The organism is Rhizobium sp. L51/94, from assembly GCF_019355555.1.
GTDB classification, from domain to species: Bacteria; Pseudomonadota; Alphaproteobacteria; order Rhizobiales; family Rhizobiaceae; genus Rhizobium; species Rhizobium rhododendri.
Genome location: NZ_CP072141.1, coordinates 3,293,103 through 3,350,289 on the forward strand (window position 1 = coordinate 3,293,103; position 57,187 = coordinate 3,350,289).

Annotated in this window: 51 protein-coding genes (2 of these 51 only partly in view); 29 read left to right on the forward strand and 22 right to left on the reverse strand. The window is 61.5% G+C overall.

The features are described from left to right. The 3 genes in view from J5274_RS16055 to J5274_RS16065 are tightly spaced (at most 2 nt apart) and all read left to right on the forward strand, a layout consistent with a single transcriptional unit that may run on beyond the window. On the forward strand, nt 1-1,032 hold the final stretch of the coding sequence (locus J5274_RS16055) for a DUF4159 domain-containing protein (protein WP_142823361.1). Its footprint begins 1,794 nt before the window's first position; only the last 1,032 of its 2,826 coding nucleotides appear in the window; its start codon lies beyond the left edge, outside the window; it ends in the stop codon at nt 1,030-1,032. Between the two features lies 1 nt (nt 1,033). Beyond that, nucleotides 1,034-3,103, forward strand: coding sequence for a hypothetical protein (locus tag J5274_RS16060; protein WP_142823362.1), 2,070 nt, complete (start codon nt 1,034-1,036; stop codon nt 3,101-3,103). Nucleotides 3,104-3,105: 2 nt separating this feature from the next. Continuing rightward, nucleotides 3,106-3,534 (forward strand): N-acetyltransferase, encoded by a 429-nt coding sequence (locus J5274_RS16065; RefSeq protein WP_142823363.1) that lies wholly within the window; start codon nt 3,106-3,108, stop codon nt 3,532-3,534. 9 nt (nt 3,535-3,543) lie between these two features. Here J5274_RS16065 and J5274_RS16070 read toward each other — a convergent pair whose 3' ends face one another. Then, nucleotides 3,544-4,113, reverse strand: a complete 570-nt coding sequence (locus tag J5274_RS16070; protein ID WP_202617111.1) for a GNAT family N-acetyltransferase — start codon at nt 4,111-4,113, stop codon at nt 3,544-3,546. 198 nt (nt 4,114-4,311) lie between these two features. Here J5274_RS16070 and J5274_RS16075 point away from each other — a divergent pair, with 198 nt between their 5' ends. Further along, on the forward strand, nt 4,312-5,289 hold the full coding sequence (locus J5274_RS16075; protein WP_142823364.1) for a glutathione S-transferase family protein: 978 nt from the start codon (nt 4,312-4,314) through the stop codon (nt 5,287-5,289). A 10-nt stretch (nt 5,290-5,299) separates the two neighbouring features. Here the strand turns inward: J5274_RS16075 and J5274_RS16080 are convergent, their stop codons facing one another. Then, nucleotides 5,300-5,788, reverse strand: coding sequence for an NUDIX domain-containing protein (locus J5274_RS16080; protein WP_219274675.1), 489 nt, complete (start codon nt 5,786-5,788; stop codon nt 5,300-5,302). Nucleotides 5,789-5,893: 105 nt separating this feature from the next. On the opposite strand from J5274_RS16080, the gene J5274_RS16085 reads away from it, so the two are divergent. The 3 genes from J5274_RS16085 (at nt 5,894) to J5274_RS16095 (ending at nt 8,467) form a co-directional block, all read left to right on the forward strand. Further along, the gene (locus J5274_RS16085) at nt 5,894-6,802 is read left to right on the forward strand and encodes a metallophosphoesterase (RefSeq protein WP_111222671.1); all 909 of its coding nucleotides are present in this window, start codon (nt 5,894-5,896) and stop codon (nt 6,800-6,802) included. A gap of 316 nt (nt 6,803-7,118) precedes the next feature. Continuing rightward, on the forward strand, nt 7,119-7,631 hold the full coding sequence (locus J5274_RS16090) for an RNA polymerase sigma factor (RefSeq protein WP_142823366.1): 513 nt from the start codon (nt 7,119-7,121) through the stop codon (nt 7,629-7,631). Continuing rightward, the gene (locus J5274_RS16095) at nt 7,628-8,467 is read left to right on the forward strand and encodes an anti-sigma factor (protein WP_142823367.1); all 840 of its coding nucleotides are present in this window, start codon (nt 7,628-7,630) and stop codon (nt 8,465-8,467) included. Before J5274_RS16090 ends, J5274_RS16095 begins: the two co-directional genes overlap by 4 nt. A 77-nt stretch (nt 8,468-8,544) precedes the next feature. On the opposite strand, the gene leuA is transcribed toward J5274_RS16095, so the two are convergent. The 3 genes from leuA to J5274_RS16110 all read right to left on the reverse strand — a co-directional run bounded on the left by leuA (nt 8,545) and on the right by J5274_RS16110 (nt 12,819). Continuing rightward, complete coding sequence (gene leuA, locus J5274_RS16100) at nt 8,545-10,287, reverse strand: 2-isopropylmalate synthase (protein WP_142823368.1); 1,743 nt, start codon at nt 10,285-10,287, stop codon at nt 8,545-8,547. Between the two features lie 523 nt (nt 10,288-10,810). Then, the gene (locus J5274_RS16105; protein ID WP_142823369.1) at nt 10,811-12,001 is read right to left on the reverse strand and encodes a benzoate/H(+) symporter BenE family transporter; all 1,191 of its coding nucleotides are present in this window, start codon (nt 11,999-12,001) and stop codon (nt 10,811-10,813) included. A 233-nt stretch (nt 12,002-12,234) separates the two neighbouring features. Beyond that, on the reverse strand, nt 12,235-12,819 hold the full coding sequence (locus J5274_RS16110) for an ATP-dependent Clp protease proteolytic subunit (RefSeq protein WP_142823370.1): 585 nt from the start codon (nt 12,817-12,819) through the stop codon (nt 12,235-12,237). A gap of 228 nt (nt 12,820-13,047) precedes the next feature. Between J5274_RS16110 and J5274_RS16115 the strand changes: the two genes are divergently transcribed. Further along, complete coding sequence (locus J5274_RS16115; RefSeq protein ID WP_142823371.1) at nt 13,048-13,869, forward strand: DUF2076 domain-containing protein; 822 nt, start codon at nt 13,048-13,050, stop codon at nt 13,867-13,869. Nucleotides 13,870-13,932: 63 nt separating this feature from the next. On the opposite strand, the gene queF is transcribed toward J5274_RS16115, so the two are convergent. Then, nucleotides 13,933-14,397 (reverse strand): preQ(1) synthase, encoded by a 465-nt coding sequence (queF, locus tag J5274_RS16120; RefSeq protein WP_142823372.1) that lies wholly within the window; start codon nt 14,395-14,397, stop codon nt 13,933-13,935. Nucleotides 14,398-14,604: 207 nt separating this feature from the next. On the opposite strand from queF, the gene J5274_RS16125 reads away from it, so the two are divergent. Beyond that, nucleotides 14,605-15,285, forward strand: a complete 681-nt coding sequence (locus J5274_RS16125) for a GNAT family N-acetyltransferase (RefSeq protein ID WP_142823373.1) — start codon at nt 14,605-14,607, stop codon at nt 15,283-15,285. Between the two features lie 47 nt (nt 15,286-15,332). Here J5274_RS16125 and J5274_RS16130 read toward each other — a convergent pair whose 3' ends face one another. The 3 genes from J5274_RS16130 to J5274_RS16140 form a co-directional block, all read right to left on the reverse strand. Further along, on the reverse strand, nt 15,333-17,522 hold the full coding sequence (locus tag J5274_RS16130) for an anthranilate synthase (RefSeq protein ID WP_142823374.1): 2,190 nt from the start codon (nt 17,520-17,522) through the stop codon (nt 15,333-15,335). A gap of 254 nt (nt 17,523-17,776) precedes the next feature. After that, on the reverse strand, nt 17,777-19,303 hold the full coding sequence (locus J5274_RS16135) for an ABC-F family ATP-binding cassette domain-containing protein (RefSeq protein ID WP_142823375.1): 1,527 nt from the start codon (nt 19,301-19,303) through the stop codon (nt 17,777-17,779). Nucleotides 19,304-19,650: 347 nt separating this feature from the next. Further along, complete coding sequence (locus J5274_RS16140; protein WP_219274676.1) at nt 19,651-21,846, reverse strand: TonB-dependent hemoglobin/transferrin/lactoferrin family receptor; 2,196 nt, start codon at nt 21,844-21,846, stop codon at nt 19,651-19,653. A gap of 269 nt (nt 21,847-22,115) precedes the next feature. Here J5274_RS16140 and J5274_RS16145 point away from each other — a divergent pair, with 269 nt between their 5' ends. Beyond that, nucleotides 22,116-23,066, forward strand: coding sequence for an extensin family protein (locus J5274_RS16145; RefSeq protein WP_142823377.1), 951 nt, complete (start codon nt 22,116-22,118; stop codon nt 23,064-23,066). Between the two features lie 64 nt (nt 23,067-23,130). Here the strand turns inward: J5274_RS16145 and J5274_RS16150 are convergent, their stop codons facing one another. Further along, nucleotides 23,131-24,810, reverse strand: a complete 1,680-nt coding sequence (locus tag J5274_RS16150) for a formate--tetrahydrofolate ligase (protein ID WP_142823378.1) — start codon at nt 24,808-24,810, stop codon at nt 23,131-23,133. A gap of 190 nt (nt 24,811-25,000) precedes the next feature. Here J5274_RS16150 and J5274_RS16155 point away from each other — a divergent pair, with 190 nt between their 5' ends. Next, complete coding sequence (locus tag J5274_RS16155; protein ID WP_142823379.1) at nt 25,001-25,522, forward strand: TIGR00645 family protein; 522 nt, start codon at nt 25,001-25,003, stop codon at nt 25,520-25,522. On the opposite strand, the gene J5274_RS16160 is transcribed toward J5274_RS16155, so the two are convergent. Beyond that, complete coding sequence (locus J5274_RS16160) at nt 25,519-26,571, reverse strand: hypothetical protein (RefSeq protein ID WP_142823380.1); 1,053 nt, start codon at nt 26,569-26,571, stop codon at nt 25,519-25,521. The genes J5274_RS16155 and J5274_RS16160 overlap by 4 nt on opposite strands. 281 nt (nt 26,572-26,852) lie before the next feature. On the opposite strand from J5274_RS16160, the gene J5274_RS16165 reads away from it, so the two are divergent. After that, complete coding sequence (locus J5274_RS16165; protein ID WP_142823381.1) at nt 26,853-27,584, forward strand: LuxR family transcriptional regulator; 732 nt, start codon at nt 26,853-26,855, stop codon at nt 27,582-27,584. Nucleotides 27,585-27,616: 32 nt separating this feature from the next. Here the strand turns inward: J5274_RS16165 and J5274_RS16170 are convergent, their stop codons facing one another. From J5274_RS16170 to J5274_RS16185, 4 genes are all read right to left on the reverse strand, one after another. After that, complete coding sequence (locus J5274_RS16170) at nt 27,617-28,765, reverse strand: DUF2333 family protein (protein ID WP_142823382.1); 1,149 nt, start codon at nt 28,763-28,765, stop codon at nt 27,617-27,619. 74 nt (nt 28,766-28,839) lie between these two features. Further along, nucleotides 28,840-29,874, reverse strand: a complete 1,035-nt coding sequence (locus tag J5274_RS16175) for a hypothetical protein (RefSeq protein ID WP_142823383.1) — start codon at nt 29,872-29,874, stop codon at nt 28,840-28,842. Between the two features lie 68 nt (nt 29,875-29,942). Further along, nucleotides 29,943-30,332, reverse strand: coding sequence for a cytochrome c family protein (locus J5274_RS16180; protein WP_142823384.1), 390 nt, complete (start codon nt 30,330-30,332; stop codon nt 29,943-29,945). Nucleotides 30,333-30,408: 76 nt separating this feature from the next. Next, entirely contained in the window at nt 30,409-30,990 is a 582-nt protein-coding gene (locus tag J5274_RS16185; RefSeq protein WP_142829274.1) for a thymidine kinase, read from the reverse strand. 237 nt (nt 30,991-31,227) lie between these two features. Between J5274_RS16185 and J5274_RS16190 the strand changes: the two genes are divergently transcribed. From J5274_RS16190 to J5274_RS16220, 7 genes are all read left to right on the forward strand, one after another. Then, nucleotides 31,228-32,190, forward strand: coding sequence for a choline ABC transporter substrate-binding protein (locus J5274_RS16190; protein ID WP_142829272.1), 963 nt, complete (start codon nt 31,228-31,230; stop codon nt 32,188-32,190). A gap of 134 nt (nt 32,191-32,324) precedes the next feature. Beyond that, nucleotides 32,325-33,218: a choline ABC transporter permease subunit gene (gene choW / locus J5274_RS16195; protein ID WP_142823387.1), complete on the forward strand. Its 894-nt coding sequence runs from the start codon at nt 32,325-32,327 to the stop codon at nt 33,216-33,218. Continuing rightward, nucleotides 33,215-34,258 (forward strand): choline ABC transporter ATP-binding protein, encoded by a 1,044-nt coding sequence (gene choV, locus J5274_RS16200; RefSeq protein ID WP_142829270.1) that lies wholly within the window; start codon nt 33,215-33,217, stop codon nt 34,256-34,258. Before choW ends, choV begins: the two co-directional genes overlap by 4 nt. Before the next feature lie 51 nt (nt 34,259-34,309). Beyond that, nucleotides 34,310-35,065 (forward strand): HugZ family protein, encoded by a 756-nt coding sequence (locus tag J5274_RS16205; RefSeq protein ID WP_224127765.1) that lies wholly within the window; start codon nt 34,310-34,312, stop codon nt 35,063-35,065. 115 nt (nt 35,066-35,180) lie between these two features. Then, nucleotides 35,181-35,498, forward strand: a complete 318-nt coding sequence (locus J5274_RS16210) for a helix-turn-helix transcriptional regulator (RefSeq protein WP_142823389.1) — start codon at nt 35,181-35,183, stop codon at nt 35,496-35,498. 265 nt (nt 35,499-35,763) lie between these two features. Next, complete coding sequence (locus tag J5274_RS16215; RefSeq protein ID WP_142823390.1) at nt 35,764-37,092, forward strand: aspartate aminotransferase family protein; 1,329 nt, start codon at nt 35,764-35,766, stop codon at nt 37,090-37,092. A 135-nt stretch (nt 37,093-37,227) separates the two neighbouring features. Continuing rightward, the gene (locus tag J5274_RS16220; protein WP_142823391.1) at nt 37,228-38,301 is read left to right on the forward strand and encodes an alpha/beta fold hydrolase; all 1,074 of its coding nucleotides are present in this window, start codon (nt 37,228-37,230) and stop codon (nt 38,299-38,301) included. Between the two features lie 2 nt (nt 38,302-38,303). Here J5274_RS16220 and J5274_RS16225 read toward each other — a convergent pair whose 3' ends face one another. After that, nucleotides 38,304-39,248 carry an HD-GYP domain-containing protein gene (locus J5274_RS16225; protein WP_142823392.1) on the reverse strand — a complete coding sequence of 315 codons (945 nt, stop codon included), beginning with the start codon at nt 39,246-39,248 and terminating at the stop codon, nt 38,304-38,306. 295 nt (nt 39,249-39,543) lie between these two features. On the opposite strand from J5274_RS16225, the gene ade reads away from it, so the two are divergent. After that, on the forward strand, nt 39,544-41,241 hold the full coding sequence (ade, locus tag J5274_RS16230) for an adenine deaminase (protein ID WP_219274677.1): 1,698 nt from the start codon (nt 39,544-39,546) through the stop codon (nt 41,239-41,241). A 124-nt stretch (nt 41,242-41,365) separates the two neighbouring features. After that, on the forward strand, nt 41,366-41,566 hold the full coding sequence (locus tag J5274_RS16235) for a hypothetical protein (RefSeq protein ID WP_142823394.1): 201 nt from the start codon (nt 41,366-41,368) through the stop codon (nt 41,564-41,566). Nucleotides 41,567-41,823: 257 nt separating this feature from the next. Here J5274_RS16235 and J5274_RS16240 read toward each other — a convergent pair whose 3' ends face one another. After that, the gene (locus J5274_RS16240) at nt 41,824-43,473 is read right to left on the reverse strand and encodes an alpha-glucosidase (RefSeq protein ID WP_219274678.1); all 1,650 of its coding nucleotides are present in this window, start codon (nt 43,471-43,473) and stop codon (nt 41,824-41,826) included. A gap of 287 nt (nt 43,474-43,760) precedes the next feature. On the opposite strand from J5274_RS16240, the gene J5274_RS16245 reads away from it, so the two are divergent. From J5274_RS16245 to J5274_RS16270, 6 genes are all read left to right on the forward strand, one after another. Beyond that, the gene (locus J5274_RS16245) at nt 43,761-45,341 is read left to right on the forward strand and encodes a peptide ABC transporter substrate-binding protein (protein ID WP_142823397.1); all 1,581 of its coding nucleotides are present in this window, start codon (nt 43,761-43,763) and stop codon (nt 45,339-45,341) included. 48 nt (nt 45,342-45,389) lie between these two features. Next, complete coding sequence (locus tag J5274_RS16250; RefSeq protein WP_111222638.1) at nt 45,390-46,313, forward strand: ABC transporter permease subunit; 924 nt, start codon at nt 45,390-45,392, stop codon at nt 46,311-46,313. Beyond that, the gene (locus J5274_RS16255; protein WP_142823398.1) at nt 46,310-47,227 is read left to right on the forward strand and encodes an ABC transporter permease subunit; all 918 of its coding nucleotides are present in this window, start codon (nt 46,310-46,312) and stop codon (nt 47,225-47,227) included. The genes J5274_RS16250 and J5274_RS16255 overlap by 4 nt, the downstream gene beginning before the upstream one ends. Nucleotide 47,228: 1 nt before the next feature. Continuing rightward, on the forward strand, nt 47,229-48,239 hold the full coding sequence (locus tag J5274_RS16260) for an ABC transporter ATP-binding protein (RefSeq protein WP_219274679.1): 1,011 nt from the start codon (nt 47,229-47,231) through the stop codon (nt 48,237-48,239). Next, the gene (locus J5274_RS16265; RefSeq protein WP_142823400.1) at nt 48,232-49,224 is read left to right on the forward strand and encodes an ABC transporter ATP-binding protein; all 993 of its coding nucleotides are present in this window, start codon (nt 48,232-48,234) and stop codon (nt 49,222-49,224) included. The genes J5274_RS16260 and J5274_RS16265 overlap by 8 nt, the downstream gene beginning before the upstream one ends. A gap of 84 nt (nt 49,225-49,308) precedes the next feature. After that, nucleotides 49,309-50,223 carry a sugar kinase gene (locus J5274_RS16270; RefSeq protein ID WP_142823401.1) on the forward strand — a complete coding sequence of 305 codons (915 nt, stop codon included), beginning with the start codon at nt 49,309-49,311 and terminating at the stop codon, nt 50,221-50,223. Here the strand turns inward: J5274_RS16270 and J5274_RS16275 are convergent. Next, nucleotides 50,220-50,621: an ester cyclase gene (locus J5274_RS16275; protein WP_142823402.1), complete on the reverse strand. Its 402-nt coding sequence runs from the start codon at nt 50,619-50,621 to the stop codon at nt 50,220-50,222. The two genes, J5274_RS16270 and J5274_RS16275, sit on opposite strands and share 4 nt — an antisense overlap. 237 nt (nt 50,622-50,858) lie before the next feature. Between J5274_RS16275 and J5274_RS16280 the strand changes: the two genes are divergently transcribed. Then, complete coding sequence (locus tag J5274_RS16280) at nt 50,859-51,896, forward strand: glycosyltransferase family 1 protein (RefSeq protein ID WP_224127808.1); 1,038 nt, start codon at nt 50,859-50,861, stop codon at nt 51,894-51,896. A gap of 33 nt (nt 51,897-51,929) precedes the next feature. Here J5274_RS16280 and der read toward each other — a convergent pair whose 3' ends face one another. From der to J5274_RS16295, 3 genes are all read right to left on the reverse strand, one after another. Continuing rightward, a complete protein-coding gene (gene der, locus J5274_RS16285) occupies nt 51,930-53,405 on the reverse strand; it encodes a ribosome biogenesis GTPase Der (RefSeq protein ID WP_142829266.1) in 1,476 nt (491 codons plus the stop codon). Nucleotides 53,406-53,421: 16 nt separating this feature from the next. Beyond that, on the reverse strand, nt 53,422-54,105 hold the full coding sequence (locus J5274_RS16290) for a tetratricopeptide repeat protein (protein WP_142823405.1): 684 nt from the start codon (nt 54,103-54,105) through the stop codon (nt 53,422-53,424). Between the two features lie 119 nt (nt 54,106-54,224). Continuing rightward, nucleotides 54,225-54,812, reverse strand: coding sequence for an NnrU family protein (locus tag J5274_RS16295; protein WP_142823406.1), 588 nt, complete (start codon nt 54,810-54,812; stop codon nt 54,225-54,227). A gap of 90 nt (nt 54,813-54,902) precedes the next feature. Here J5274_RS16295 and J5274_RS16300 point away from each other — a divergent pair, with 90 nt between their 5' ends. Next, nucleotides 54,903-55,919: a polysaccharide deacetylase gene (locus J5274_RS16300; RefSeq protein ID WP_142823616.1), complete on the forward strand. Its 1,017-nt coding sequence runs from the start codon at nt 54,903-54,905 to the stop codon at nt 55,917-55,919. 74 nt (nt 55,920-55,993) lie between these two features. On the opposite strand, the gene sbmA is transcribed toward J5274_RS16300, so the two are convergent. Continuing rightward, a protein-coding gene (gene sbmA, locus J5274_RS16305; protein ID WP_142823407.1) for a peptide antibiotic transporter SbmA crosses the window boundary here: on the reverse strand, nt 55,994-57,187 show its 3' portion. Its footprint extends 72 nt past the window's final position; only the last 1,194 of its 1,266 coding nucleotides appear in the window; its start codon lies beyond the right edge, outside the window; it ends in the stop codon at nt 55,994-55,996.

The window sequence follows — 57,187 nt, forward strand, 5'->3', positions numbered from 1 at the left end:
GCCGAACTGAAGCCTCTCGACGCATCCGCTTCCATGGTGGTGCAGCGAGAAGGATTGATCGGCGGACAGGCATGGTCCGCCAAGCCGGTGCTGTTCACCATCGCCCTCCTGCTGCTGCTCACCGACAGCGTTGCCGTGCTGTTCATGAACGGCGCCTTCAGCGGCATCCGGCGGCTATCTCGCTCAGCCGCAAAGACCGCCGCAATTCTCGCCATCGCCTTATCCACGGCGGCTTTCCTGCACCCGGTCGACATGCGCGCCGACGATGCGAGGCCCGGCGACGACGTCATCCTGTCACGGCTCGACAAGACGCATCTGGCCTATATCGTTACCGGCGAGGACGAAGTCGATCGGATTTCCGAGCGGGGACTTGCGGGCCTCACCGACTTCCTCACCTACCGCACGACGCTCGAACCCGGACCGCCTGTCGGCGTTGATCCCGCCAAGGACGAACTGGCGCTCTTCCCCCTGCTCTACTGGCCGGTGACCTCGACCGCACCGATGCCCAGCACTGCTACGATGAACCGCATCGACGCCTACATGCGCTCCGGCGGCACGGTGCTGTTCGACACGCGCGATGCATTGAGTTCCGTCGGCGACAATTCGGCTCCCGGCCCGAACGGCGAACGGCTGCAGGCGATCCTTGCCAATCTCGACATACCGCCACTCGAGCCCGTTCCCGCCAAGCACGTGCTGACGAAATCCTTTTATCTGCTGTCGAGTTTTCCGGGGCGCTACACCGGCAGCCCGCTGTGGATCGAATCCCATCAGGACAACCGCGCCGACACCGGTACCAAGCAGGCAGCCACATCGGACGGCGTGACACCTATCATCATCACCGGCAACGATTTTGCCGGCGCCTGGGCTGTCGACGACAACGGCACACCGTTGCTGCCAACGGTGCCGCAGGACGACATGCAGCGAGAATATGCCTTCAGAACCGGCGTCAACATCATGATGTATATGCTGACCGGCAACTACAAATCCGATCAGGTCCACGTTCCGGATCTGCTGGAACGGCTGGGGCAATAGCATGACGCTGGATTTCCAACCCTTTCTCCCCTGGCCGGTCATTATAGCCTTCGCCGCGGTCGTTGCCGTCATCGCCGCCTTCGCCATCTGGCGTCGCTTGCGTGGGGCATGGCTCCGCGCACTCGCAGCCCTCGCCTTGCTGGTGGCACTCGCCAACCCGCTGCTGATGCAGGAAGATCGCGACCGGCTCTCGACCATCGTTCCCGTCATCATCGACCGCAGCCAGAGCCAGCTGACGCCCGAACGCATCAAGATGACCAACGGTGCCCTGGCGCAACTCAAAGACCGGCTGGCCGCCTTCCCGCGCATAGAGCCGCGCTATGTGGAGTCCAAGGATACGGCGGAAACCGATGCCCCGGCGACGCGGCTGTTCTCGGCGCTTGCCGGTGCCATCGGCGATGTGCCGCCGGCTCGCATCGGCGGTGCCATCTTCCTCACCGATGGCCAGATCCACGATATCCCCTCGACCGCCCAGTCGCTCGGCTTCAACGCTCCCATCCACGGGCTGATCACCGGCAAAGCCAACGAATACGACCGTCGCATCGAAGTGGTGCGCGGCCCTCGCTTCGGCATCGTCAACGAAGAACAGCAACTGACCCTGCGCGTCGTCGACGATGGCCCAAGCCCCGGCGGCGCGGCCCCCGTTACGGTGAAAATGAACGGCAACGAGATCGCCACCCTGCAGGCGACCCCCGGCCAGGAAACGCCATTCAGCTTCAAGGTGCCGCGTGCCGGCAACAATGTGCTGGAGTTTTCCGTCGCCGAACTGCCCGGCGAGATTACGCTCGCCAACAACCGCGCCGTCCACCTGATCGAGGGCATCCGCCAGAACATGCGGGTGCTGCTGGTCTCGGGCGAGCCGCATGCCGGCGAGCGCGCCTGGCGCAACCTGCTGAAATCCGATGCCTCGGTCGATCTCGTGCACTTCACCATCCTGCGTCCGCCGGAAAAGCAGGACGGTACGCCGATCAACGAGCTGTCGCTGATCGCCTTTCCGACACGGGAACTGTTCGTCGACAAGATCAAGGATTTCGACCTGATCATCTTCGACCGCTACCAGCATCGCGGCGTGCTGCCGATCCTCTACTACGACTACATCGCCCAGTACGTTCAGAACGGTGGGGCACTGCTGATTGCCGCCGGACCGGAACATGCCGGCCAGGATTCAATCGCCCTGACGCCGCTGCAATCCGTGCTCCCGGCGGAGCCGACCGGCGAGATGATCGACAAGGCCTTCTATCCCCGCCTGTCGGAGGAAGGCCGCAAACATCCAGTCACCCGCGGCCTCGACGGCTCGGATGTCGAGCCGCCGCATTGGGGCCGCTGGTTCCGCACGGTCGATGTCGAGCCGCCGCAGGGACAGACCGTGATGGTCGGTGCCGACAACCATCCGCTGCTGGTGCTGAACCGTGCCGGCGAAGGACGCGTCGCCATGCTGCTGTCCGACCAGGGCTGGCTGTGGTCACGCGGTTTCGAGGGCGGTGGCCCGAGCGTGGCGCTCTACAGGCGCATCGCCCACTGGCTGATGAAGGAACCGGCGCTCGAGGAAGAAGCGCTGACCGCCACCGCATCCGGCCGCACGCTGCAGATCACTCGCCAGACAATCGGCGACGATCCCGGCAGTGCGACGATCAAATATCCTTCCGGCAAGTCGGAGACCGTCAAGCTGGCACAGGGCGAGCCCGGCCTCTATCGTGCCGAGAAGCACACCGACGAGATCGGGCTGTTCCAGATCACCAATGGCAACTTGTCGACACTCGTCCACGTCGGCGCCGTCGATGCACCGGAATTCAAGGCGATGATCTCGACAACGGAGACGCTGAAGCCGCTGGCCAGCCAAACCAAGGGGCTGGTGACGCGCGTGGCTTCGGCCGGCGACAGCGTCGTCGTGCCGCCGGTCCTGCCGGTGCGGGGTGCAGTGCGCATCGCCGACGACCAGCGCATGAGCATCCGGCTGACAGACGAGACGGTTCTGCGCGGCATCAACACACTGCCGCTGTTTGCAGGGTTCCTCGGCCTCGCCGCCCTGCTCTTCCTGTTGACGGCGACCTGGTGGCGCGAAGGACGATAGCCATGGCAACCCTCGACCTGACCGACGCGCCTCTGGACGGCGACATGGCCGTGATCATGAGCGGGTTGATGTCGTTCAACGCATCGGACGTCGGGCCTCCCGAGCGTCGCTCGCTGGCCGTGTTCATTCGCGGAGACGACGGCAAGGTGATCGGCGGCCTGCTGGGCGTGACTGCCTGGGGCTGGCTGTTCACCCAATGGCTGTTCGTTCCCGAAGCGCTGCGTGGCCAGGGAATGGCCGGCAGGCTGCTCGCCAAGGCGGAGGCCGAAGCCCTGGAACGAGGATGCCACAGCGCTTGGATCGATACCTTCAACCCGCAGGCGCTGCGGGCCTATCAGCGCCAGGGCTATGTTGCCTTCGGTACGCTCGCCGACTTCCCGCTCGGTCGCAGCCGGACGTTCCTGCAGAAGCAGCTCGCCGTAACACCCTGATAAGCTACGCTATTCAGTCCAGCCGATGGCGCCCTTGAGCCGCGCATGCACGTCATCCGCCATCGGCACGACAAGCACCCGGCCCGGATCGACCGGCCCCGGAAAGGCAAGCGCGTTATAGGCCACCTTCTCGAAACCGAGCGGCTCGTAGTAAGGCGGATCGCCGACGAGGATGACCGCCTCCGAGCCCTTCCGCCGTGCAGCTTCGACGGCAATGCGCACCAGTTCGCGGCCGATGCCCCGGCTCTTGTGCGACGGCCGGACAGCCAGTGGGCCTAGAAGATGGCCCTTGACGCCACCCGCCATGACGGCCGTCATCCGGACGGATGCGACTGTCTCACCGTCGTCTGCACAGATGAACGACAGTGACCGGTCGTGCGGACCCTGCTCGCGGATACGCGCTGCCGCCCGGACGAACCGTCCTGGACCAAAGGCTTCTTCGTTGATGAGTTCGATGACGGCGTCGTGGGACGCGTCCTCGGTGAGGTAGACCAGATCGTGCTTGTGCATGAAACGTAACAAACCAGATGACAAAAAGGGATGGGTCTCGGAAACGCCGGATGCGGCGTTCGGGTCCATCAGCGTCGTCGCAGGTCTCTGGTTACGGTCATCGATCACAGTCCTTGAAGTGTGCCGAGGCCGATAGCAGGAAATATTTGCCTCGTCCAACGTAAAATGCGGCAAATGCGACAGCAACGGACTGTTCAATCTTTGCACGCTCGAAAATTCTGCCCGGCAGCGTATGTATCATTCTAGGCAATTCGAAAGGACGATGACATGGGCATGCTGGTTGACGGCGTCTGGCAAGACGTGTGGTACGACACCAAGGAAACCAAGGGCCATTTCAAGCGGGCTGCATCGCAGTTTCGCAATTGGGTGACCGCCGACGGAAGTGCCGGCCCATCCGGCACTGGAGGCTTCAAGGCCGAGGCCGGTCGGTATCACCTCTATGTGGCGCTCGCCTGTCCATGGGCCCACCGGGCATTGATCTTCCGCAAGCTCAAGAAGCTGGAAAACATCATTTCCGTCTCGATCGTCGATCCGCTCATGCTGGAGAACGGCTGGGAATTCAAGAACCGCGACGGCGGCACGGTCGATCACATCTTCGGCGCCAATGCCATGTGGGAGATCTACACCAGGGCGGATCCTCATTATTCCGGGCGCGTCACCGTACCCGTCCTCTGGGACACCAGGACCGGCACGATCGTCAACAACGAGTCCTCCGAAATCATCCGGATGTTCAACAGCGCTTTCGACAGTCTTACCGACGTCACGCTGGACTATTATCCGGAGCCCCTGCGGACCGAGATCGACGAGATCAACGCCATCGTCTACGACACGGTCAACAACGGCGTCTACAAATCCGGCTTTGCGACGACGCAGGACGCCTATGAAGAGCACGTGCAAAAACTCTTCGCGACCCTAGACAGTCTCGACGCCCGCCTGGGGAAAAGCCGCTACCTTGTTGGCAACACGATCACGGAAGCCGACTGGCGGCTGTTCACGACACTGGTTCGCTTCGACGCCGTCTATGTCGGCCACTTCAAGTGCAACATCCGGCGTATCGAGGACTACCGCAACCTGCCCGGCTACCTGCGCGAACTCTACCAGGTGCCGGGCATCAGTGAGACGGTCAACATGGCGCACATCAAGCGGCACTACTACGCCAGCCACAAGACCATCAATCCAACCGGCATCGTGCCTCTGGGCCCGGCACTCGATTTCAACCGGCCACACGGTCGCGGCGCGCTGTAGCGCCCGGCGCCTACCAGTAGCCGGTGGGTGCGAGGTTGCCGTTGATTTCCTGCAGCCGCCGGTGGGTGGCGGCCGTGGTCGTGGGCGGTAGGGCGTCGAGGGCGAAGAAGCCGCTCTCGACAATCTCCCAGTCAGGGTCGCGCAGCGCCGTCTGCTCGACGTCGGCGCGGTAGAAGGCCACGTGGTCACGGCGGCTGACGGAGCGGTTGAAATAGATGCCTATCAGGGTCGGTGTGCCCAGAATGGCCAAATTGCCTTCCTCCCGCAGCTCCTTGGCCAACGCCTGGTCCACGGTCTCGTGCCTTTCGACACCGCCGCCAGGCATGTACCAGCCGGGCAGGTATGAATGGCGAACCAGGAAAATTCGCCCCTCGCTGTCGAAGCAGGCAGCCCGCACCCCGAGCGTCATGCCGCGCGACAGTGCAAAATAGAGATGTGCCAGGGGGCCGGCAAGCCTGTGCTTCCACCCGCGCCCTTCCTGTACCAGGTCGTCGTCCATGCCATCCCTCTCTCAGCGGCCCGTAGGGGCGGGCCTGCCAAAACTTCCCCTTGTGCAGGCATACGAAGCATTTGATTTGAAACGAGACTGTTCTATGTCTCACCCATGTTCAAACTCGCGCATATCTCCGATATCCACCTCGGCCCGCTCCCACGGCTTTCCCTCTGGGAGCTTGCCTCGAAGCGCATCACCGGATTTGTGAACTGGCACCGGAACCGGCGCAAGCACTTGTTCGGCGGCACTCTGGATCTTCTGCTGGCAGACATCAAGGCGAAGGAGGCGGACCATCTTTGCGTCACCGGCGATCTAGTCAACCTCGGCACAAAGATAGAGATCCGCACCGCTGCGGAGTGGCTTGCAACCATCGGGCCGCCGGCAACGACCTCCGTCGTGCCGGGCAACCACGATGCCTATGTACCGGGCTCCTATGAGAAATCCGTGCGCGCCTGGTATCCCTATGTGCGCGGCGATCTTGCGCCGGCTGCCTGGGAGGAAGACATGCACGTCTTCCCATACCTCCGCATACGCGACCGCGTCGCCATCATCGGCTGCTCGACGGCCGTTGCCACCCTGCCGTTTTCCGCTAGCGGCTTTTTCGGATCGCGCCAGGCGCGCGAGACGGTGCATATGCTGCGGGCCGCAGGCGAAGCCGGGCTGTTTCGCGTGCTGATGATCCACCATCCGCCGATCCGCGGGGCCGCGTCGTTCCACAAGCGCATGATCGGCATCCGCCGCTTTGCCGCCGTCGTCTCGACCGGTGGCGCGGAACTCGTGCTGCATGGCCATACCCACCTCAACACGCTTCACTGGCTGCGCGGGCCGATAGGCCGTGTCCCGGTGGTCGGCATCGCCTCCGCGTCGCAAGGCGTCGGCGGGTCCAAGCCTCCCGCCGCCTACAACATGTTTTCGATATCGGGCGGTCCGGGCGCCTGGAGCCTGAAAGCCGAGCGCTTCAGCCTCAACCACCGGGGCGATGGCATCTCTGCCGAGGGCACCGATATATTTGCGTCCTGAAGCAGCCATGATTGCCGCTGGATCCTTACAGGAAACAACAGTTTTATGGTTACCGCGCCTTTTACTTCGGAAAGACTGCGATATCTCCTGCCAATGGTCGTCTGCATCTGAGATCATCTGTCGCACCGGTCAACGAAGCCTTTATGCCGACTTGCGAAACGGGTCGGGAAGTGGTCATATCGCTGTCATGGATGTCTTCTCGATGCGTGGACCGACATCAGCCTTGCAAAGGCTGGTGCGAACGTCCGATGCATTTATCATGTAGTCGAAAATTCAAACCCGCGTCCGGTGACGGTCACTTCATCGTGGAAAGACAATGCGCGCTCCCATCCCTGCCCCGGACATTCGTCGCGACCTCGTTGGCCTGCTGCCCAAGTTGCGACGCTTCGCAGTGACGTTGACCGGAGACGTGGCAGATGCCGACGAATTGCTGCAAAAGGTTTGTCAGCGCAGCGTCGCGAAAATCCATCTCTGGAATACGGAAGAGCGGCTGGACAGCTGGCTCTACGCGATGACACGGCAGGTGTGGGTCGAAGAATCTCGCCGGCACCGGGTCCGCGCCGGCGCTCCGAGAGCTGTCGCCGGCCAGAAAGGCGACGCCACTTTGCAGCAGCCGCGCCCGACCGAAGGCAGCGAAAGCCATCAGGCGATAACGGCGCTCCCAGAGGGCCTTGCCAGCGTCTTCCTGCTCGCCGATGTCGAAGGCCACAGCTACAAGCAGACAGCCGATATCCTTGGCATCCCGCTGTCGATCGTCGCCTCCCGGCTTGCCAATGCCCGCCTGGCCTTTGCCGCCGCCGGGCGCAATCGTCTCAGCCAGAGGTCATGACAGTGCAGGATATCCGCAAGACACCGATCGAAGCGCGGCTAGCCGCCTATATCGATGGCGAGGCCAGCCCTGAAGAGAGGCGCACGCTGGAGGATCTGATTTCCGCCGATGCCGACACCGGCCGCGTCTATGAAAACCTGCGGCAGGGCTCAGATATCGGACGCAAGGTTTTCGACGACCTCCTGAAGGAGCCGGTGCCTCTGGCGCTTGTGCGCTCGATCAAGAGCGCTCCGGCACCGAAGGTCCGTGAAGCGCGGCGGCTTTCGCGGCCGGCCGTGAAGCTCGCGCCGTCGGGCAAGCAGGCGCTGGCGGCGGCCCTGATCCTCTTCGTCATCGGCGGCGGCATTGGATATCTCTTCGGCACCCAGCCGGGCGCTGCCCGCCTCACCCTCCCCTTGGTCCCGAACCAGGCACGAACCTGGCCCGACGACCTTGCCGCTGCCCAACGCATCTATCTGCGCCAGTCCAGCCATATCGTCGAACTCGGCGCCACAGAGAGCGATGAGATCATGACGTGGCTGACCTCGACCGTCGGCGTCAAGTTCAACCTGCCCGATCTGTCGAGCCAGGGCCTGGTATTTCAAGGCGCGCGTCTGCTGGTAGCGGGCGGCAAGCCGACCGGACAGCTCGTCTACCGCAACATCGACGGTGAAATCGTTTCGGTCTGCTTCTTCAAGGACAGCGCCGGGACCGATGGCAGCGATTTCAACGAGATCATCAAGGACGATATCGGCATCGTTCCCTGGCACCGCGCCGGGGTCGGCTATGCCATCGTCGGCGCATCCTCGGACGCACTGCTCGACGATATCGCCAACCGCGTGTCGGTGGCGATCTGAACTGTGCCAGACGCAAAATGGCGGCCTGCCGGGCCGCCATTTCGATGAGATGATGTTTCAAGCGGGAGCGATGGGCTTCAGGAGCCGGCTTTCAAGGCGAGAACCCGGTTGGCGGCCGAGACTATGGCCTCCAGCGACGCCGCAACGATATTGGTGTTGACGCCGGCGCCGAACAATTTCCCACCCGGATAGGAAGTCTCCACATACGAGATCGCCGCAGCGTTCGAACCATGCTGGAGTGAGTGCTCGGAGTAATCCTCCACAGACATTTCGACGCCGAGATAGGCCGACAAGGCATTGATGAAGCCATCGATCGGCCCGTTGCCACGACCCTCGATCTTCCTGAGTTCGCCACCGTCGGTGATTTCGGCCGTGATGATCCGTTGCCCCTTGTGCTCGGGATCGGCGAAGATGTGGTGATCGACGAACCGGATGCGGGCATCCGGCTGTTGAACGTAAAGCTCCATGAAACGATCGTAGATGCGCTTGGCCGGCAGCTCCTTGCCCTCGACATCGGTGATGTTCTGGATTTCCTGCCGGAACTCGACCTGCAGGTTGCGCGGCAGGTTCAGCCCGTAGTCCTGCTGCAGGATGTAGGCGATGCCGCCCTTGCCGGACTGCGAATTGATGCGGATGATCGCCTCGTAGGAGCGCCCGACATCCTGCGGGTCGATCGGCAGATAGGGCACTTCCCAGACAGAGGTGTTGGCGACCTTGCTCGCCTTCATCCCCTTGTTGATGGCGTCCTGGTGCGAGCCGGAAAAGGCCGTGTAGACGAGTTCGCCGACATAGGGATGACGCTCGGCAATGGTCATCTGGTTGGAATATTCGTAGACTTCCTTGATCCGCTCGATGTCCGAGCAATCGATCTGCGGGTCTACCCCTTGTGTGAACATGTTCAGCGCCATGGTCACGACATCGACGTTACCCGTACGCTCGCCGTTACCGAACAAGGTACCCTCGACGCGGTCGGCGCCGGCCAGCAGGGCCAGTTCCGCAGCGGCGATGCCGGTGCCGCGGTCGTTGTGTGGATGCAGCGAGATGATCAGGTTTTCGCGGTTGTCGAGGTTGCGGCACATCCACTCGATCTGGTCGGCATAGACGTTCGGCGTGGCCATCTCGACGGTCGACGGGAGGTTGATGATCAGCTTGTTGTCGGCTGTTGGCCGGATCTCGGCGATGACGGCGTTACAAATCTCCAGCGCCACCTCCAGCTCGGTGCCGGTGAAGCTCTCAGGCGAATATTCGAAGCGATAGTCGCCGCCGGCCTTGGACGCCATGTCGGTGATCATCTTGGCCGCATCGACGGCAATCTGCTTGATGCCGTGCACATCCTTGGCAAACACTACGCGACGCTGCAGCTCGCTGGTGGAATTATAGAAGTGCACGATCGGCCGGTTTGCACCCTCCAACGATTCGAAGGTGCGGGTGATCAGCTCGGGCCGGCACTGCACCAGCACCTGCAGTGACACGTCGTCGGCCACATTGCCTTCTTCGATGCACCAGCGGGCGAAGTCGAAATCGGTCTGCGAGGCTGACGGAAAGCCGATCTCGATTTCCTTGAAGCCCATTTCCAGCAACAGCTGGAACATGCGCGCCTTTCGGTCATGACCCATCGGGTCGACCAGAGACTGGTTGCCGTCGCGCAGATCGACCGAGCACCAGATCGGCGGCTTGGTGAGCGTCTTCGACGGCCAGGTACGGTCGGGGATGTTGACCTGCGGATAGGCACGGTATTTTTCGGCAGCTTTGGCCATGCCCTTGAAGCGGGACATGGTTGCAGGAGACTTGCCAGCGGGGGAATGAGTCTGCTCGTCCATCGTCTTTTCCTCGTGCCGTCGATTGCCCGCCTCATAGCCGATCGGCTGGGGCTTGGCGATGACAAAAGCGGCTTTGAATGTGGGCCTTGAATGATTGTCGGATGCTAGGTCGAGGAGCGAATGCCGGGCGGGCTTGTCGGCCGCCGGGCGCTCCTCAACGGACCCGGCAACCGCGCGTAAGGCCGAGGAGAAGAAGCGACGTGAAGGCGCGCGAGTTGTCACGCAGGGCGATGCGACCGCGTGCAATCTGGCTGGAAATTTTTGCGCCTGTAGACTTCATGATTGGTTGTATAGCGTCGGGGCAAAAAAGAAGCAAGCCCCGCCCAGTCTTTCGGCATTTGCACCATTTAGACCTGCTACTTGCACCGTTGCGACACCTGACCGTCGAAAATTCAGGGCGCAGCTCTCTGAGGAGAGCTGCCTATCAGCAGGGCCTCTGCATTTGTTCGGGTTCAATACAAAGAGCCTAACTGTAGGACAAAACAGAGGCGGCAGAGGCGGCAAAGCCGCCAGAGTACCTTATTCAGCGGTTCGCAGGCAGCTTTCTTACCGCACCTTGCAGCAGCAGCATCAGCCCACCGGCAATCAACCCCCAGAATGCGCCCGAAATGCCGCCGAAGGACACGCCGGATGCGGTGACCAGAAATGTCACCGCGGCGGCTTCGCGCGTTTCGACCACTTGAAACGCAGCCATGGCCGAGCCGGAGAAGGCGCCGATCAGTGCAAGGCCGGCCACCGCTTCGATGAGGATGGGCGGCGCCAGCGCGACGAAGGCGGTGACAGCGCCGGCAAGCAGTCCGAAGACGATGTAGACGATGCCGGCGATAACGGCGGCCCAATAGCGGCGGTCTGGATCGGCGTTGGCATCCTTGCCCGCACACATGGCGGCCGTTATCGCCGCAAGATTGACCGCATGCCCACCGAAAGGCGTGCTCACAAGCGAAAATAGGCCGGTCACGGCAAACAGCGGACCGGGTTTCGGATCGTACTGGTTGACCTTGAGCACGGCGATGCCGGGAATATTCTGCGACGCCATGGTGACGATGAACAGCGGCAGCGCGATCGACACCAGCCCGGCCATGGTGAACAGCGGTTGGACCAGTTCCAGGCGCGGCATCAGCGACTGCTCGAGCGAAGACAGCGCGCCCGCAGGCATCTGCACCCCGAATGCCAGCACGGCGACAAAAGCGGCCAGCGCAGCAGGAACCGCCCAGAGCCGCCGGAAAGCGCCGACGACGACCCAGGCGAGCACGATCGGCAATCCCAGCAACGGATTGAAGGCGATGGCCTTCACCGGCGCGAAGCACAAGCCGATCAGCACGCCCGCAAGCATCGCATTGGCGAGAGGCGCCGGGATAGACGCAACCGCACGCCCCAGCGGCCGGAACAGCCCTGCAACGATAATCAACGCCGCACAGACGACGAAGCCACCCACCGCCGCCTGGAACCCGCCGGCAATCGCGCCGGAGCTTGCCAGCAGCGCCGCACCCGGCGTCGACCAGGCAATGCTCACCGGCAACCGCGTCGTCAGGCTGAGCACAATGGCACAGAGCCCCATTGAGATCGACAGCACCGTCAACCCCGAAGCCGCCTGCCCCGGCGTTGCCCCAACCGCCTGCAGCCCATGCAGCACCACCGCAAAGGAACTGGCAAATCCAACGAAAGCGGTGAGGCAGCCCATAAAGACGGCTTGGGCGGAAAGATCTTTGAGCATGGCGGCGGTAATGACTCGTAAGGGCGTGAGAGCTCAATGGAGCATTACAGGCCGGATTGGCGCAAGAGCACTTCACCGTCATTTTGTAACGAAGATGGCTGTTTGAAACGTAAGATCAAAAGAACGAGACGGTGAGTTCGGTGCAGAATAAACGATGCAGCCGAGCACATTGCCAAAAACAAAAAAGCGCCCTCGCCCGCATTATGCAGGCAAGGGCGCTTGGTGTGCAACAATCAGAGTTCGCTTTGCGATGTCACGATGCGGGAGACCAGACCGTAGGTCTTGGCGTCTTCGGCCGAGAGCCAGTAGTCGCGGTCGGTGTCCTTGGCGATCTTTTCCAGCGGCTGGCCGGTCGCGGCTGCGAAGATCCGGTTCAGGCGCTCGTTCATCTTGATGATCTCGCGGGCCTGGATCTCGATATCCGATGCCATGCCGCGTGTGCCGCCCGAGGGCTGATGCAGCAGGAAGCGGGTGTTCGGCAGGCAAAGCCGGCGTTCCTTGGGAACGCTGACGAAGATCAGCGCGCCGGCAGATGCAACCCAGCCGGTGCCGATGATCCAGACCTTGGGCTTGATGAACTTAATCATGTCGTGGATCGAATCGCCGGATTCGACGTGGCCGCCGGGCGAGCTGACATAGATGCGGATGTCTTCGTCGCTGGCAGCGGCAAGGGCGACCAGCTGCGAGCAGACCTTCTGCGCCAATTCCTGCGTAATGCCGCCATAAATGAAGATCGAACGCGACTTGAAGAGGTTCGCCTCCGTTTCCTTGCCGAGCGGCAGTTCCGTCTTCTTGTCTTCCTGTTCGTCGTCGTTCATGAACAACTCTCCACCGTGATTTGTCGTATGCCGCACATAATGCTGTTCCATGCGTAAAACAATGCGGGAAAAAGACAAGCCACGGAACCGGTGAAGATATCCTTGCCGCTTTGCCCATTACCGACCCGATTACCGAAATGTAACTTGGCAGGGCTTTGAAAAGCCGAATTCCCTTCCTACGTCAGGTGATGCGATCCGGAATCGCATCAAAGTTTTCATGGAGCCGTCATGTCGCCCGAAGAACGTCAACTGCTTAGCTCTCTCTTCGACCGCGTCAAAGCCGCAGCGGCGACCCCGCGCGATGCAGACGCCGAAGCCTTCATCAACCAGTCGGTACGCGACAATCCCACCGCGCCCTACCTGCTCGCCCAGGCGGTCATCGTCCAGGAGCAGGGCATGAAGGCCGCTGCCGACCGCATCAAGCAGCTCGAAGACCAGGTCAAGGAACTGCAGGACAGTGCCGAACACCAGCCCGCCGCCTCGCAAGGTGGCGGAAGCTTCCTCGGCGGCCTCGGCTCCATTTTCGGCGGTGGACAATCCGCAGCACCGCAGCCACAGCGTGCCGCCCCGCCCCAGCAGAGTTATGGCCAGCAGCAAGGCTATTCGGCTCCACAGCAGGGCTATGGGCAACCGCAGCCGGGTCCCTGGGGCCAGCAGAACCAGCAGCAGCAGCCGGTTGGCCCATGGAGCCAGCAGCCGCAGGCCCAGTCGGGCGGCGGCGGCTTTCTGCGCGGTGCGCTCGGCACGGCAGCCGGCGTTGCCGGCGGCGTGATGCTGGCGGAATCGCTGAGCAGCCTGTTCAGCCCGCATATCGGTGGCGCAGCGGCAGGGCTTGGCGGCCTTGGAGCAGCAGCGGCGGCACCGGCCGCAGCACCCGCCGTCGAGGAAACGGTCGTCAACAATTATTATGGCGACAGCAACGGCAACAACAACGACCAGAACGCTGGAAACGACGACAATGCCAATGACCAGAACCTGGTCAGCGACGACAGCGACACCGATTTCGACAATTCCTACGATAGCGGCGGCGACGACAGCTTCAACGTCTGACGTTTTCGCAGAGCCCCGATGCGACGCCGCGCTTCGCCTGAAGCGCGGCGTTTTTAATGAGGGTCAGCCGCGACCGCGATAGGTCGGGACGCCCTGGTCCGGCAACCACAGGCCTTCCGGCGGCTTGCCGGTCTGCCAGAAGACGTCGATGGGGATGCCGCCGCGCGGATACCAGTAGGCGCCGATACGCAGCCATTTCGGCTGCAGCAGGTCGACGATGCGCTTGGCAATGTAGACGGAGCAATCCTCGTGGAAGGCGCCGTGATTGCGGAATGCATGCAGGAAAAGCTTCAGCGACTTCGATTCCACCAGCCATTCGCCGGGCACGTAGTCGATGACGATATGGGCGAAATCCGGCTGGCCGGTCATCGGGCAGAGCGAGGTGAACTCGGGCGCGGTGAAGCGCACGAGGTATTCGGTACCCTGATGGGTGGCCGGCACCTTTTCGAGGATTGCAGTCTCGGGGCTGGTGGGCGTTTCGGTGTGGCTGCCGAGCATGGACAGGCCGGAAACATCGGTATTGGGCATGGCTTCAAGCCTCCTTGTTCGTTCTGACGCTGCGCCCTGGCTTGACCGCCTGGCGCCGTGCTTGTTACTTCGCGGGTCGCTTGGCTATCCCCTATGGCATCTTCGAGGCGATCGCAAATACAAGCGATAGCCTTGGCAAGGTATCGAACCCCTGCCCGCCGAAAAGTGATATGGCGAAGCGAAAAACAAAAATCAGGAGAAATCGCCGTGGCGCATATACTCGACAGGCCTGTCTGGAACACGCTGCAGACGAGCCATGCGCCGCTGGCGATCGGCGGCCCCCTTGCCAAGCGGTTTGCGCCATCGACCGTTCCCTTTGCCGCCGCTGCAGACGACGCGCCGGAAAGCCTTCAGGCGCTGGCAAACCTGCCCATCGGAGACGAAAGGATAGTCCTCGTGGAAGCCGGTCCGATTGTGATTCCCGAGGGAATTGTCGTCCTTGCGGAAGGCGAACTCTACCAGATGACAGCCGACCGGCCGCATGAGCGGATCACCGATCCCCGGATCGAATTGCTGGACGAAAGCGACGCCGACGAGATGCTGGAACTGGCACTGTTGACCAAGCCCGGTCCGTTCACGCTCGGCGCACAAAGGCTCGGCCCATTCTGGGGCGTCAGGATCGAGGGCCGGCTAGTGGCCATGGCCGGCCAGCGCATGCGCCTGCCCGGCTTCGGCGAACTCAGCGGTCTCTGCACCCATCCGGATTTCCAAGGTCGCGGTCTCGGCAGCCTGCTGTTTCGCTTTGTCGCCGGCGAAATCGCCGCCCGCGGCGAGGTAGCCTTCCTGCATGCCTATGTCGGCAACACGGCGGCGATCGCGCTCTACCAGGCACTCGGCTTCAGCATCCGCGCAACGATGAACATGCGCGCCGTGAAGCGGCAGGAATAGCGGCTCCGTCGAGGCGGCGGGATCGTCCGCCGCCTTTCAGAGAAACCTCAGGCCGCCTTGGTCTTTGTCCGCCGCGCGAGGTTTGCCACGACATTCTCGATCATTCGCATGCCGGCATCGCCACCGAGCGTCATGATCGATTCCGGGTGGAACTGCACCGCTGCAACCGGCTCCTTGGTGTGCTCGATACCCATGATCGTGCCATCCTCGCTTTCCGCCGTGATCATGAATTCACGCGGCAGGGTCGAGGGGTCGGCGAAGATCGAGTGGTAGCGCCCGACGGTCACCTCCCTGGAAAGGCCTGAAAACACGATACCGGGCTCCAGTACGCGAATACGCGACGGCTTGCCGTGCATCGGCACAGCCAGTTGCCTGAGATCGCCGCCATAGGCTTCGGCCAGCGCCTGCAGGCCGAGGCAGACGCCGAAGATCGGCAGGTTGCGGGCCCGTGCCTTCTTGATCGTCGCCTTGCAATCGAAATCTTTCGGATTGCCGGGCCCCGGCGACAGCACGACCAGATCGGGGTCGAGGCGGTCGAAGACCTCCTCCGACACCGGCGTGCGGACCGTCGAAACGGTGGCACCGGTCTGGCGGAAGTAGTTGGCGAGCGTGTGGACGAAGCTGTCCTCGTGGTCGACAAGCAGGATGCTGACGCCCTTGCCGACCGCAGCAACATCGCGCTTGGTCTTAGCGGAACCGGCAGACTTTGCATCGCGGATGGCAGAGAGCATGGCAGATGCCTTCAGTTCGGTTTCGGCTTCTTCCTCTTCGGGGATGGAGTCGTTGAGCAACGTAGCGCCGGCCCGCACTTCGGCAATCCCGTCCTTGATACGCACGGTGCGCAGCGTCAGACCGGTGTTCATGTCGCCGTTGAAGCCGACCATGCCGATGGCGCCGCCATACCAGGCACGCGGGCTCTTTTCGCGGCTTTCGATGAAGCGCATGGCCCAGAGTTTCGGCGCACCGGTGACGGTGACGGCCCAGGCGTGTGACAGGAATCCGTCGAACGCATCCATGTCGTCGCGCAAGCGCCCCTCGATGTGGTCGACGGTGTGAATCAGGCGCGAATACATCTCGATCTGACGGCGGCCGATGACCTTGACCGAGCCCGGCTCGCAGACGCGGCTCTTGTCGTTGCGGTCGACGTCCGAGCACATGGTCAGCTCGGATTCGTCCTTCTTCGAGTTCAGAAGCTTGAGGATCTGCTCGCTATCGGCGATCGGGTCCTCGCCGCGCTTGATCGTGCCCGAGATCGGGCAGGTCTCGATGCGACGGCCGGAGACGCGCACGAACATCTCTGGCGATGCGCCGACCAGATATTCCTGGTGGCCGAGGTTGATGAAGAACGAATAGGGCGACGGATTGATCGCCTTCAGACGCTTGGAAATATCCGACGGCTTGGAATCGCAGCGCTCCATGAACTTCTGCCCGGGAACGACCTCAAACAGGTCGCCCTTGCGAAAGCTCTCCTTCGCCTTGTTCACCAACTCGGCAAATTCGCCCGGGCGATGGTCACTCTTCGGCGGAATGGTGTCCGTGTGGTGGAAGGGTTCCGGCGGGATATCACCGGCCTTGCCATCAGTGGTCAGCCCGCCCTTTTCGAAGTCGTAGCGGTCGATCCAGGCCTTGGCGGCGTAGTTGTCGACCACGAGGATCTCGTCGGGCAGGTACAGCACCATGTCGCGCTGGTCGGCGGGACGCGTCAGTTTCAGGTCGATGGCGTCGAACTGGAAGGCGATATCGTAGCCGAAGGCACCGTAGAGCCCGAGGGCCGCGTCAGCCTGAGAGTAGAACAGGTCGGTGACGGCGCGCAGCACGGTGAACACCGTCGGCATCTTCGACCGTTCTTCCTCGGTGAACACCCGGTCGGGCGCCTTGACGATGAGGTCGAGCCGACGCGGCGTCGACGCACCGAGGGCCACTTCGCGCACGGTTTGCAGCCGAGCCTCGATAAACCCGAGGATGACCTCGCCACGCTCGTTATAGGCTTCGATCCAGACATTGCGGCCAAAGCAGGAGATGCCGATGGGCGGGTCGACGACGGCAGTGTCCCAGCGCGTGTAGCGGCCCGGATACTCGTAGTTGGAGGAAAACACCGCGCCGCGCCGCTCGTCCAGCTTGTCGATGTAGGACGAGACTGCGTCGTCATAGGCGATTGGCCGACGCTGGCGCGTCACGGTAATGCCGCCCTTGGTCTCGTAGATTTCCGCACCGTCATCCCGCAGGATCGTAACCATGACCGTCTCTCCGCTTCTTCAGGCCCGGATGACAGGCGCTTTACATACAAAAAAAGCCGCCTGAAACTCTCGGGCGGCTTACTCGTCGTCTTTGAACACGATTGATCGAGGCCGCTGTTAGCGAGCCCACCACCAAGATGCACTGTTCGAAGACATGTTCATGGACAAATTGTTAGCGCGAGATGCGGAGATGCGCAAGCGCCAATTCCGCTGAAAGTTTCGGGCGGGCGACCGCCGCCCGAAACCGCGCGAACTCAGGCCGACGGCTGTGCCGAGGCGAAAAACGCCTCGGGTCCATCCACCTCGACCAGCTTTTTTCGCTCGATCTGCCAGAAGCGGTTGCCGACCGCCCTGACGAAGCTGCGATCGTGCGACACCAGCAGGCAGGTCGAACCCTCCGCCAGCAATTCGCTTTCCAGTGCCTCCTGCCCCTCGATATCGAGATGATTGGTCGGCTCGTCCAGGAGATGGAAATTGGGTTGGCGCAGGTGCAATACCAGCATCGCCAGCCGCGCCTTCTGGCCGCCCGAGAGCCGGCCGATTGCCCGTCCCTGCATCTCGACGCCGATGCCTACTCCGGCAAGCAGACTGCGCGCCCGGGGCTCACCCAGCGCAAACAGCCGCGACAGCGTTGCCAGCGGCGTATCTGCGTCGGCAAGATTGGCGAGCGACTGGTCGCTGTAGCCGAGCACCAGCGAAGGCGTGGCGCGCACCGGCGCCGCCCCATCGCCTGCCACCTCTATCGCACCCCTGATCATCTCCATCAGTCGTGTCTTGCCGGCACCGTTGGCCCCGAGCAACACGATGCGGTCGCCCTGGCGGATCCAGAGCTTGCCGGTCTTGAAGAGCGGCGTTCCATCCGGTGTGGCAACGGTGGCGTCGTCGAGGGTCACGAGGACCTTCGCCTGGCTGGCGCTGCTGCCAAGCCTTATGGCTCCGGCCGAGCGCTCACGGTGGCCCGGCCGGGACGCATCCTCGAGGCGGTCGGCCCGCTCCTTCAACTGCCTGGTCTTGACGGTCAGCAGGTCACTGCCGGAGTTGATGCCGATATTCTTGAGCTTGGCTGCCTGGCGCCGCAATTGTTGCGCGGCTTTCACATCCTTCTCGTAGCGCTGCTCCTGCGACGCATCGATATTATCGAGCGCGGCCCTCGCCATGCTGTAGGGAAGCTGGAACTGCTGCGACTGCTCGGCCCTGAGGAACAGCGTGCGGTTGGTGACGGCATCCAGGAACGCCCGGTCGTGGCTTGCGACAAGCACCGAGACGGCGCGCGGCAGAGCGTTCAGCCAGTTCTCCAGCAGCGCAATCTTGAACAGGTCCAGATGGTTGGTCGGCTCGTCCAGCAGCATCACGTCCGGCTCGGTGACGGCGACGCGGGCCACCAGCGCCAGCCGCTGCCAGCCACCGCTCAGCTGTGCAAGCGGCCGCTCGCGCAAGGCCTCGGGCACGTCAAGCGTATCGAGCACCACATCGACGCGCCAGCTCTCGCTGTCGGCCTGCCCGGGTGCAAGTGCCTGCGCGACCGCCGCATGAAACGGCAATTTCGCCAAGGCGGGCGCGACGTTCTGTTCGACATACCCGATTGTCAGCCCGCGCGACCGCGTGACGTCGCCTGCCGTCGGTTCGAGACGGCCTGCAATGCAGTTGAGAAGTGTGGATTTACCCCGGCCGTTGGCCGCAACGATGCCGACCCGATCTCCACCAGTGAGGCTGAAATTGAGGTTGGAGAACAGCGGCTCGCCAAGGGTGACGGCGAGATTGTGTAAGGTGATCGAAGACATTTTCAGTTCTCTGGTCTGACCGGGCAACGACCACCAACCCGCGTCGGCAGTTCGTCTCGGTCGTTATCAGGATGCAGCGCGAACGCAGGCGTTCAGCTGCAGGCCAAAAGGGCAGACCAGAAAGGGTATGGGAAAGTTACAGCCTCTGATCAGCCCTGCAAACGCATCCGCAGGGCATCGTTCGGGCCGAACTGGCGATTGCGCCAGAGTGTCGTGATCATTGCGGCCCTCCTTTCTCAAAAGACTGAAGCAGATCGATAGCATTCGAACGCATGCGAAACAACTGTCGTGGAAGCCGTAAAACGTCGAAGGGCGGCACCATGGCGCCGCCCTTCAGCTGCTGGTTTCTAGAACCTCTGCGAAATCGCCAGTTTGATGTAGCGACCGGATTCCGAGTAGATTTCGGTCGCATTGGTGACGTCCTTGACCTCGAGGGCATCGTAGTAGGTCTTGTTGGTCAGGTTATAGACGCCTGCCTGAAGGGTCATTCCCTTCAGCGTTTCAGGCTTCCACCAGCCGGTGAGGTTGAAGATACCGTATCCCGGAGGCTTGGACGACGCCGAGGACTTATCGGAGACGGCCGCAGAGGCAACCATGCTCAGATCCGTACCCCATGTCTCGCGCTCGAAGCCTACACCCAGGATGGCCTTGAGCGGAGCGACGGACGATAGAAGTTCATCGGTATCCATGTTCGTCCCGCGGGCGTAAAATGCTGCGGCGTGGAGGTTGATACCGTTGTTGAACTTCTTATGCCCATCGACCTGGATCCCGTTGATACGGACATTGTCGATGTTGATGTACTCAGCCGTACCGACCGCATATCCCGGCGTGGGAATAAAATCGGAGGTGTCGATGAAGTTCTTGTAGCGCGTGCTGTAGGCGCTGACATGACCGCCGAAGTCGTCGTCACCAAGGTTGGCACCGCCTTCGAAGCCCCAGCTGGTTTCAGCCTTGAGATCGGGATTGCCGATCGACCGGTACATCGGCGTGTTGTCGTAGTCGACGTAGAGCTGGTAGGCATTCGGGGCCTTGTAGGCCGTGACGAACTGCGCATAGAGCTCGACATCAGGCGTCGCCCGCCAGGCAGCCCTGAGCTTCGGCGAGAAATGGCTGCCGTTCTGGCCATCCGGCGTGCCGGCGGGATAGGATGCCGTATCCTGCGGAGCCTGCTTGTACCAGTCGAAACGCAGGCCGGGCGTCAGCGAGAACGGGCTGTTGCCAACGCTGATCTTGTCCTCGGCATAGGCACCGAACTTGTAGCCGTCCACATCTGGCGCATAATTCTGGTTGGTGTGGAAAAAGGCACACGAGCCGACGGGCGGCGTCGTGCAGGAATCGACGCCCTTCAGATAATAGCTGCTGCTGGCAAACTGGAAGTCGCTACCGAACGTCAGCTTGTGATCGAGCACGCCGGTCGTGAAGTCCGAATTCGCCCAAGCCGTATAGCCGAGATCGCGCTCGTCGCTTTCCATGATGCGATCGTATTCACCCTTTGGCGTCGTCAGCCGGTTTGCAAGGATGCCTTCCTCGCGACCGCTTTTCTGCCAGTAGAGGGTGGCAAAGGCGCTGTCGATCCAGCTGTCTGCAGAGGTCGCATCGTATTTGTAGTCGAGCGAAACCCGGTCGCGCGACTTGTCCTGCTTGTATTTGTAGTCGTTGTAGGTCGTGCCATAGAGCGAATAGGACAGGTAGTCCCGGGTCGAGTTATAGCCATAGTGTTCCGCCGTCAGGCCGATCGTATGACCACCTTCGAGTTCCTGGCGGATCTTGAACAGCAGGTTGCGCTGATTGTAGTCAACCGGATCGGCCACTGTTCTCTTGCTGCCGACGCCAGCGACATCGCCGTTCGATTCTGACTCGTGCCCGTACTTGTAGGAAGACTGGAACAGCACGGAGGTGTTCTCGATCTTCTTGGCGACCGCACCGGAAGCGGTGATCGAGTGATCGGAGCCATCGAAGCCGAGCTTGAACATTCCGCCAAAGGTCTGGCCGTCGCCAATCACGTCGTCCGGCTCCAGCGTATGGAGCATCAGCGCGCCGCCCAGCGCACCCGAACCGGCGCGGCTGGAATCGGCGCTGTGCAACACGTCGACGGAAGAAAGCGATGTGAAATCGTAGGTGTCCGCGCCGCCGCCGTAGCTATAGACGTTATCGAAAAAGTACGGCAGGGGGATGCCGTCGGTGGTCGTCAGCACGCGATCCGCCTCGAGCCCACGAATGTTGACGCTCTTCGAAACGTCATTATAGGACACGCTCGGATCGACGGTGTTGCCGAAGTCCTTGAGGTCGTCGACCTGCTTCTTTTCCAGGGTCTCCCTTGTGGTGTGCGCCGCCAGTGGCGAGTCCGCAACCGAGCCTTTTTGCACCGTGTTGCGGGCATTCTTCACGACGATTTTCTGCAGCGTCGTGCTGTCAGTCTGCTCTGTCGCAGTAGACGCCGAAGCCGCAGTCCCTGCCTGTTGAGCAAAAGATGCGGTGGGAATGCCGAGCGCCAGAAACGCCGTGCACGTCAAGAGAACCGAGCGGGATCGCCGGAGCACCATAACCAATTCCTTTCAAGGTGATGTACCGGGCTGGCTGGTTGGCACGCTGCAAGGCGCCCAAGGGGCTGGCTAGGCGGACGGAAAGAGGCAGAAATATCCGCCTCCTTTCTGCCCGATAAAAAACATGACTACGATTGTCAATATATAGCGCCGATATAATCATGAATGCAATGATCATGTTTTAACGACTGCCCGGCTTGTTGCCGATCTGCAACGAATTTGGCTTAGAAACGTTGCGTCCCGTAAGATATCGAAACGGGTGAAACCATATGCTTTTCCGGATTGCCACCGCTGTCGCCTGCCTGACGCTGCTGACTGCTGCATCGCTGCCACAAACCGGCCCGCTGCCAGAGACGCGACCGGACGACAAGCCTGCGGAGACAGCGCAGCCGGTTGCTCCCATCCCCGAGCCAAAACCGCAGCCGGCACCGGCACCGGAAACACCCGCTGCAAAGCCTGGCACCGAAGCCTCGCCCTCCGATGGCACGACCAGCGGAAAGCAAAGTGGCGACGCGCCCGCCACGAAGGCAACGACACCCGATGCCGATACAAGCAAGCCCGATGCCGACGCCGGCAAGGACGACAAGAAATCACCGGTGTCGAACGCCACCGATGGCAAGGGAAATCCACCGGCCGAGCCGCTCACCATCGAACCGGAATCTGACGCGGAGCATCACGCCTGCCTGAAAGACCTGCAAGCCATGGGGGCGGTATTCAAGGATCTGCCCCGCATCGACGACGGCGATGGATGTGGCATCGACAAGCCCATCAGCCTCTCGGAAGCGTTGCCAGGCGTGAAATTCAAGCCTGAAGGCACGCTGCGCTGCGAGGCGGCGCTTGCCCTCTCCCGCTGGATGAAGGAAAGCGTCATTCCGGCAGGCGAGGCTGCGCTGAAGGCCGCCGGCCCGATCGTCACCATCAACCAGGCCTCGACCTATATCTGCCGCCTGCGCAACAACGCGAGCACTGGCAAGATCTCCGAGCACGCCCGGGGCAATGCCATCGACATCGCGAGTTTCACATTCAAGGATGGGACGACTGTCGAGGTGCAGCCTCGCAAGGAGGACTCGACGCTGGCAGGTGCGTTCCAGCGTGCCGTCAGTGCGTCAGGCTGCCTGTACTTCTCGACCGTCCTCGATCCCGAAAGCGACGCCGCCCATGAGCATCACTTCCACATGGACGTCCTGAAACGCAACGGTGACTTCCGCTATTGTCACTGAATATCAGGGACTTGGCGACAAGCGCGGACTCACTTTTGCAGCGTGTTGAATCGATGGATCAAGCCTAGAATAGACCTTCGATGTAGCCCTGCTCGTTCAGCATGATCCGCTCGGCGGCAGGCGAGCGTGGCAGGCCGGGCATGGTGCGGATCTCCCCCGTAACGGCAACGACGAAGCCTGCACCGGCCGACAGTCTCACCTCGCGCACATGCACGACATGGCCTTCCGGAGCGCCGCGCAGATCCGCGTCGGTCGAGAATGAATACTGTGTCTTGGCAATGCAGACCGGCAGGTGGCGGTATCCCTGGTCTTCCCAGCTCTTCAGCTGGTCGCGAACGGCCTTGTCCGCAGTCACCTCGCCGGCATGGTAGATCTCGGTCGCCACGACGCCGATCTTCTGCATCAGCGGGAGATCGTCCGGATAGAGCGGCGCAAACTTCGCCTCGCCGGACTGTGTCAGCGCCACGACCTTGTGCGCCAGTTCCTCGATGCCGGCCGAGCCGTCCGCCCAGTGGCGGCAGAGGATCGCCTCGGCACCGAGACCGGCGACATAGGCTTTGACGGCTTCGATCTCGGCGTGCGTATCGGAGGTGAAGTGGTTGATCGCGACGACGACGGGCACGCCAAACTTCCGCACATTCTCGACATGGCGGCCGAGATTGACGCAGCCGGTGACCAGCGCCTCGACATTCTCGCGGCCGAGATCGTCCTTGGTGACGCCGCCATTCATCTTCAGCGCCCGCACCGTGGCGACGACCACCGCCGCATCCGGCTTCAGCCCCGCCTGGCGACATTTGATGTTGAAAAACTTCTCCGCCCCGAGATCCGCGCCGAAGCCGGCCTCGGTGACAACGTAGTCCGCAAGCGTCAGTGCCGTCCGGGTGGCAATGACCGAATTGCAGCCATGGGCGATATTGGCAAACGGGCCGCCATGCACAAGCGCCGGGCTATTCTCCAGGGTCTGCACCAGGTTCGGCTGCAAAGCGTCCTTCAGCAGAACAGCCATGGCGCCGTCCGCTTTCAGATCACGCGCGAAAACCGGCGACCTGTCGTAGCGGTAGGCAACGATGATGTCGCCCAACCGCTTTTCCAGGTCGGCAAGATCCGACGCAAGGCACAGGATGGCCATCACCTCGGAGGCAACGGTGATGTCGAAGCCGCCCTGGCGCGGGAAGCCGTTGGCCACGCCGCCGAGCGACGAGACGATATCGCGCAGCGCCCGGTCGTTCATGTCCATCACCCGCCGCCAGGTAATGCGGCGGATGTCGATATTCAGCGCATTGCCCCAGTAGACGTGGTTGTCGAGCATCGCCGCCAGCAGATTGTGGGCCGAAGTGATGGCATGGAAGTCGCCGGTGAAATGCAGGTTGATGTCTTCCATCGGCACGACCTGCGCATAGCCACCGCCGGCAGCCCCGCCCTTGGTACCGAAACACGGCCCGAGCGACGGTTCACGCACGCAGATCATTGCCTTCTTGCCGATGCGGTTCAGCCCATCGCCGAGACCGACCGTCGTCGTCGTCTTGCCCTCGCCCGCCGGCGTCGGATTGATCGCCGTCACCAGGATCAGCTTGCCGGTCTTCTTGCCCGCCTGCCCGGCAATGAAGTCGGCGCTGATCTTTGCCTTGTCGTGACCGTAGGGCACCAGTTGCTCAGGCGGAATGCCGAGCGCTGCCCCGATCTCATAGATCGGCTTCTTCGTCGCGGCGCGCGCGATCTCGATATCGGATTTTACCGTAGCCATCAGTCAATCTCCATGCGACCGCGCCGTTTATCTCGCTTGCGCATAAACGAATAGCAAACCGCTGTGAACCGGCATGCCGCAGACTTGGGTGAGAAAAAGTCGGCAGCGGACCAAGGAGCGCCACTGGCTTGTTACGGCATAATCATATGGCTAATGCTGCTTCGGAAAATCAAAACCCGTGAGGTCGTCCGTGAAATCCCTGGAAATAATCGTTGAACGCATCATCCTGTCGAGCCGCTGGTTGCTCGTCATTTTCTATCTCGGGCTGGCCGCGTCTCTCGCAATGTACGCCCTCTCCTTCTGCTACAAGTTCTACAAGATCGCCATCAGCGTCTTTTCGCTGGAAGAGTCGGACATGATCCTTGCCATGCTCGGCCTGATCGACGCGGCTCTGGTGGCAAGTCTCGTCGTCATGGTGATGATCTCGGGCTATGAGAATTTCGTCAGCCGCTTCGATGAAGCCAATGAAGAAGACGATGAGGTATCGTTCCTCGGCAAGCTCGATTCCGGTAGCCTGAAAATCAAGGTCGCCTCCTCGATCGTCGCCATCTCCTCGATCCACCTGCTGCAGGTGTTCCTGAACATGGCGCAGTTCGAAACGGCGCAGATCATGTGGATGACGCTGATACATCTCGCCTTCGTCGTCTCGGCCCTGATGCTCGGCTACCTCGAGAAGATCATGGGACAGGCGAAGGGCAAGGATAACGCCTAGGCAGCCCGGCCCGACAGAGAATGGACGACCGGCAGCAAAGCCTGCCGCTCGAGCGGCTGCGGCATGCCAGGCTCGGGCTCGTCGGGCAGCGGCTTGGACTGCGGCGTGCTGGGCGGCGGCGGGGGTGGCGCCGGCATCATGGATACGACGCAGTCGGAGATCGTCTTCTCGCGCGGGCAGGCACCGGCTGCGGCGAGTTGGCCGGCGGAAGATTGCTCGGTCATCATTTTCAGATTGAGCGCCTCGACCTGCGTCAGCAAACGGATCGACTGCGGATTGGCGCTCATCATCAGGTCGAACAGATCCGGATCGACCCCCATCTTGGTGAGATAGGCGATCAGCGCCGCCTTCTGCTTGTTGCCGAGCTTCGTGGTGTCGTGCTGCCCGACCATTTTCCGGCCGACTTCGCGCTGCGACAGTATCTTCTTCTTGCCGTTCAGCATTTCGTACTCGGTGCGATACTGGACGCGCATTTCCCGGTATGTGGTCGTGATCTGGTGGACGCCGATCAAGGCAAAGGGACTTGCAATCCGCCTGACGCCTCCGGCCAGTAGCAACGGACAGGCCGACAGGCAGACCGCGCCGTTCGAATAGATCTCGCCGGTCATCGAGCCGTCTTTTTGCCGCGCCGCGTCGCATAGCGGTTCGCTGCCGTCGCAGGCATCGGCGCGTGTCCCGCCAACAGCCACCGAAAGCCCCTGGCGCCGAATGATCAGCCCCATCTGCATGGCGGCCGCAACATCCCCGCCCGGCGAGCGGACGACGATCGGCAGCGATTTCTTGCCGATTTTCTTCAGCAGCTTCTGCAGCTTGCGGGGCGAGTCCGACATGATCTGCCCTTCGGCGGCAATCCAGTCGGCACAGGATCCGCCATCCCGGCAATAAGGGGTACCGCCATGGATCAGAACGAAGTCCATGGGACGATCGATGGGAGGCTCGGCCGCATTTGCCGTTTCAAGGCCGGCGAGCACAAAAACGACTGTCGCCACAAGGCGCAAGACCTGGTTCAACCGCGAAGGAACGGCCCGCGTCAGCGAAGTCAGCATCATCAATCGGCTCGGAGGTGATGTTTCGGAGGACAATGGATAGCAACGACGGCGCTGATTTGCAAGGTTGGCAAGCGATCGGTAACAACAGACACTCAGGATGCCGCCGCCGTCCACCCCACCTGCAAAGAGCTTATTCACAGGGAGCGAACGAGGCCCCCTGTTGCAAAAGTTGTTTTTTAGCGCAAATGCACCAATTGCGTTACCGCAAGCTTTTTGACTCGTATTCCGGCCTGTTTCGCGTATTTGATAGCGGTAACACAAACTGAATGAGCCTTGCTCGAATGTCATACATGACAGCTTCTGGACGACAAACGTTTCTGTCCGCCGAGTTGGCGGCGGCGCGCACCCGCGCAATGCTTCATCAGGCGCTGAACAGGACGGCGGAGTCGTTCGGATTTGCCTCTTTCATGCTCTGCAACGCGCCATCGGCCTCGGACATGCTGCTGACACCGCTGATTATCGAGACTTCGGCACCAGCCCAGAATCTGCGCGACTTCGACCGCGGCCACCTGCTGCGCATCTATCCCCTAGTCGGTCGAGACCGCGATTCGGCAATTCCGCGCTGCTGGAACCTGGCGGAACGGGCCCCTTCTCCTGAAATGGAATTCCCCCGCGAACTCCGGACATTTCTCGAAAGCCGCGGCCGGACGATGGGCATGCATTTTCCGGTCAATGCGTCGGATGGCGAGCGACTGGCTTTTTCGATGGCGGGCAATCGCAACAGCCTCTCGCAGGCGGAACTCAACGAACTCTGCGTCATCCTGCTGCATGCCGCCACCGCCTATAACGGCATCAAGCGCAACGGCAACGAGCCCGCAGCCATGCTGTCGGCGCGCGAAATGGAAGTCGTTCGCTGGACTGCGCAAGGCAAGACTTCGGTGGAGATCGGCCAGATCCTGACTCTGTCCGACCACACCGTCAACGCCTACATGACCAATGCCATCAAGAAGCTCAATTGCGTCAACCGCACGCAACTCGTGGCCAAAGCCATCCGGCTCAAGCTCATCAGCTGACATAAGCCTCCCGCCAAGAACTTAGCAGCGAATTACCGCCCGCCGAGTACCGCGCGTGTTTCGACCAGGTTGGAGCGCACCCGCAGGATATAGAACCCCATCGTCGCCAGATGGCTGGGCATGATCAGGCCGTCTTCGCGCCCGTTCGAGACGATCCAAGGCTGGATGCGCAGCGCCGCCTGGAATTGCTTCATCGTATCGCCCCAGAGTGCTCCGACGTTGCGCTCGGCGATGACCTTTGAGAAATCGGCGCCGGCAGCGCTGAGGATGCCGTAATATCCGTAGAGCTGTCCGTAGGCGAACCAGAAGCGGTCGTCGGCGCGCGTGTCGAACCACCCGAAATTATGGTTCTCGGAACGTTCGGCCAGCACGTCCGACGTACTGCCGAGATCGTTTGAAATGCGGTCGATGAACTCGATCAGGTTGTCGGCACGGCCGTCGAAGGTGGCGTTGCAGGCGCCGAGATCGACATTGAACTTGCGCAGGCTGTTGATCGAGGCCCGATAGTAGCTCGGGGTCGGCGTTTTAGGCCCGAACGGCTGGAAACCGAAATACCAGCTGGACTCGTCGAACTGGAGATTGCCGCGCGCATTCTGAAGGTCCGAATTGATACCCGATGTTCCGCGCACGCGGCCCAGCGCATCCACAAGCTCGATAGAGGTCCTGCGAACCGCCTGGTTGACGCCGCGCTGGAAGGACGCCTTGTTGTCGAGGAATGGCGTATCGTCCCAGCTCAGGCCGAAAAACCCGAGCTTGAAGAGGAGCATGGACGAAATCCACGCATTGCGGTTGACGTTGAAATCCACAAGGTCGGCTGTAACATCGACGATAGCCGACGTCTCGCAACGTTTCGGCGTGGCGGCTGTGGCCGGCTGCGCATCGGTCGCGACAGGCACCGGGGTCAGATCCTGGCCGGCAGCCTTGCGGTCGGCAAGCTTGTAGCTATCGATGTAGTGGGTGTTGAAGCCCGTCCAGGACTGGGTCTGAACGAGGAAGTAGCCGTAGAGGCAGACCAGCAGCACGACGAGAGCGGCAACCGGCACCTTGATGATCCAGTTGCGCTGCCGGTACCAGCCATGCGCTGCAAGAAAAGGCCACGTCGCCCAGACAAACAGGAGCCCAAGACCACGTCGAATTGCCTGGAGCATCCGTGCAAAGAAGGCAACGATCGGATCAAGCATGCAATGTCTCCTAACGGTCTTGGTGCTCCAGCAGATATGACCTCCCCGGCCACAGGGCAACCGCGTCGGCTGAATTAAATCGTTGCCGGTTGCTGCTGCGGCGCCGCAGGCACATCTTCCTCGTCGTCGACTGCCGGCTCTCGAGGCGACGGCGCCACCTCCAGACGGCGCGCGAAAGCCTCGTCAGCAGCCTGTTTACGAAGCAGGATATCATGTCCGGCAAGGAGGTTGGCCTCGAACGCAGCAACAAGGTCCTCGACCCCGGCCGGCAGGTCCTCGCATTGCGTCGCCGATTGTTCGTTTGCCGCCTTCAGCAGTGCGACGCGCTGCTCGACATCGACGGCGAGCTTGGCAACCATGACGTTGACTGCGGCGATCCCGCCGTTCAGCACATCCAGGAAATCCTCGTCGTCGGTCATCAGCCGCAACAGGGTCTCATGCTCGGACCGCAGCATCTTATCCTTCACATCAGCCGCCTGACGATCGAGCGCCAACTCTTTGCGTTCTTCCTCGGATGCAGCATCCAGCGACGGACCACGCTGCGGCGGCGTCGAGGAGAGGCGCTCGTGCGTCCGCGCCTTTAGGGACGCAAGCCGTCGCCCTGCCTCGTCCAGATCGCCGTCCAGCTGCCGGCGACGAATGACCAGTTGCTGCAGGTGGGCTTCGCAAACGCGGTGATGCAGAGCGAGAAAGGGTCCGGCTTCGCCCAGCATCCTGTCCAGCGCTGCCGATACCGACAGCAGCTCGACCACATCGAGCGCTATCGTTTCCGGCGCAGCATTGCCGAGATGCACGCGTCGCCTGAGAAAACCCTGAGATTGACGCCCCGCAGTCTCGTCGAACAATCGTTCATATTGCAGCAAGGCTGCGGCCGTCTGGGTATCGAGCTGACGCAGAAGGGCTGCTACTCGGTCCCTCCACTCGCTCCATAAACCAACGGCTTCGCCGAGGAGCGTTTCTTCGAGAGGAAAGTTGATTGCTGTCAGCCGCGCCTCCGGCCGCGAGTGATGCGCCAGCGCCGCCTCGGCAGCAGCTATTCCCTTGCAGGCATCGTCCAGCAGTCGCCGAAGCTGTGCGATGTCGCGTTCTGGAAACTGGCCGTGCGCCATGAGGGCTCCTGCTGATCGCGGCGGGTGGGTGCATCCAGAGTAGCGCAAACCATCCCCCGATGGCAGGCCTATTGGGCCGCCGCCGGATTTTTGAGATAGGCGATCAGATTGTCGACATCGCTGTCGCTTTTGACGCCGGCAAAGCTCATGCGGGTGCCCTTGACGACAGCCTGTGGGCTCAACAGGTATTTGTGCAGCAGCGCCTCGTCCCACACCTTGCCATCGGCACTGAAGGTCTTCATCGCAGCCGAATAGCTGTAGGTGGCAACCGACGCCACCGGGCGCCCGACCACGCCCATCAGCGAAGGTCCGACCTTGTTCACCGGCTCGGTCGCCGTGTGGCAGGCGGCGCACTTCTTGAAGACGCCCGCCCCGAGCTTCGGATCTCCGTCGGCAAGGACAGAGGTCGCCGACAGCAGCGCCGCAACGATAATGGTGGAACAGCAGGACGTCTTCATATCGCCTCCCGATTTCAATCCGCGCGAGCCCTTGGACGCTCAACGCATAACGGTCCAGCCGCCAGAGCGTTTGACCTCAGACGTCGCCCATCGCCTCTTCCCAATGGCGACGGCAGAGCGAGACATATCGCTCGTTACCGCCGACCTCGATCTGCGCGCCCTCGTGGAGCACCTTGCCGTCGCTGTCGAAGCGCACCACCATGGTAGCCTTTCGCCCGCAATGGCAGATCGTCCGAACTTCGCGCAGCTCGTCGGCGATGGCCAGCAGTTCCTGCGAGCCCGGAAACAGCTTGCCACGAAAATCCGTGCGCAGTCCGTAGACCATGACAGGAATGTTGAGGCGGTCGACGACATGCGCCAGTTGCCAGATCTGCGGCGCCGTCATGAAATGCGCCTCGTCGACGAAGACGCAGGCAAGCGGACCCTCGGCGTGCATTGCTTCGATTGTCGCAAACAGGTCGTCATCCCGGTCGAAGGGCACGGCATCGGCCTCGAGGCCGATGCGCGAGGCAATCTTGCCGCTGCCGGCCCGGTGATCGAAAGCTGCGATCAGGATCGCCGTGCGCATGCCGCGCTCCTGATAGTTGTAGGACGCCTGCAGCAGCATCGTCGATTTGCCGGCATTCATTGCGGAATAGTGAAAATACAGCTTCGCCATCAACGTCTCCTTTGCGCACTTCATGGAATCGCGAAGCGCCGAAGGAAAGCCATGGCTGACGTAAGCCACAGGAAATCACGCCGGCTGGCTCCACAGCGTGCAAATGCCTGCGCATCAAGCACTGTGAAAATTGGAGGTGTCGCATTCCATACCGCCAAAGCGCCGCAAATGCAGCGAGACCGCTTGTAAATGTCGGTTATTGGTGATTGCTTGGGAACGTAAAACTGGGAGTACACAATGATGAAATTGACTTTGTTCACTTTAAGCCTCAGCACCGCGCTTTTTTCAGCGGTCATCGCCCCCTCTGTCGCATCGGCGGCGGAGCCGGCAAGTTGTTCGACCGTCCATTTCGCCGAAGTCAGCTGGACCGACATCCAGGCCACGACCGGGACTGCAACCTACATCCTCGACGCACTCGGCTATAAGACCGACATCAAGGATCTCGACGTTCCGATCGTGTTCCAGTCGCTTGCCAACAAGCAGCTCGACGTTTTCCTCGGCAACTGGATGCCGTCGCAGGCGCCGATGATCAAGCCGTATACGGACGCCAAGACGATCGACACGGTTCGCGCCAACCTTGAAGGCGCCAAGTACACGCTCGCCACCAATGAATTCGGCAGCAAACTCGGCATCAAGGACTTCTCCGACATCGCCAAGCACGAAAAGGAACTGGACGGCAAGATCTACGGCATCGAGCCCGGCAATGACGGCAACAAGCTGGTGCTGGACATGATCAAGGGTCACAAGTACGGCCTCGACGAGAAGGATTTCAAAGTCATTGAATCCTCCGAGCAGGGCATGCTGTCCCAGGTGACCAAGCTCGACAAGTCGAAGAAGCCGATCATCTTCCTCGGCTGGGCCCCTCACCCGATGAACACCAAATACAAGATGACCTACCTGACCGGTGGCGATGACGTTTTCGGGCCGAATTTCGGCGGCGCCAATGTCTTCACCAACACCCGCGCCGGCTATGTCGCCGAATGCCCGAACGTCGGCAAGTTCCTGCAGAACCTCTCCTTCACGCTGCCCATGGAAAACGAGATCATGGGTCTCATCATGGACAAGGGCCTGCAGGGTAAGGCCGCCGCCAAGATATGGCTGAAAGCCCATCCTGAGACCATCAAGCCATGGCTTGCAGGCGTGACGACCGCCGATGGCGGTGATGCAGAAGCGGCCGTGAAGAAGTCGCTCGGCCTCTGAGCCCGACAGCAGAAAGGGCGGCCCCGCCGTCCTTATTCTTGCCGGAAACAACGCGTGTCACCGCTTCAGCCATCACGGAGTGAAGGCTGTGACGCGCATCTATCCGGTGCTGCAGATCTCAGCGAGGGAACGCGATGGATTGGCTCCATACATGGCTACTTGACGAAAACAACAAGATCCAGATCGGCAAGGGCGCACAGGTCGTCGTCGACTGGCTGACGGGAAACCTCAGCGGCTTCTTCGACACTGTCTCCGCCATTCTCGGCGGCGCTATCGACGGTTTGCTTTACGTGCTGCTCGGCACTTTTACCGAGGGCACCGCCTTCGAGGCCTATTACCCCTTTTTCATGATCGCCGTATTCTGCCTGATTTCCTGGCTGATCCGCCGCCATGTCGGCGTGGTGATCTTCACCGCCCTCGGGATGCTGCTGATCTACAACCAGCTCTACTGGACGGAGGCGATGGAAACTCTCGCTCTGGTGCTGGCGGCGACGCTCGTGTCGATGGTGATCGGCGTCCCTCTCGGCATCCTGGCCGCGCGACGAGCCTGGTTCTACACCATATTGCGGCCGATTCTCGACCTCATGCAGACCATTCCCACCTTCGTCTATCTGATTCCAGCCCTTATCCTTTTCGGCCTCGGCGCCGTCTCTGGCCTGGTGGCCACCGTGATCTTCGCGGTGCCCGCACCGATCCGGCTGACACGATTGGGCATCATCTCGACGCCGCCGGCACTGATCGAGGCCGCACAGGCATTTGGCGCGGCCCCGCTGCAGGTGCTGACCAAGGTGGAGCTACCCTTTGCCCTGCCTCAGATCATGGCTGGCGTCACCCAGACGATCATGCTCTCGCTGTCGATGGTGGTCATCGCCTCGATGGTCGGCGCTGCCGGTCTCGGCGCGCTCGTCCAGCGCGCGCTCGGTCAGATGAACGTGCCCATGGGCTTTGATTCCGGCATGAGCATCGTCATTCTGGCGATCGTCCTCGACCGCACCTTCAAATTCTTCGACGAAGGGGAAACCGTATGACGGCCGTGGTCAAGTTCGACAATGTCAGCATCGTCTTCGGCGACCGCCCGCAGGCAGCCATGGCGCTGGTGGACCAGGGCAGGACGCGCGACGAGATCGGCGCCCAGACGGGCCTCGTCCTCGGCGTCGCCAATGCCTCGCTCGAGATCGAGGAAGGCGAAATCCTCGTCTTGATGGGGCTGTCCGGCTCCGGCAAATCGACGCTGTTGCGCGCCGTCAACGGCCTTGCACCCGTTGTGCGCGGCGGTGTCACCGTGGAGAGCAAGGACGGACCGATAGATCCCTACAAGTGCAGCGCCAAGGCATTGCGCGACCTGCGCATGCACACGGTCTCCATGGTGTTCCAGCAATTCGCGCTGCTACCGTGGCGGACGGTGGCGGACAACATTGGTTTCGGCCTCGAACTCGCCCGCGTGCCGGAGATCGAGCGCAAGGAGCGCGTGGCCGAGCAGCTGGAACTGGTCAACCTGACGCAATGGGCCGGCCGCCGCGTCAACGAACTCTCCGGCGGCATGCAGCAGCGTGTCGGCCTTGCCCGCGCCTTTGCCACCGGCGCGCCGATCCTGCTGATGGACGAACCCTTCTCGGCCCTCGACCCCCTGATCCGCACCCGGCTGCAGGACGAGCTTCTGGAGTTTCAGCGGCGGCTCAAGAAGACCATCCTGTTTGTCAGCCACGATCTCGACGAGGCGTTTCGCATCGGCAATCGCATCGCCATCATGGAAGGCGGCCGGATCATCCAGTGCGGCACGCCACAGGAGATCGTCAGGAACCCGGCCGACCAGTATGTCGCCGACTTCGTCCAGCACATGAACCCGATCAGCATGCTGACGGCCGGGGACGTCATGCAGCCGGGCGTCGGCCACTCCGCCACGCCGGGCACCGTGACCGCAACGGCAAAGGCCTCGACGCCGCTGATCGACATTCTCGATGCCCTCGCCCGCCAGCCCGGCAGCATCGGCATTGTCGATAACGGCGCGATCATCGGCACCATCACCGCGCAGGACGTGGTTGCCGGCCTCACCAGCCATCGTCGCTAGAGGCGCACCCGAGGGTAGGCCCGGCCAGAAGCGGAGTATCGGAGGAGACAGTTGGCGACTGAAAAACCACGCTCCGTGCTCCGCGAGACGGATGAGGATGCGCGCAGGCTTGGCCGCATCCTGATGCGGTCGGCGCCTTATGCGGCAATGGCCGTCATCGCCCCCGACACCGGTTTTCCAGCCATCAGTCGCGTGCTGGTCGGCACCGCTTGGGATGGTGTGCCGGTAATCCTCGTCTCCACGCTTTCAGCCCACACCAAGGCGCTCCAGGCAGATCCGCGCGCATCGCTCCTGACGGGAGAGCCCGGCAAGGGCGATCCCCTCGCCCATGCGCGCCTCAGCGTCGAGTGCCTGGGGGAACAAGTTGCACGCGACACACGCGAACATCATCTGCTTCGCGACCGGTTTCTCGCCCGTCATCCCCGCGCCAGGCTCTATATAGATTTTACGGATTTCCAGTTTTTCCGTCTGGTTCCGCAGGCCGCAAGCCTGAACGGCGGCTTTGGAAAAGCCTATCGGCTGAGTGGCGACGACCTGGTGATTCGTGGCGTTCTGCCAGAGCCGGAGGCGGCCGTTTGGCGTGCGGGAGTACAAGATTTGCTGGGTGCATACCCACACCTTGCAACCCATATTGCAGCCACGTTAAAGCTTGAAAAACACGAAGCGTGCCACATATATGGCGCGGATTTGGCTGGTTTCGACCTTTTTTGGGGGGATAAGCTGCTTCGCTACGAGTTTAGCGAGCCGGTACAAGATCTTGCGGATCTAGAATTCGTTATCGCTAAAATAGCAAACCGAGTACCTTAAATTTAGGTATATACAATCTTTGCCGCGATTTAGTATCTTTCGGCGTCAGTTGATTTCGCCAATGAGATATTCACCCGCTTCTGATGTACGATCCGCATTGGGAAGATTTGAAAAAATGAAAACAATTAATTTGTCCGACCATTCCACCGTGGCGGCAGCCCTGCTGTCCGCAATGGCCAATCCGAAAAGACTCATGATCCTGTGCAGCCTGGTCAAGGGCGAGGTGCCGGTTGGCGTTCTCGCAACCCAGGTAGGGCTTAGCCAATCCGCCCTGTCGCAGCACCTGTCCAAGCTGCGGGCACAGAAATTGGTCAAGACGAGACGTGATGCTCAAACGATTTACTACTCCAGTTCTTCCGAACCCGTCATGAAGGTTCTGTCGACTCTGGAGGATATTTATAGCGAGGCCGAAAAAAGCAAATCTGCTGCCTGACGGCCGGAGATTGGCTTTCGACGGTGAATTGTTTCAGGTTCGACAACAGGCGCCCGCGCCTGTTTTTGCGCCGAGTATGATTGCAGACTGGACCGGCAAGTTCCCCTTGCCGGTCTTTTTCGTTCAGGCCGATCGATCATCCCAGATCGCGGCGTTATAAATGCCGGCATCGGCTTGACGACCTCGGGCCGGCTGATATTTTGACCGAACGATAAATAATGAGCTGCGTCGCCGATCCGGATGACCAGCGGCCGTGGAGAACAGCATGTCCGACCGTATGAACGCAGCGCCCAACGATCTCAGGGCTTTCTGGATGCCGTTCACGGCAAACCGCCAGTTCAAATCGGAGCCACGGCTTTTCGTCGGCGCCAAGGACATGCACTACACGAGCCACGACGGGCGCCAGGTGCTGGACGGCACGGCCGGTCTCTGGTGCGTCAATGCCGGCCATTGTCGGCCGAAGATCACCGAGGCGATCCGCCAGCAGGCAGGCGAGCTCGACTATGCCCCGGCCTTCCAGCTTGGCCATCCCAAGGCCTTCGAACTCGCCAACCGGCTGGTCGACCTCGCACCCGAAGGCATGAACCATGTCCTCTATACCAACTCCGGCTCGGAGTCGGTCGAGACGGCCCTGAAGGTCGCGCTGGCCTATCACCGGGTCAAGGGCAACGGCTCGCGCTTCCGCCTGGTCGGCCGAGAGCGCGGCTACCACGGCGTCAATTTCGGTGGTATCTCGGTCGGCGGCATCGTCTCCAACCGCAAGATGTTCGGCACATTGCTCACCGGCGTCGACCACATGCCGCACACCCATTTTCCGGACAAGAACGCCTTTACCAAAGGACAGCCGGAATTCGGCGGCGACATCGCCTCCGAACTGGAGCGTATCGTCACCCTGCACGACGCCTCGACCATCGCCGCCGTCATCGTCGAACCGGTGTCCGGCTCGACCGGCGTGATCCTGCCACCGAAGGGCTACCTGAAAAAGCTGCGTGAGATCTGCACCAAGCACGGTATCCTGTTGATCTTTGACGAGGTCATCACCGGCTTCGGTCGCCTCGGCACCCCCTTTGCAGCAGACTATTTCGACGTCATGCCTGACATGATGGTGACGGCCAAGGGATTGACCAACGGCGTCATCCCGATGGGCGCCGTGTTCGTGACCTCGGAGATCCACGATGCGTTCATGAACGGCCCCGAGCACATGATCGAATTCTTCCATGGCTACACCTATTCGGGCAACCCGATGGCATGTGCCGCAGCGCTCGGCACGCTCGACACATACAGGGACGAGGGCCTTCTGACACGCGGCGCCGAACTTGCGTCCTACTGGGAGGAGGCAATCCACTCGCTGAGGGATTGCCCCCATGTCATCGACATCCGCAACATCGGACTGATCGGCGCCATCGAGCTTGCCCCGATCGCCGGCGAGCCGACCAAGCGCGCCTTCAGCGCCTTCCTCAAAGCCTACGAGAAAGGCCTGCTCATCCGCACCACCGGCGACATCATCGCCCTCTCCCCGCCGCTGATCATCGAAAAACACCACATCGACCAGATCTTCAGCACCCTGCGGGAGGTTCTGCAGAACAATATCTGAAGGTAGCCTAGAAGCGGGTCGCGACGAGATCTCGGCCCGCCTTTTCGTTACCAGCGAACGACCTCGATCGCGTTATCGGTCTCCGCTGTCAGGCTTTACTGGCAGGAACTTGCTTCCAAACAATGGGAGCGCTTAATGCTGAACCGAATTTTCATCCTCCTTCTTTTACTCGTGGCTTCTTGCTCGGCCCATGCATCCGACGATGTGGGCTTTCGGCAGACAACGCTTGCGGGTGATGAACCCCAACGACCACTGCAGATCGCAATATGGTATCCGACGGACACGGGACAGCAGGCGACGGTTGTCGGAGAAACACCCGCATTTTATGGCCAGCGCGTTATATTGAACGGGGCAATTAAAGCAGGAATTCACCCGCTGGTCGTGTTGTCTCACGGCTACGGGGGAAGCTGGCGAAATCTCGCCTGGATTGCAGCGGCGCTTGTCTCCAACGGCTATGTCGTGGCTGCCCCCGACCATCCCGGCACGACGACATTTGACCGCCGACCCGAGGAGGCCGCAAAACTCTGGAGACGGCCCGAAGACCTCAGTCGAGTTGCCAGTGCGATGCTGGAAGATGCGAGTTTGGGAGGCAAGATTGACGCGCACAGAATCGCTGGTATTGGCCACTCACTTGGCGGCTGGACGGTTGTCGAACTCGCCGGCGGACAGTTCGACCCCGCTCTCCTCATGACCCACTGCGCAGAGCAGTTTGGTACCGTCGCGTGCAAAGTCTTCGAATCCCTTGGCTTGCGAGACCCTGCGAACGCTTCGCACTTGGTCGGCACAGGCATGAAGGACCAGAAATTTAGGGCCGTTGTCTCCCTCGACCTCGGGCCGTCCCGGGGCTTTACTCAGCAAAGCCTCGCTGCAGTACAAATCCCCATTTTGGTGCTCGCAGCGGGGGAGGATATCGGCACAGACGTCGCAAGGGCCGCGATGATCGCGGCCACAAACAAGGACTCCGCGTATCTGGCAGCCCAATTGCCGCAGATATCGACGACCTACATGACGATACCCGGAGCCCTGCACTTCAGTTTTATGCAGTTATGCAAACCTGGCGCCGCTGGGAAGATCGAGCAACAATCTCCGGGCGACGGAATCGTCTGTCAAGATGCCGGCGGGCGGGATCGGGAAGCCATTCATAGGCAAGTGCTGGAGCTCATCTTGGACTTTCTCGGCAAAACGATGCCAGAAGAGTCTGGAGGCTGACGCTACGGCTGCACCGGCTGGGACACAGCGAGGCAGAGGATGAATTTGTTGAGCAGTTGGCGGTCGAAATGGCCGTCTCGCTTGAGCATCCACTTCAGCGCCTCTCCTGAAGACCAGGGCTTCCGGTAGGGCCTGACCGAGGTGACGGCATCATAGACGTCGCAGATCGCGGCCAGCCGCGAAAAGTAGGTCAGGCTGCGGCCCGAGAGCTTGTCCGGGTAACCCTTGCCGTCGACGCGCTCATGGTGGTGGCGGCAGATGTCCGTGACCATTGGCTGGATGTCTTCCTGCTGGGTCAGAATATCGTAACCCAGCATTGGGTGGTCGCGCATTACGCGCGTCTCGGCTTCATCCAGCACGCCGGGCTTGCAGAGGATCGAGCGGGGCACCTTGATCTTGCCGATGTCGTGCAACAATCCAGCGACGCCGAGCAATTCGACGGTTGCCTCGTCCAGTCGGAGATAGCGGCCGAAATGGATCATCAGCGCGCTAACCGCGACCGAATGGACAAACGTCGCCTCATCCTTGTCCTTCAGGCGGGTGACACTGATGAAGACTGCGGGGTTGTCATCGACCGACTTAGAGATTGCTCTCGCAATCGCCTTGGTCTGATCGACGCTCACCGGGCCGTCGCTGGCAGCTGACGAAAACAGATCCTTGAGTTGAGTTACCGACTGTCGCACGGTCTGCATTGCGGCAGCGGCTTGCTGCAGGCAGATCTCGCCAGCCCCGCCATGGCGGTTGTCTGACGCTGGGGCCGATGACAGGTCGGCGCCCCTGGCGGTATTGATCACGACGCCGCTGACCTTGCTTGACCGGAGCTGTCTCGCAGCGACGGCATCGAGAACGAACCGCCGCTTCTGCAGGGGATTGCTTGCCCAACTACCCTCCATGTCCTCGATGAACATTCCGGCCCGCACCTGATCGAGAGCGATACGCTTCAGCATCCGGAGCACGACAGCGCATCGGCTGAGCCGGCCATCAAATTCGGCGAATCCAAGCCATCTTCAATCATCGGCCTGGCATCCTTCTGCAATCATCAAACCTTCTAAAGGCCGACGTATACAATAGAAAGCTTAACAAGCTTGATATCGAACATCTAATTTAACAGACCTTGAAACAGGAGCGGTCGCGGGGATGCACGTCAGGTGCCGCCCGGCGCTGACAATATTTCACTCCCCGGCTGGCTGATTACAGGCTAGACTCGCGACGAACGTCCATACTGATTGAAAGCGCATCGCCATGACCAAACCTCTCGAAGACTTCATCGACCAGGGTGTCGGCAGAAAGCCTGCAGACATCGTCCTCAAGGGCGGGAGGTTCTTCGATCTGGTGACGGGCGAGCTCGTCGCCTCCGACATCGCCATCTGCGGCGACCGCATCGTCGGCACCTGCGGCGACTACATCGGCGTCGAGGAGATCGACATCACCGGCCGCATCGTCGTGCCCGGCTTCATCGATACGCACCTGCACATCGAATCCTCGCTAGTGACACCGCACGAGTTCGACCGTTGCGTGCTGCCCTACGGCGTGACGACAGTCATCTGCGATCCGCACGAAATTGCCAACGTGCTTGGCACCGAAGGCATCCAGTTCTTCCTCGATTCGGCGCTCGAGACGATCATGGACATCCGCGTCCAATTGTCGTCCTGCGTGCCCGCCACCCATCTGGAAACTTCGGGCGCCGATCTGCCGATCGAGCGGCTATCGCCGTTCCGCGACCATGAAAAGGTCATTGGCCTCGCCGAGTTCATGAATTTCCCGGGCGTGATCCACAAGGATCCGATCTGCATGGCCAAGCTGGAAGCCTTCCAGGGCGATCATATCGATGGCCATGCCCCTCTCCTCAGAGGCAACGACCTGAACGGCTACATCGCAGCCGGCATCCGCACGGAACACGAGGCGACATCCGCAGAAGAGGCCATGGAGAAAATCCGCAAGGGCATGCATATCCTGGTGCGAGAAGGCTCCGTATCCAAGGACCTGCACGCGCTGATGCCTATTATCACCGAGCGCCTTTCGCCCTTCATCGCCCTCTGCACCGACGACCGCAATCCTCTCGACATCGCTGAGCAGGGCCATCTCGACTACATGATCCGTACGGCCATCGCCGCCGGCGTCGAGCCACTGGCGATCTATCGCGCCGCCTCGATCTCGGCGGCCCGGGCCTTCGGTCTGCGCGATCGCGGACTGGTGGCGCCCGGCTGGCGCGCCGATCTGGTGGTGGTCGACAGCCTCGAAAGCTGCAAGGCAGGCATGGTCTTTGCCGGCGGCAGGCTGGTGACCGATGCGCTGTTTGCCACCCGCAAAAGCATCGCTCCCGTCGGCCTCGACAGCGTCAAGGCGCGCACGGTCAATGCTGCCGATTTCGGTGTCCCCTTCACCGATGGCGAAACCTCCGTCATCGGCGTGCTACCCGGCAAGATCATCACCGAGCATCGCCGCTTCCGCCTGCCCTCGGTCGGCAACCAGACGACCGTCGACCTTGCCCGCGATATCATCAAGGTCGCCGTCATTGAGCGGCACGGCAAGAACGGCAATCACGCCAACGCCTTCGTCCAGGGTTTTGGGCTGAAGAAGGGCGCCATCGCCTCGACTGTCGGCCATGACAGCCACAACATCTGCGTCGTCGGCGTCAGCGAGGACGACATGGCACAGGCCGTGCAGCGCCTGAGCGAGATCAAGGGCGGCTTCGTCGTCGTCGAGGACGGCAGGATCACCGGCGAGATCGCGCTGCCGATCGCCGGCCTGATGAGCCTGGAACCCTACGAGCGCGTCCGCGACACCTTGCATCACCTGCGCAACGCTGCTTTTGCGGTGGGCTCGACACTGCAGGAGCCCTTCCTGCAACTGGCCTTCCTGCCCCTCCCCGTCATCCCCCACCTGAAGATTTCGGACAGGGGACTGGTGGATGTCGATGCATTCAGGCTGATCGGGTAAACGGGCCTGCAGGGCCTTCAAGCCATGCTTGTTTGGTGGTATCTTCCGTCCATGTTCATCGTCACCAGGATGCTGGATATCTAACCTACGCCAGCATCGGACTGGCGAGGCCGCTGGAGCACAAATGAAAAAGCTTGAGCATATAGAGCGGACCGTCGAGGAACTCGATCCCACGGAATTCGAGGCCTTCAGTAACTGGTTCGAGGCCTTGCAAGCCAGGCGGTGGGACGGTCGCATTGAGGCAGACGAGAAAGACGGAAAGCTCGATCGGCTGGCAGCTGGCGCCCTTTCCGCATTTCGGTCAGGGAAGACCAGGCCGCTTTGAGGCACGTCGCCACTGCTGAATTCTGGCAGGCATACGAGGCTCTGCCAGAACGTGTGCAGAAGGTGGCTGACCAAAATTTCGAATTATTGAAGACAAGCCCGATGCATCCTTCTCTTCATTTCAAGAAGGTCGGCAACCTTTGGTCCGCCCGAGTGGGCTTGTCGTGGAGGGCTCTTGCAGCGCAAGACGGCCAGACCATCATCTGGTTCTGGATTGGATCCCACACAGACTACGACAAGCTGCTGCGCTGACTTTTTTCACACCAGCCCGCAAAACACATCCATCGCCTCCAGCGTCACTGTCGTCGGTGTCGATTTCGGGTTGAAGCCGGGCATCGGCATGGCAGCCTTGACCGTCAGCCCCTGTGGCAGCGAAAGTTCGATCATCGTCCGTCCGAGATTGAAAACGAAGACCAGCGTTTCGCCATTCTTTTCCCGCGTGAAGGCGAGCACATCCTCGTTTGTGGCGAGGAAAGTCAGGTCGCCGTCGAACAGCATCGGGTGCTGTCGTCGGAATGCCAGCGTCTGGCGATAGTGGGCGAGCACGGAAGAGCCATCCTCCTCCTGCCGGTCGACCGCCAGTGTCGCATGCTGGTATGGCACCGGCAGCCACGACTTCTCCGCTGTCGAGAAGCCCGCATGAACGCGGGCCGCTTCCCAGGGCATGGGCGTCCGGCATCCGTCGCGCCCCTTGAAGGCCGGCCAGAAGCGGATGCCGTAGGGATCTCGCAGGTCCTCAAAGGCAAGGTCGGCTTCGGGTAGTCCGAGCTCCTCACCCTGATAGAGGCAGATCGAGCCCCGCAAAGTCGCGAGCAGCGAGATCGCAAGTTTTGCGACACGAGCCCGCTCGGCCTCCGTCTCGGCAAAACGGCTGGAATGGCGAACGACGTCGTGGTTGGAGAACGCCCAGCAGACCCAGCCGTCGGTAACGCTCTCCTGGAAGGCGCTGACGCAGCGACGGAAATGCGCCGGCGTGAATTCCGGCCCGAGCAGGTCGAACGTGTAGCACATGTGCAGCTTGTCGCCGCCGGACGTATAGGCAGCCAGCGTCTGCAACGAGCGGGCGCCATCGCCGACCTCGCCGACGGTCGCGCGGTTCTCATAGGTGTCGAGCAGCGCTCGCAGCCGCTTCAGGAAGCCGATATTTTCCGGCTGCGTCTTGTCATAAAGGTGGCTCTGCATGCCGTAGGGATTGGTATCGGGAGCATCCAGACCGGCGGCATCGTCGCTCGGCAAGGCCGGCGGATTGTCGCGCAGTTGCTTGTCGCAGAAGTAGTAGTTCACCGTATCCAGACGAAATCCGTCGACACCGCGGTCGAGCCAGAATTTGACGGCGGCAAGCACCGCATCCTGGACACGCGGGTTGTGGAAATTGAGATCCGGCTGCGAGGTCAGAAAATTGTGCTGGTAGTACTGGCGGCGGATACCATCCCACTCCCAGCCGGGGCCGCCGAAAATCGACAGCCAGTTGTTCGGCGCCGTGCCGTCTGGCTTGGGGTTGGCCCAGACGTACCAGTCGGCTTTCGGATTGTCGCGGCTCGTGCGGCTTTCGACGAACCAGGGATGGACGTCCGATGTATGAGAGATCACCTGGTCGATAATCACCTTGATCCCGAGTGCATGGGCGGCGGTCATCATCTCGTCGAAATCGGCCAATGTCCCGAAAATCGGGTCGACATCGCAATAGTCGGAGACATCGTACCCCATGTCTGCCATCGGCGAGGTGAAGAACGGCGCCAGCCAGATCGCGTCTACCCCGAGCGAGGCGATGTAGGGCAAACGCAGCGTGATGCCCTTGATGTCGCCAAGTCCGTCGCTGTTGGTATCCTGGAAGGATCGCGGATAGACCTGATAGATTACCGCACCACGCCACCAGTCCTTCGCCGCCGTTCCGCTCGTTGAATTCATGTAACAATGCGCCTTCGCTTCAATATCCAGGTGTGTCCGCACACTAGCCTGCGGCCGCAAAATTACAAATCGAAACAATCGCGCTGGTGAATTCCCATCCCAGAACGGTTCGTTAAAGCAACAGAAACGCCGTCCACAGACAAATGCATGTCGTTTTCCATATCGCGGTTTTAGGGGTTGAATCGTCGGTAGGCTGCGATACGTTGCGCTCTTGCTTGCGTGACCAGTTCACCTGCGGGAACAAGAACGACCTTGCTAACAAGGCGAACATAGAAAGATCGGCTTCCATGACATATCTGACCAAGGTATTTTACGCGTCCGCGCTCGTCGGATCGCTATTGTCCCTGTCGGCGCATGCCGCCACGCTCAACGTCCAGAACGGTGGCGATCCCCAGTCGCTCGATCCGCAAAAGATGTCCAGCGACTACGAGAACCGCATTGCCGGCGACATCTTCGAGGGCCTCACCACCGAAGACGCCAAGGACAACGCCATCCCGGGCCAGGCCGAAAGCTGGACGATTTCTCCGGATGGCAAGGTTTATACGTTTAAGCTGCGCGACGGCATCAAGTGGTCCGATGGCCAGCCGGTAACGGCAGAGGACTTCGTCTTCGCCTTCCAGCGCCTCGTCGATCCCAAGAACGCTGCCGAATACGCCTACCTGCAGTTCACCATCAAGAACGCCGAGAAGATCAACAAGGGTGAGATCACCGATTTCAGCCAGCTCGGCGTCAAGGCCATCGACCCGAAGACCCTCGAGATCACCCTCGACAACGCAACCCCCTATTTCCTCAATGCGCTGACGCACTACACCGCCTATCCTCTCCCCAAGCACGTCATCGACGCCAAGGGCGCCGACTGGGTCAAGATCGGCAACATCGTCACCAACGGCCCATACAAGCCGACGGAATGGGTCCCGGGCTCCTATGTCACGACGGTCAAGAACGATCAGTACTGGGATGCCAAGAACGTCAAGATCGATGGCGTGAAGTTCTTCGTCATGGAAGACCAGTCGGCCGCTCTCAAGCGTTACCGCGCCGGCGAATTCGACATCCTGACGTCCTTCCCTGCAGACCAGTACCAGTGGCTGAAGACCAACATGCCCGGCCAGGCGCACGTTGTGCCGTTCCTCGGCACCTACTATTACGTCGTCAACGCCACCAAGCCTCCGTTCAACGACAAGCGCGTCCGCCAGGCCCTGTCGATGGCCGTCAACCGCGAAGTCATCGGCCCGAAGGTTCTCGGCACCGGCGAACTGCCGATGTATTCCTGGGTGCCGCCGGGCACCGCCCATTACGGTGAGCCGGCCCAGATCAAGTGGAAGGACGAGCCCTACGCCCAGAAGGTCGAGGAAGCCAAGAAGCTGCTGAAGGAAGCAGGCTTCGGCCCGGACCATCCGCTGCACGCCCAGCTCCGCTATAACACCAACGACAACCACAAGCGCATCGCTGCCGCGATCGCCTCCATGTGGAAGCCGCTCGGCGTCGAAATCGAGCTCTACAACACCGAGACCAAGGTGCATTACGACGAGATGCAGCACGGCAAGGTCGAAATCGGCCGCGCCGGCTGGCTCGCCGACTACAATGACCCGATCAACTTCCTCAACCTCCTGTCGACGGGCGTCGACATGAACTACGGCCGCTGGAGCAATGCGGAATACGATGCGCTGCTCAAGCAGGGGAATGCGGAGACCGATCTCGACAAGCGTGCTGCCCTGTTCAAGCAGGCCGAGCAGATCGCGCTCGACGACAGCGCTGCGATCCCGATCTACTACTATGTGTCGCAGAGCGTGGTGTCGCCGAAGATCGCTGGATATGAAGACAATATCCAGGACATCCACCGTACCCGCTGGCTGTCAATCAAAGAGTAAGGGACACGGGCTCCCTTTGGCCTTGCCGGAGGGAGCCTATCCACGCCCATGATCAAATATGCATTCCGTCGCCTTTTATCGACAATCCCAGTCATGTGGATTGCCGTGACACTGAGCTTTTTCGTCCTGCGCCTGGCGCCGGGCGGGCCCTTCGATGGCGAGCGCCCTTTGCCGCCCGTCATCCTGAAAAATCTGGCGGCTCATTACAACCTCGATAAGCCGCTGATCGAGCAGTACTTCATCTACATGTACGACGTCCTCCACGGCGATCTCGGCCCCTCCTTTGCCAACCAGGACTTCACTGTCACCCAGCAGATCATGTCCGGCCTGCCTTATACACTGACCATCGGCAGCATCGCTTTTGTCGTCGCCGTGCTGGTCGGCGTTCTCGTCGGCTGTCTCGGGGCGCTGTACCAGAACCGGCAGGCCGATTACTGGCTCGGCGGCACCCTGCTGATCGGCCTCGTTCTCCCCGGCTTCCTGATCGCGCCGATCCTGCAACTGCTGTTCGGCATCAAGCTCGGAATCCTGCCCGTCGGCGGCTGGGGCGACGGCTCGATCAAGTTCCTGATCCTGCCCGTCACGGTCCTGTCGCTGCCCCACGCGGCGCGGATATCGCGGCTGATGCGCGGCTCGATGATCGAGGTGATGAACCAGAACTTCATCCGCACTGCCAAGGCAAAAGGCATCGGTCCGAGGCTAACGGTCATGCGTCACGCGCTGAAACCAGCCCTGATGCCGGTCATATCCTATCTCGGCCCGGCGGCCAGCTACCTGCTGACCGGATCGCTGGTGGTTGAAAGCATCTTCGGCCTGCCCGGCATCGGCCGCTACTTCATCACGGCCGCGCTCAACCGCGACTACGGCATGGTTCTCGGCACGGTGATTTTCTACATGGCGCTGATCGTCGTGCTCAACCTGCTCGTTGATATCGTCTACGCCTGGCTTGACCCGAAAGTGAGAACCCAATGATCCTCAATCTCGCTCGCCGCGAACAGCTGGAAGAGGAATTGCGGGCTGCAGAAGGATTGGCTCCCGAAAGCCGGTCGCTGACCCGCGACGCCATGCGCCGGCTGCTGCGCAACAAGGCTGCTGCCATTTCCCTCGTGGTGCTGACGCTGCTGATCCTGGCTGCCCTCATCGCCCCCGCCCTCATTCCGTACGGCTATGAGGATCCCGATTGGGCAGCCTTCCGCACGCCTCCGGATTTCGCCAGCGGCCATTATTTCGGCACCGACCAGAACGGCCGCGATCTGCTTGCGCGCACCCTCTACGGCACGCGCGTTTCGCTCGCCGTGGCGTTGGTCGCCACCCTCGTCTCGGTGATCATCGGCGTCCTCTACGGCGCCGTGTCAGGCTATTTCGGCGGCAAGCTGGACAGCATCATGATGCGCTTCGTCGACATCATGTACGCCCTTCCCTACATCCTCTTCGTCATCCTGCTGATGGTGATCTTCGGCCGCAACGTCTACTTGTTGTTTGCCGCCATCGGCGCGCTGGAATGGCTGACCATGGCCCGCATCGTGCGCGGCCAGACGCTGTCGCTGAAGCACCGCGAATTCATCGAGGCGGCACGGGCATCCGGCCAGCGGCCGTTCAAGATCATCCTGAAACACATTGTGCCCAACCTGGTCGGCCCGGTCGTCATCTATGCCGCCCTGACCGTGCCGGAAATCATCGCGACGGAGAGCTTTCTGTCCTATCTCGGTTTCGGCGTGCAGGAGCCGCTGACGTCGCTCGGAACGCTGATTGCCGACGGCACCAACTCGATGGAAACCGATCCCTGGCTGCTCGCCTTTCCCGCCGTCTTCCTCGTCGCCCTCCTGATGAGCCTGCTTTTCATCGGCGACGGCCTGCGCGACGCATTCGACCCGAAGGACCGCTGACATGTCGGACGCCAAAAAGAGCGAAACGCTGCTCGAACTCAAGGACTACTCCATCCGCTTCCAGACCCCGGAGGGCGATGTCGCCGCCGTCAACGGGCTTAACCTCACCATCCGCCGTGGCGAGCGTATCGCCATCGTCGGCGAAAGCGGTTCCGGCAAGAGCCAGACCTTCCTGGGCCTGATGGGATTGCTGGCGAAGAACGGCCACACCAGCGGCCAGGCGCTGCTGGAAGGTCGCGACGTGCTTTCCCTCAAGCCGCGCGAACTCGACCAGATCCGCGGCAAGGACATGGCGATGGTCTTCCAGGACCCGATGACCTCGCTCAATCCGACGCTGAAGATCTCGCGGCAACTAACGGAGCAACTCGAGGTCCACGGTGGACTGACGGCACGGGCCGCCTCCGCCACCGCTCTCGACATGCTGAAGCGCGTCGGCATTCCTGACCCGGATCGCCGCTTCAATCTCTATCCGCACGAGCTGTCAGGCGGCATGCGACAGCGCATCGTCATCGCCATGGCGCTGCTGACCCGCCCGAAGCTGCTGATCGCCGACGAGCCGACGACGGCGCTCGACGTGACCATCCAGGCGCAGATCCTCGACCTCTTCAGCGACCTGACGTCGGAAATGAAAACGGCGCTCGTCATCATCACCCACGATCTCGGCGTCGTCGCCGGCCTCGCCGAGCGGGTGGCCGTCATGTATGCCGGCGGCATCGTCGAGGACGCACCGGTGGACGACCTGTTCGACGACCCGGCCCATCCCTATACTGCCGCCCTCCACGCCTCGATCCCGAGGCCCGACCAGGATGTCGACGATCTCGCCGTCATTCCCGGCCGGCCGCCGAACCTCAAGCATCTGCCGCGTGGCTGCAGCTTCTCGCCACGTTGCGCCCATGTCGAGGACGATTGCGTCGATGCACCGCCGCCGTTGGGGCTTCTCGCACCGCAGCGGAGCGCGGCCTGCTTCCACCCCCTCCTTGGTCACCAGCAACGGAGCCCCGTCCATGGCTGAACAGACCCTGCTCAAGGTCGAGCACCTCACGACCCAGTTCGAGATCCCGTCGAAATCCTTCTTCAAGCCGGCTACCATGCTGACGGCCGTCAACGACGTCAGCTTCGAGCTCAAGGCTGGCCGGACTCTCGGCATCGTCGGCGAATCCGGTTGCGGCAAGTCGACCCTCGGCCGCTCCATCCTGCGCCTGATCCACGCGCAGAAGGGCCGCATCCTCTGGCAGGGCAAGAGCCTGCTCGACCTGTCGAGCGAGGAGATGCGCGCCGCCCGTCGCGACATGCAGATCATCTTCCAGGACCCGATCGCCTCGCTCGATCCGCGCATGACCGTCGGCGACATCATTGCCGAGCCGCTGACCGTGTTCGAGCCGAAGCTCAGCCGCGCAGAACGGCAGGACCGCGTCCGCGAGATCATGGCCGCCGTCGGCCTGGTGCCCGAAATGATCAACCGCTACTCGCATGAATTCTCCGGCGGCCAGGCGCAGCGCATCGGCATCGCGCGGGCCGTTGTCACCCGCCCGAAACTGATCATCTGCGACGAGCCGGTTTCAGCCCTCGACGTCTCCATCCAGGGCCAGGTGATCTCGCTGCTGCGCAAGTTGCGCAAGGAATTCGGACTGACGCTGATCTTCATCAGCCACGACCTCTCGGTCGTTCGGCTGATCTCGGACGACGTACTGGTCCTCTATCTCGGCCGCATCGTCGAAGCCGGCGATTGCGCCACGGTGTTCCAGCGTCCGGCCCATCCCTATACCCAGGCGCTGTTCTCGGCCGCCCCCGTGCCGGACCCAAAGGTCGCCCGCACCCGCAAGCGCATCCGCCTGCAGGGCGATCCGCCGTCGCCGATGAACCCGCCGCCCGGCTGCGTTTTCGAGCCGCGCTGCTGGAAAGCCACCGATATCTGTCGCACTGCCATGCCGGCGACAGAGCCTGTCCGCCCCGGCCAGACTGCCGCCTGTTATCACATGGATAGCCCGGAAAACTGATCGCCGCTTCCGGTGCACGGCGGCCTTGCCCGCCCTGCGTCGAAGGCCTACAGCAGGCGCAGGAATGCGATGAGGGAGAGTATCGTGGGCGGACATTTTTTGTCGATCGGCGAGTGCATGGTGGAACTGTCGCAGGCGGGCAACGGCCTGCTGCGCAAAGGCTTTGCCGGCGACACGTTCAACACCGCCTGGTACGCCAAGGCCTGCCTACCATCGGACTGGTCCATCGATTATTTTACGGCCGTCGGTGACGATCCGATGTCGGACGAGATGCTGGCCTTTATGAGCGGCGCCGGGATCGGCACATCCTATATCCGCCGCATCCGGGGTCGCACTCCGGGCCTCTATCTCATCAATCTGAAGGACGGCGAGCGCACCTTCAGCTACTGGCGCGAATCCTCGGCCGCACGCCAACTTGCCGTCGATGGCGACCGTCTGCGCGAAGCCATCGAAGCCTCCGACGTCGTCTATTTCTCCGGCATTACGCTTGCGATACTCGCCCACGACAGCGCCGAAACCCTGCTCTCGGAACTGCGCCGCGCCAAGGCGATCGGCAAGCTGGTGGTGTTCGACCCGAACCTGCGCCCAAGGCTTTGGACCAGCCTCGACACCATGCACGCAACCATCAGCGAGGGCGCCCGCGCCGCAACGCTTGTCATGCCGAGCTACGACGACGAGGCCGCCCATTTCGGCGACCCATCGATTGCCGCCACCATCCGCCGCTACCGGCAGCTCGGCGCTCCCCTGGTCGTCGTCAAGGACGGTGCCAAGGGCGTGACCGTCAGCACGGTCGCTGGCGACACCCTGGTCGAAGCCGAACACGTTGCCGAGGTCATCGACACAACCAGCGCCGGCGACAGCTTCAACGGCGCATTCCTCGCCGAATACCTGAAGAGCAAGGATCTTGTCGCTGCAGCCCGCTTCGCCGTGAAGATCGCCGCCCGCGTGATCTGCGAGCACGGCGCATTGGTGGAGCGAGAGAAGCTCGGACTTGGTTAAGACGTCTTGCCGTCAAGCTGCGCCTCAATGGCTGTCTTGTCGATGACCGACCAGACATGCCGGATCTTGTCGTTGCGAAATTCGTAGAAGACGTTTTCCGAAAACGAGACCTTCCGTCCGTTCACCGCAAGGCCGAGGAACGTTCCCGCTGGCGTGCAGTCGAACTGCAGTCGTGCGGCGATCCTCGGCGGATCGGCGATCAGTAGATCGATGACGAATTGCAGGTCGGGTATTTGCCGGAAATCGTTTTCCAGCATCGCGCGATAGCCTGAAAGACCGATCTGCCGGCCATTGTGCTCCACATCGTCGTCAACGAACTCACCGAGGAGCGTCCAATCCTGCCTGTTGAGACAGTCGATATAGCCTCGGTAGAGGGTCGCAAGTTCGGCATCGGCCATGAGATTGACTTCCTTTGCGCATTCCAGAGTACACCGAAGAGACCTAAAGCTGCATTGCCATCGAAGCAAACCGAAGGGTGTAATATTTTCATCATCGACGGTCGTCACAATGGCTAGGCCCGGAATCATCGGATGGCGTGGGATGTTCCGCGCCGCCGCGATCGACCGGGATGGAACAGTCGACCCATGCTGCAACGTCTATCGAACATCGCCCCCGGGAAATCGCCGGCGCCGGACATGGCCCTGGGCGAACGACTGCTCATCGTCACCGATGCCTGGCACCCGCAGGTCAATGGCGTCGTGCGCTCCATCGAGAACACCAATCGTGAGCTGACGCGCATGGGCGTCACCGTCTCCATGCTGACGCCAGAGGGGTTTCGCAGCATCCCCTGCCCGACCTATCCGGAGATCAGGCTCTCGCTTGCAAGCTATCGGCGCGTTGCCGCTGCGATAGAGGCAACGCAGCCATCCTACGTACACATCGCCACGGAAGGTCCGCTGGGGCTGACGGCGCGGCGCTGGTGCGTGCGCAACGGCATGCAGTTCTCGACCACCTACCACACCCGCTTTCCCGAATATGTCGCAGCCCGCCTGCCGATCCCTAAGTCCTGGCTCTATGCCTTCATCAGGTGGTTCCACAATGGCGGCTTCGGCTGCATGGTGGCGACACCGAGCCTTGCCGCCGAGCTCAAGGCCAAGGGTGTGCGCAACCTGCTGCCGTGGAGCCGCGGCATCGATGCGACGCTGTTCAGGCCTCAGGCACAGGAAGATTCGCCCTTCGGCCTGCCCCGGCCGATCTTCATGACCGTCGGGCGCGTCGCCACGGAGAAAAACCTCCCGGCATTCCTGGATCTCAACCTGCCGGGCTCGAAAGTGGTGGTGGGTGGAGGACCTGATCTGGAGGATCTGAAGAAGCGCTACCCGGACGTGCTGTTCACCGGCGCGAAATTCGGCGAAGAACTGGCCAGCGCCTATGCGCAGGGCGATGTCTTCGTCTTTCCATCGGTGACAGACACCTTCGGCAATACCATTCTCGAAGCGCTTGCGAGCGGCGTTCCGGTCGCAGCCTACCCGGTCACCGGCCCGGCCGATATTCTCGGCGATCATCCGACCGCCGGCGCCGTCGACAAGGACCTCAGGAGCGCCTGCCTGCGAGCGCTCTCATGCTCGCGAGAGGCCGCCCGCAAACTGGCACTCACCTATTCCTGGGAAGCCGCAACGCAGCAGTTCCTCGACAACGTGCGGATCGCAAACGGCAAGATCAGACGGCGCTGAGGACCGACGCAGAGGCGCACCGGTCCCGAAGGATCAGCGTTCCTTCTTGCGCTTGCTCGGATAGGGGTTCTTCCGCTTGCGGTTCTCGAACGGATTTTCCGACGCATGGAAATGGATCCGGATCGGCACGCCCGGCATCTCGAAATCCTCGCGCAACCCGTTGGTCAGGTAACGGATATAGGATTCCGGCAATGAGTCCGGCCGGGTGCACGAGATCATGAAGCCCGGCGGACGAGCCTTGACCTGCGTCATGTATTTCAGCTTCAGCCGGCGGCCGGACACGGCGGGTGGCGGATGCTGGACCTGGCGCGCATCCAGCCAGCGATTGAGCTTGGCGGTGGCGATGCGCTTGTTCCAGACCTTGTCGGTATCGATGATCGACTGCATCAGCCGGTCGAGGCCATCGCCGGTCTGCCCGGCAATCGTCACGGCACGAATGCCGCGCGCCTGCGGCAGCAGCCGGTCGGTCTTTTCGCGCAGGTCGGCGAGCACGGTCTGCCGGTCCTCGATCAGGTCCCACTTGTTGAAGGCGATGACGGCAGCACGGCCTTCGCGGATGACGAGGTCGACGATCTGCAGGTCCTGCTTTTCGAACGGGATCGTTGCATCGAAGACGATGACCACCGTCTCGGCAAAGCGGATTGCCCGCAGCGTGTCGGCAACCGACAGCTTTTCGAGCTTCTCGGTGACGCGTGCCTTCCGGCGCATGCCGGCGGTGTCGAACAGCTTGATGGTCCGGCCGCGCCAGGCCCAGTCGACGGAGATCGAATCGCGGGTGATGCCGGCCTCGGGGCCGACCAGCAGGCGGTCCTGGCCGAGGAAGCGGTTGATCAGCGTCGACTTGCCGGCATTCGGGCGACCGACGATGGCGACGCGCAGCGGCTTCGTCTCGTCGTAATCGGGCTCTTCTTCCTTCTCGTCGTCGAACACATCGTCGCCGTCGAGCGGCAGCGAGACATCCGTCTCGGCCACGTCGTCCTCGTCTTCCTCGATTTCCGGCGGATAGGCGCGGTCCTGGCCGATGGCTGCGACGATTGCGTCGTGCAGGTCGATCATCCCCTGGCCGTGTTCGGCCGAAATCGGGCAAGGATCGCCGAGCCCGAGGGTGAAGGCGTCATAGAAACCGCCATCGGAGCCCTTGGCTTCCGACTTGTTGGCAACCAGCACGACCGGCTTGCCGCGCCGCCGCAGAAGCTCGCCGAACACCTTGTCGAGCGGCGTCAGGCCATATTTGGCATCGACCACGAACAGCGTCAGGTCTGCCTCCTCGATCGCAGCTTCGGTCTGGGCGCGCATCCGGCCCTCGAGCGAATCCTCATGGGCTTCTTCCAGACCGGCCGTGTCGATGATGGTGAAATGCAGGTCCATCAGCTTGGCATCGCCCGGACGACGGTCACGGGTGACGCCCGGGGTGTCATCGACGAGCGCCAGCTTCTTGCCAACCAGGCGGTTGAACAAGGTGGACTTGCCGACGTTCGGGCGACCGACGATCGCAACCGTGAAATTCATGGCGATTGGTGTTCCTTTAGCCCTGGGTCTGCGGGGCTTTGCCCGAAGCTTCGATATTATCAAGCATCATCTGGGCACGATTGGCAATATTGCGGGGTGACTGCTGGTCGCTGACGATGGCCTGGAACCACTGCCGGGCCTTGGCGAAATCGCCGGCCTTGTAAGCGGAAAGACCCAGGACTTCGCGCGCAGAATGGCGGAAGGCACTAGCCGGCACGGCCATCTCCTCGGCGAGCGCGGAGACCTGTTGATAAGTCCCGGTGTCGACCAGCAGGAAGGCGGCGCGCAGGCGGGCAGCGTCGGCGATAACGGAGGGAACGCCGGACTGCTTGCTGATTGCGGTGAACGCGGCCACGGCACCGGCCGTGTCGCCCTTTTGCGCCTGCAGCGACGCGGCACGCATGCTGGCGAGCAGCGGATAGGCGCCCTTGCCGTCTTTTTCGATGGCAGAGAGGGCTGCCAGTGCATCGTCGGTCTTGTTCTGGTCGGCCAGCGCCAGCGCGGCGAGAAACTTGTCGCCGTTGTCGCCGGCCTGATGGGTTGCCCAGTAGCGATAGCCGACATAGCCGGCCGTCCCGATAACGACCAGCACTGCGAAGCCGATGATCAGGCGGCCGAAACGGCGCCAGACGAACTGCATCCGGTCGGAGCGCAGTTCCTCGTTGACTTCGCGGATGAAGCTGTCGTCGTTGAATGCCATTCTCGTCTCCGGCTCCGGCCAAAACTTGCATGCATAAAAGGGAGCGCGCCGGCAGGATGCAGCGCATGAACGCGCCTTCTACCCGATTTTGCGCCCGTTGTAAGGGGGAACCGCAGAAATCACATCATTGCCAGCGGCGAAACGCCGATAAGCCACTCATGCAGCTTCCAGATGATGGCGCCCCAGAGCACGATGCCGAGGACGACCGCCGCCGCATCGTATTTCACTGACACGAACGGGCGTGGGGTGATTTCGCCGGCCCGAGCCCGGCGCTTCAGCGATATCCGCACGACAACGCCCCAGGCGAGGAAGGAGGCAAACAGCAGCACGCCGGCGCTGTCGCCGTTTGCCAGAAGATGAGCGAGCGCCCAGATCTTCACCGCCAGCACCGTCGGATGCTTCGTTCTGGCGGCGATATGACCGGCCGGCAGCAGGCCGGCCACGAGACAGATGCTGGCGATCAGCATAAGCGTCAAGGTGATGTGCGAGGCCCAGGCCGGTGGCGAATACAGCACCGTCGTCTCGTAGCGGGCGATGCTGAAGGCATAGATCAGCAACACCAGCGTCAGGAGGCTGGCGACCGACTGCAGGACGATCCAGGCGGGACGCCCGAGGCGCTCGATCATCGACAGCCGGAACCCCGGCGCCAGCGCCTGGATCAGGTGAACGCCGAGAAAAAGTATGATGCTGACGACAAGCAAAGCCATGGGGAAATCCTTTGAATCAAGACCACCATCCCTATCGGCTCGGGTTGAAAATTGAAAGCAGCATCAAAGCTTCGCCGCATTCCTCATCCAATGGCGTCCATCGAGCAAACTGACACGGTGCTTCTTTTGCGTTTCATCCCCGCCTCCGCCCTCGCCCTTTCCCTCGTGCTGCCGATAGCAGCCCAGGCAGACGAGAAACCGAAGCAGATCGTGCTGATTTCCTTTGACGGCGCCCATGACAACGCGCTCTGGACGAAGAGCCGAGACATGGCCCGGCGCAATGGCGCTCACTTCACCTATTTTCTCTCCTGCACCTTCCTGATGAACCGCGATCAGGCCAAGGCCTATCAGGGACCAGGGCATAGGCCTGGCAAGTCGAATGTCGGCTTTGCCCATAGCGACGAGGAAATCCGCACACGCATCGCCAACATCTGGGGCGCCCACCAGGAAGGCGCCGACATTTCCAGCCATGCCTGCGGCCATTTCGACGGCAAAGATTTCAGCAAGGCCGACTGGCTGCAGGAATTCAAGGCAGCACAGGTAGCGCTTCGCGATGCCTGGAAGAATTCCGGCGCCCCGACCGACGAACCTGAGGGCTGGGAGGACTTCGCCACCCACGACGTCAAGGGATTTCGCGCGCCCTATCTCTCCACCAGCGATGGCCTCGTTGCCGCCGAGAAGGAAATGGGCTTCGTCTACGACGCCAGCCTCGTCACCCGTGGACCCATGCTGCCGAAGACCGAAAATGGCCTGCCGCGTTTCGGACTGCCCCTCATCCCGGAGGGCCCGGACCATCATCTGGTGATCGGTATGGACTACAATCTCTATGTCCACCACTCGAAAGGCGTCGAGGACCCTGCCAATTCGAAAGCCTATGAGGACCGCAGCCTCAACGCCTACGAAGCCGCGTTCAAGACGCAATATGACGGCGACCGCATCCCCCTTCAACTCGGCTTCCATTTCGTCGAAATGAATGCCGGCGCCTACTGGCGAGCGCTCGACCGCTTCCTCGGCGACGTCTGCCAAAAACCGGACGTCGCCTGCATCAGCTACTCCGAAGCCCTGCCAATGATCGCCGCACGGGGCAAGACGGCGTCCGGGCTCTGAAACGTCGTACCGTTTGCAGACCCCACGAAAAAAGGCTCCGTCTCCGGAGCCTTTTTGCATTGTCGCTGGAATTCTCAGGTTTCCGGGTTCTCGCTTTGCGCCTGACGCTCCAGATAATGGCGATCAATCGCCGGCAATGGCTCGTCGTCGATGGCCGCCTCGAAGGACTTGAGGCGCTTGTGGATCGATAGCAGCTCGATGATCGTCGTCCAGGAGTTGACGAGATACTGGAAGGAATTGCTGACCTGTCCAAACGCTGTCGAGATCTGCTGGAAGATGCCGTAGGTGATGGTACCGGCCACAATCGTCGGCACGAGCATGAAGACCACGAACAGCGCGTCCGCCTGGACATAGAAATAGCGGGCGACGTTGAAGTACAGGTAGTGGAAATACATCCGGTAGTAATTGCGCCGAACGTTTCCGAACAACTCCGTCAGCGTTGCCGGCTGGGCGCGATCCGCATGGTCCTCGCCGTAGACGAGTTCCTTGCGATAGGCTGCCTCGACGCGCTGGTTGCGGAAGTTCAAGCCAGGCAGCTTGATGCCGGCGACAGCCAGCAGCACGGTCCCGAAGACAGACCAGAACAAGGCCAGCCAGAACAGCGAATTTGGCACTTTTCCGATAAATGGCAGATCGGTGACGTAGTTCGACAATGCGAGCAGGATAGGCAGGAACACCACCAGCGTCATGACGGAATTGATGAGCGTGATGCCGAGCCCTTCGAGCGTGCTCGAAAAGCGCATAGTGTCTTCCTGAACACGCTGCGATGCACCTTCGATGTGCCGCAATTTTTCCCACTTGGACGCATAGAAATTGTTCATCGCCGTGCGCCAGCGGAAAATGTAGTGGCTGGTGAAGAAGTCGGTGACGATCGAGACGAACATGCTGAGAAAGGCGATCTGCGCGAACACAATCATCAGGTCGTAGAAATTCTCGACTGATATACCGGGTTTCTTGGACAACGCATTCTGCAGGAGGTCCCCGAACGGCCGGCGCCAGTTATTGACGACGACGCTGATCTGGACGCCGAAATAAGTCACGAAGATGATCAGCGCAGAGCCCCAGACCGACCACAGCTTCCATGGGTGATTGATTGCCTTCAGATGCCAAAAACCACAGAAGATTATGCCCGAAAGGAAGAAGTAACCGTAGAACCAGAGATTCTCGCGCAGCAGGAAGAACGACAGGTCGATCGGCTGCTGATCTTCCGGAACGGGTCCGAAGCCTAACGTCACACCGAGATGCGCTGCGCCAAGATACCAGCCAAA

What these genes read in the sequence shown, in the direction of transcription:
- J5274_RS16105 (WP_142823369.1), bottom strand. Translation starts at nt 12,001, where the DNA reads ATGCTCAAAGATCTTTCCGCCCAAGCCGTCTTTATGGGCTGCCTCACC.
- J5274_RS16280 (WP_224127808.1), top strand. Translation starts at nt 50,859, where the DNA reads ATGGCCCTGGGCGAACGACTGCTCATCGTCACCGATGCCTGGCACCCG.
- J5274_RS16300 (WP_142823616.1), top strand. Translation starts at nt 54,903, where the DNA reads ATGGCGTCCATCGAGCAAACTGACACGGTGCTTCTTTTGCGTTTCATC.
- choW (WP_142823387.1), top strand. Translation starts at nt 32,325, where the DNA reads ATGGATTGGCTCCATACATGGCTACTTGACGAAAACAACAAGATCCAG.
- J5274_RS16250 (WP_111222638.1), top strand. Translation starts at nt 45,390, where the DNA reads ATGATCAAATATGCATTCCGTCGCCTTTTATCGACAATCCCAGTCATG.
- J5274_RS16085 (WP_111222671.1), top strand. Translation starts at nt 5,894, where the DNA reads ATGTTCAAACTCGCGCATATCTCCGATATCCACCTCGGCCCGCTCCCA.
- J5274_RS16115 (WP_142823371.1), top strand. Translation starts at nt 13,048, where the DNA reads ATGTCGCCCGAAGAACGTCAACTGCTTAGCTCTCTCTTCGACCGCGTC.
- J5274_RS16165 (WP_142823381.1), top strand. Translation starts at nt 26,853, where the DNA reads ATGTCATACATGACAGCTTCTGGACGACAAACGTTTCTGTCCGCCGAG.
- J5274_RS16135 (WP_142823375.1), bottom strand. Translation starts at nt 19,303, where the DNA reads ATGTCTTCGATCACCTTACACAATCTCGCCGTCACCCTTGGCGAGCCG.
- J5274_RS16255 (WP_142823398.1), top strand. Translation starts at nt 46,310, where the DNA reads ATGATCCTCAATCTCGCTCGCCGCGAACAGCTGGAAGAGGAATTGCGG.
- J5274_RS16065 (WP_142823363.1), top strand. Translation starts at nt 3,106, where the DNA reads ATGGCAACCCTCGACCTGACCGACGCGCCTCTGGACGGCGACATGGCC.
- J5274_RS16090 (WP_142823366.1), top strand. Translation starts at nt 7,119, where the DNA reads ATGCGCGCTCCCATCCCTGCCCCGGACATTCGTCGCGACCTCGTTGGC.
- J5274_RS16150 (WP_142823378.1), bottom strand. Translation starts at nt 24,810, where the DNA reads ATGGCTACGGTAAAATCCGATATCGAGATCGCGCGCGCCGCGACGAAG.
- J5274_RS16265 (WP_142823400.1), top strand. Translation starts at nt 48,232, where the DNA reads ATGGCTGAACAGACCCTGCTCAAGGTCGAGCACCTCACGACCCAGTTC.
- J5274_RS16095 (WP_142823367.1), top strand. Translation starts at nt 7,628, where the DNA reads ATGACAGTGCAGGATATCCGCAAGACACCGATCGAAGCGCGGCTAGCC.
- J5274_RS16295 (WP_142823406.1), bottom strand. Translation starts at nt 54,812, where the DNA reads ATGGCTTTGCTTGTCGTCAGCATCATACTTTTTCTCGGCGTTCACCTG.
- queF (WP_142823372.1), bottom strand. Translation starts at nt 14,397, where the DNA reads ATGCCCAATACCGATGTTTCCGGCCTGTCCATGCTCGGCAGCCACACC.
- J5274_RS16190 (WP_142829272.1), top strand. Translation starts at nt 31,228, where the DNA reads ATGATGAAATTGACTTTGTTCACTTTAAGCCTCAGCACCGCGCTTTTT.
- J5274_RS16275 (WP_142823402.1), bottom strand. Translation starts at nt 50,621, where the DNA reads ATGGCCGATGCCGAACTTGCGACCCTCTACCGAGGCTATATCGACTGT.
- der (WP_142829266.1), bottom strand. Translation starts at nt 53,405, where the DNA reads ATGAATTTCACGGTTGCGATCGTCGGTCGCCCGAACGTCGGCAAGTCC.
- ade (WP_219274677.1), top strand. Translation starts at nt 39,544, where the DNA reads ATGACCAAACCTCTCGAAGACTTCATCGACCAGGGTGTCGGCAGAAAG.
- J5274_RS16145 (WP_142823377.1), top strand. Translation starts at nt 22,116, where the DNA reads ATGCTTTTCCGGATTGCCACCGCTGTCGCCTGCCTGACGCTGCTGACT.
- J5274_RS16210 (WP_142823389.1), top strand. Translation starts at nt 35,181, where the DNA reads ATGAAAACAATTAATTTGTCCGACCATTCCACCGTGGCGGCAGCCCTG.
- J5274_RS16110 (WP_142823370.1), bottom strand. Translation starts at nt 12,819, where the DNA reads ATGAACGACGACGAACAGGAAGACAAGAAGACGGAACTGCCGCTCGGC.
- J5274_RS16185 (WP_142829274.1), bottom strand. Translation starts at nt 30,990, where the DNA reads ATGGCGAAGCTGTATTTTCACTATTCCGCAATGAATGCCGGCAAATCG.
- J5274_RS16080 (WP_219274675.1), bottom strand. Translation starts at nt 5,788, where the DNA reads ATGGACGACGACCTGGTACAGGAAGGGCGCGGGTGGAAGCACAGGCTT.
- J5274_RS16075 (WP_142823364.1), top strand. Translation starts at nt 4,312, where the DNA reads ATGGGCATGCTGGTTGACGGCGTCTGGCAAGACGTGTGGTACGACACC.
- J5274_RS16225 (WP_142823392.1), bottom strand. Translation starts at nt 39,248, where the DNA reads ATGCTGAAGCGTATCGCTCTCGATCAGGTGCGGGCCGGAATGTTCATC.
- J5274_RS16175 (WP_142823383.1), bottom strand. Translation starts at nt 29,874, where the DNA reads ATGGCGCACGGCCAGTTTCCAGAACGCGACATCGCACAGCTTCGGCGA.
- J5274_RS16070 (WP_202617111.1), bottom strand. Translation starts at nt 4,113, where the DNA reads ATGGACCCGAACGCCGCATCCGGCGTTTCCGAGACCCATCCCTTTTTG.
- J5274_RS16130 (WP_142823374.1), bottom strand. Translation starts at nt 17,522, where the DNA reads ATGGTTACGATCCTGCGGGATGACGGTGCGGAAATCTACGAGACCAAG.
- J5274_RS16160 (WP_142823380.1), bottom strand. Translation starts at nt 26,571, where the DNA reads ATGATGCTGACTTCGCTGACGCGGGCCGTTCCTTCGCGGTTGAACCAG.
- J5274_RS16235 (WP_142823394.1), top strand. Translation starts at nt 41,366, where the DNA reads ATGAAAAAGCTTGAGCATATAGAGCGGACCGTCGAGGAACTCGATCCC.
- J5274_RS16260 (WP_219274679.1), top strand. Translation starts at nt 47,229, where the DNA reads ATGTCGGACGCCAAAAAGAGCGAAACGCTGCTCGAACTCAAGGACTAC.
- J5274_RS16290 (WP_142823405.1), bottom strand. Translation starts at nt 54,105, where the DNA reads ATGGCATTCAACGACGACAGCTTCATCCGCGAAGTCAACGAGGAACTG.
- J5274_RS16215 (WP_142823390.1), top strand. Translation starts at nt 35,764, where the DNA reads ATGTCCGACCGTATGAACGCAGCGCCCAACGATCTCAGGGCTTTCTGG.
- J5274_RS16170 (WP_142823382.1), bottom strand. Translation starts at nt 28,765, where the DNA reads ATGCTTGATCCGATCGTTGCCTTCTTTGCACGGATGCTCCAGGCAATT.
- J5274_RS16180 (WP_142823384.1), bottom strand. Translation starts at nt 30,332, where the DNA reads ATGAAGACGTCCTGCTGTTCCACCATTATCGTTGCGGCGCTGCTGTCG.
- J5274_RS16245 (WP_142823397.1), top strand. Translation starts at nt 43,761, where the DNA reads ATGACATATCTGACCAAGGTATTTTACGCGTCCGCGCTCGTCGGATCG.
- J5274_RS16060 (WP_142823362.1), top strand. Translation starts at nt 1,034, where the DNA reads ATGACGCTGGATTTCCAACCCTTTCTCCCCTGGCCGGTCATTATAGCC.
- J5274_RS16240 (WP_219274678.1), bottom strand. Translation starts at nt 43,473, where the DNA reads ATGAATTCAACGAGCGGAACGGCGGCGAAGGACTGGTGGCGTGGTGCG.
- J5274_RS16220 (WP_142823391.1), top strand. Translation starts at nt 37,228, where the DNA reads ATGCTGAACCGAATTTTCATCCTCCTTCTTTTACTCGTGGCTTCTTGC.
- leuA (WP_142823368.1), bottom strand. Translation starts at nt 10,287, where the DNA reads ATGGACGAGCAGACTCATTCCCCCGCTGGCAAGTCTCCTGCAACCATG.
- J5274_RS16140 (WP_219274676.1), bottom strand. Translation starts at nt 21,846, where the DNA reads ATGGTGCTCCGGCGATCCCGCTCGGTTCTCTTGACGTGCACGGCGTTT.
- choV (WP_142829270.1), top strand. Translation starts at nt 33,215, where the DNA reads ATGACGGCCGTGGTCAAGTTCGACAATGTCAGCATCGTCTTCGGCGAC.